The organism is Exiguobacterium sp. NPDC077395, assembly GCF_050269125.1.
GTDB classification, from domain to species: Bacteria; Bacillota; Bacilli; order Exiguobacteriales; family Exiguobacteriaceae; genus Exiguobacterium; species Exiguobacterium aestuarii_A.
The window spans coordinates 114,445-172,115 of sequence record NZ_JBNNHU010000003.1 but is presented as its reverse complement, the minus strand read 5'-3'; the positions used below and the strand labels follow the sequence as shown (position 1 = coordinate 172,115).

Annotated in this window: 60 protein-coding genes (2 of these 60 only partly in view); 21 read left to right on the top strand and 39 right to left on the bottom strand. The window is 47.3% G+C overall.

The window, feature by feature from the left end; genetic code table 11:
- A protein-coding gene (locus tag ACQKD4_RS13020) for an MFS transporter (protein WP_214785679.1) crosses the window boundary here: on the top strand, positions 1-805 show its 3' portion. The gene continues 338 nt to the left of window position 1, outside the view; only the last 805 of its 1,143 coding nucleotides appear in the window; its start codon lies off the left edge, out of view; it ends in the stop codon at positions 803-805.
- Positions 806-845: 40 nt separating this feature from the next.
- Here the strand turns inward: ACQKD4_RS13020 and ACQKD4_RS13015 are convergent, their stop codons facing one another.
- Positions 846-1,148, bottom strand: coding sequence for a hypothetical protein (locus ACQKD4_RS13015; RefSeq protein ID WP_214696351.1), 303 nt, complete (start codon positions 1,146-1,148; stop codon positions 846-848).
- A 133-nt stretch (positions 1,149-1,281) separates the two neighbouring features.
- A complete protein-coding gene (locus tag ACQKD4_RS13010) occupies positions 1,282-2,226 on the bottom strand; it encodes a DMT family transporter (protein WP_427373621.1) in 945 nt (314 codons plus the stop codon).
- Positions 2,227-2,425: 199 nt separating this feature from the next.
- On the opposite strand from ACQKD4_RS13010, the gene ACQKD4_RS13005 reads away from it, so the two are divergent.
- The 4 genes from ACQKD4_RS13005 to ACQKD4_RS12990 all read left to right on the top strand — a co-directional run bounded on the left by ACQKD4_RS13005 (position 2,426) and on the right by ACQKD4_RS12990 (position 6,901).
- Entirely contained in the window at positions 2,426-4,333 is a 1,908-nt protein-coding gene (locus ACQKD4_RS13005; RefSeq protein WP_427373618.1) for a heavy metal translocating P-type ATPase, read from the top strand.
- A 117-nt stretch (positions 4,334-4,450) separates the two neighbouring features.
- Complete coding sequence (locus ACQKD4_RS13000; RefSeq protein WP_074033083.1) at positions 4,451-5,377, top strand: carbohydrate kinase family protein; 927 nt, start codon at positions 4,451-4,453, stop codon at positions 5,375-5,377.
- A gap of 67 nt (positions 5,378-5,444) precedes the next feature.
- Positions 5,445-5,882 (top strand): NUDIX domain-containing protein, encoded by a 438-nt coding sequence (locus ACQKD4_RS12995; protein WP_214696358.1) that lies wholly within the window; start codon positions 5,445-5,447, stop codon positions 5,880-5,882.
- A 65-nt stretch (positions 5,883-5,947) separates the two neighbouring features.
- The gene (locus tag ACQKD4_RS12990) at positions 5,948-6,901 is read left to right on the top strand and encodes a YihY/virulence factor BrkB family protein (RefSeq protein ID WP_214747190.1); all 954 of its coding nucleotides are present in this window, start codon (positions 5,948-5,950) and stop codon (positions 6,899-6,901) included.
- Between the two features lie 39 nt (positions 6,902-6,940).
- Here ACQKD4_RS12990 and ACQKD4_RS12985 read toward each other — a convergent pair whose 3' ends face one another.
- Both ACQKD4_RS12985 and ACQKD4_RS12980 read right to left on the bottom strand, forming a co-directional pair.
- Positions 6,941-7,474, bottom strand: coding sequence for a beta-class carbonic anhydrase (locus tag ACQKD4_RS12985; RefSeq protein WP_074033130.1), 534 nt, complete (start codon positions 7,472-7,474; stop codon positions 6,941-6,943).
- 37 nt (positions 7,475-7,511) lie between these two features.
- Positions 7,512-8,411: a 1,4-dihydroxy-2-naphthoate polyprenyltransferase gene (locus ACQKD4_RS12980; RefSeq protein WP_427373617.1), complete on the bottom strand. Its 900-nt coding sequence runs from the start codon at positions 8,409-8,411 to the stop codon at positions 7,512-7,514.
- Positions 8,412-8,579: 168 nt separating this feature from the next.
- Here ACQKD4_RS12980 and ACQKD4_RS12975 point away from each other — a divergent pair, with 168 nt between their 5' ends.
- The 6 genes from ACQKD4_RS12975 to menC are packed head-to-tail and all read left to right on the top strand — an operon-like array spanning position 8,580 to position 15,689.
- Positions 8,580-9,947 (top strand): isochorismate synthase, encoded by a 1,368-nt coding sequence (locus tag ACQKD4_RS12975; RefSeq protein WP_339963434.1) that lies wholly within the window; start codon positions 8,580-8,582, stop codon positions 9,945-9,947.
- A 13-nt stretch (positions 9,948-9,960) separates the two neighbouring features.
- On the top strand, positions 9,961-11,610 hold the full coding sequence (gene menD / locus ACQKD4_RS12970; RefSeq protein WP_427373615.1) for a 2-succinyl-5-enolpyruvyl-6-hydroxy-3-cyclohexene-1-carboxylic-acid synthase: 1,650 nt from the start codon (positions 9,961-9,963) through the stop codon (positions 11,608-11,610).
- Positions 11,607-12,386, top strand: coding sequence for an alpha/beta fold hydrolase (locus ACQKD4_RS12965; protein ID WP_214761155.1), 780 nt, complete (start codon positions 11,607-11,609; stop codon positions 12,384-12,386). Before menD ends, ACQKD4_RS12965 begins: the two co-directional genes overlap by 4 nt.
- A gap of 1 nt (position 12,387) precedes the next feature.
- Positions 12,388-13,212: a 1,4-dihydroxy-2-naphthoyl-CoA synthase gene (menB, locus tag ACQKD4_RS12960; protein ID WP_214696369.1), complete on the top strand. Its 825-nt coding sequence runs from the start codon at positions 12,388-12,390 to the stop codon at positions 13,210-13,212.
- A gap of 51 nt (positions 13,213-13,263) precedes the next feature.
- Positions 13,264-14,622: an o-succinylbenzoate--CoA ligase gene (gene menE / locus ACQKD4_RS12955; RefSeq protein ID WP_427373614.1), complete on the top strand. Its 1,359-nt coding sequence runs from the start codon at positions 13,264-13,266 to the stop codon at positions 14,620-14,622.
- Positions 14,619-15,689, top strand: coding sequence for an o-succinylbenzoate synthase (gene menC, locus ACQKD4_RS12950; protein ID WP_427373613.1), 1,071 nt, complete (start codon positions 14,619-14,621; stop codon positions 15,687-15,689). The genes menE and menC overlap by 4 nt, the downstream gene beginning before the upstream one ends.
- Positions 15,690-15,722: 33 nt before the next feature.
- On the opposite strand, the gene map is transcribed toward menC, so the two are convergent.
- The 5 genes from map to ACQKD4_RS12925 all read right to left on the bottom strand — a co-directional run bounded on the left by map (position 15,723) and on the right by ACQKD4_RS12925 (position 20,609).
- Positions 15,723-16,472 carry a type I methionyl aminopeptidase gene (map, locus tag ACQKD4_RS12945; protein ID WP_274664132.1) on the bottom strand — a complete coding sequence of 250 codons (750 nt, stop codon included), beginning with the start codon at positions 16,470-16,472 and terminating at the stop codon, positions 15,723-15,725.
- Between the two features lie 14 nt (positions 16,473-16,486).
- Entirely contained in the window at positions 16,487-17,671 is a 1,185-nt protein-coding gene (locus tag ACQKD4_RS12940) for an EAL-associated domain-containing protein (protein WP_214747210.1), read from the bottom strand.
- Between the two features lie 40 nt (positions 17,672-17,711).
- Entirely contained in the window at positions 17,712-17,963 is a 252-nt protein-coding gene (locus tag ACQKD4_RS12935; protein ID WP_214696381.1) for a hypothetical protein, read from the bottom strand.
- A gap of 100 nt (positions 17,964-18,063) precedes the next feature.
- On the bottom strand, positions 18,064-19,587 hold the full coding sequence (locus ACQKD4_RS12930) for a DEAD/DEAH box helicase (RefSeq protein ID WP_214696383.1): 1,524 nt from the start codon (positions 19,585-19,587) through the stop codon (positions 18,064-18,066).
- Positions 19,588-19,757: 170 nt separating this feature from the next.
- Complete coding sequence (locus ACQKD4_RS12925) at positions 19,758-20,609, bottom strand: CvfB family protein (protein ID WP_214696385.1); 852 nt, start codon at positions 20,607-20,609, stop codon at positions 19,758-19,760.
- 287 nt (positions 20,610-20,896) lie between these two features.
- On the opposite strand from ACQKD4_RS12925, the gene ACQKD4_RS12920 reads away from it, so the two are divergent.
- The 5 genes from ACQKD4_RS12920 to ACQKD4_RS12900 all read left to right on the top strand — a co-directional run bounded on the left by ACQKD4_RS12920 (position 20,897) and on the right by ACQKD4_RS12900 (position 24,444).
- Positions 20,897-21,049 carry a hypothetical protein gene (locus tag ACQKD4_RS12920; protein WP_015880844.1) on the top strand — a complete coding sequence of 51 codons (153 nt, stop codon included), beginning with the start codon at positions 20,897-20,899 and terminating at the stop codon, positions 21,047-21,049.
- 129 nt (positions 21,050-21,178) lie between these two features.
- Positions 21,179-21,421, top strand: coding sequence for a hypothetical protein (locus tag ACQKD4_RS12915; protein WP_074033069.1), 243 nt, complete (start codon positions 21,179-21,181; stop codon positions 21,419-21,421).
- A gap of 87 nt (positions 21,422-21,508) precedes the next feature.
- The gene (locus ACQKD4_RS12910) at positions 21,509-21,769 is read left to right on the top strand and encodes a hypothetical protein (RefSeq protein ID WP_026826759.1); all 261 of its coding nucleotides are present in this window, start codon (positions 21,509-21,511) and stop codon (positions 21,767-21,769) included.
- A 78-nt stretch (positions 21,770-21,847) separates the two neighbouring features.
- Entirely contained in the window at positions 21,848-22,549 is a 702-nt protein-coding gene (locus ACQKD4_RS12905) for a lysophospholipid acyltransferase family protein (protein WP_214696387.1), read from the top strand.
- Positions 22,546-24,444, top strand: a complete 1,899-nt coding sequence (locus ACQKD4_RS12900) for an ABC-F family ATP-binding cassette domain-containing protein (protein WP_427373612.1) — start codon at positions 22,546-22,548, stop codon at positions 24,442-24,444. The genes ACQKD4_RS12905 and ACQKD4_RS12900 overlap by 4 nt, the downstream gene beginning before the upstream one ends.
- 82 nt (positions 24,445-24,526) lie before the next feature.
- On the opposite strand, the gene ACQKD4_RS12895 is transcribed toward ACQKD4_RS12900, so the two are convergent.
- The 7 genes from ACQKD4_RS12895 to ACQKD4_RS12865 form a co-directional block, all read right to left on the bottom strand.
- On the bottom strand, positions 24,527-25,456 hold the full coding sequence (locus tag ACQKD4_RS12895) for an NADP-dependent oxidoreductase (RefSeq protein WP_427373610.1): 930 nt from the start codon (positions 25,454-25,456) through the stop codon (positions 24,527-24,529).
- A 98-nt stretch (positions 25,457-25,554) separates the two neighbouring features.
- Positions 25,555-26,106, bottom strand: coding sequence for a GNAT family N-acetyltransferase (locus ACQKD4_RS12890; RefSeq protein WP_427373609.1), 552 nt, complete (start codon positions 26,104-26,106; stop codon positions 25,555-25,557).
- Positions 26,103-26,738, bottom strand: a complete 636-nt coding sequence (locus ACQKD4_RS12885; RefSeq protein ID WP_078146350.1) for a response regulator — start codon at positions 26,736-26,738, stop codon at positions 26,103-26,105. Before ACQKD4_RS12885 ends, ACQKD4_RS12890 begins: the two co-directional genes overlap by 4 nt.
- Positions 26,739-26,740: 2 nt before the next feature.
- Positions 26,741-27,763 carry a sensor histidine kinase gene (locus ACQKD4_RS12880; RefSeq protein WP_074033063.1) on the bottom strand — a complete coding sequence of 341 codons (1,023 nt, stop codon included), beginning with the start codon at positions 27,761-27,763 and terminating at the stop codon, positions 26,741-26,743.
- Entirely contained in the window at positions 27,760-28,449 is a 690-nt protein-coding gene (gene liaF / locus ACQKD4_RS12875; RefSeq protein WP_015880836.1) for a cell wall-active antibiotics response protein LiaF, read from the bottom strand. Before liaF ends, ACQKD4_RS12880 begins: the two co-directional genes overlap by 4 nt.
- Positions 28,450-28,527: 78 nt before the next feature.
- Positions 28,528-29,172 (bottom strand): PspA/IM30 family protein, encoded by a 645-nt coding sequence (locus ACQKD4_RS12870; protein WP_214696394.1) that lies wholly within the window; start codon positions 29,170-29,172, stop codon positions 28,528-28,530.
- A gap of 22 nt (positions 29,173-29,194) precedes the next feature.
- Complete coding sequence (locus tag ACQKD4_RS12865; protein ID WP_427373607.1) at positions 29,195-29,584, bottom strand: hypothetical protein; 390 nt, start codon at positions 29,582-29,584, stop codon at positions 29,195-29,197.
- Between the two features lie 244 nt (positions 29,585-29,828).
- Here ACQKD4_RS12865 and rsgA point away from each other — a divergent pair, with 244 nt between their 5' ends.
- Positions 29,829-30,794 (top strand): ribosome small subunit-dependent GTPase A, encoded by a 966-nt coding sequence (gene rsgA / locus ACQKD4_RS12860; protein ID WP_427373606.1) that lies wholly within the window; start codon positions 29,829-29,831, stop codon positions 30,792-30,794.
- Positions 30,795-30,939: 145 nt separating this feature from the next.
- Positions 30,940-32,190 (top strand): Nramp family divalent metal transporter, encoded by a 1,251-nt coding sequence (locus tag ACQKD4_RS12855; protein WP_427373605.1) that lies wholly within the window; start codon positions 30,940-30,942, stop codon positions 32,188-32,190.
- 49 nt (positions 32,191-32,239) lie between these two features.
- On the opposite strand, the gene pflA is transcribed toward ACQKD4_RS12855, so the two are convergent.
- Positions 32,240-32,956 (bottom strand): pyruvate formate-lyase-activating protein, encoded by a 717-nt coding sequence (pflA, locus tag ACQKD4_RS12850; protein ID WP_026826768.1) that lies wholly within the window; start codon positions 32,954-32,956, stop codon positions 32,240-32,242.
- A 56-nt stretch (positions 32,957-33,012) separates the two neighbouring features.
- Positions 33,013-35,259 (bottom strand): formate C-acetyltransferase, encoded by a 2,247-nt coding sequence (gene pflB / locus ACQKD4_RS12845; protein WP_427373603.1) that lies wholly within the window; start codon positions 35,257-35,259, stop codon positions 33,013-33,015.
- Between the two features lie 361 nt (positions 35,260-35,620).
- Here pflB and ACQKD4_RS12840 point away from each other — a divergent pair, with 361 nt between their 5' ends.
- Genes ACQKD4_RS12840 through ACQKD4_RS12830 form a run of 3 tightly spaced genes read left to right on the top strand, consistent with a single transcriptional unit; the run spans position 35,621 to position 37,904 of the window.
- Positions 35,621-36,043 carry a hypothetical protein gene (locus ACQKD4_RS12840; protein WP_214696410.1) on the top strand — a complete coding sequence of 141 codons (423 nt, stop codon included), beginning with the start codon at positions 35,621-35,623 and terminating at the stop codon, positions 36,041-36,043.
- Positions 36,044-36,096: 53 nt separating this feature from the next.
- On the top strand, positions 36,097-37,263 hold the full coding sequence (locus tag ACQKD4_RS12835; protein WP_427373602.1) for a DEAD/DEAH box helicase: 1,167 nt from the start codon (positions 36,097-36,099) through the stop codon (positions 37,261-37,263).
- Positions 37,260-37,904, top strand: a complete 645-nt coding sequence (locus tag ACQKD4_RS12830) for a hypothetical protein (RefSeq protein ID WP_015880828.1) — start codon at positions 37,260-37,262, stop codon at positions 37,902-37,904. Before ACQKD4_RS12835 ends, ACQKD4_RS12830 begins: the two co-directional genes overlap by 4 nt.
- A 22-nt stretch (positions 37,905-37,926) precedes the next feature.
- Here the strand turns inward: ACQKD4_RS12830 and ACQKD4_RS12825 are convergent, their stop codons facing one another.
- The 21 genes from ACQKD4_RS12825 to ACQKD4_RS12725 all read right to left on the bottom strand — a co-directional run.
- Positions 37,927-39,033, bottom strand: coding sequence for a hypothetical protein (locus ACQKD4_RS12825; protein WP_427373600.1), 1,107 nt, complete (start codon positions 39,031-39,033; stop codon positions 37,927-37,929).
- Positions 39,034-39,042: 9 nt separating this feature from the next.
- A complete protein-coding gene (locus ACQKD4_RS12820; RefSeq protein ID WP_427373598.1) occupies positions 39,043-39,849 on the bottom strand; it encodes a hypothetical protein in 807 nt (268 codons plus the stop codon).
- Positions 39,846-40,526, bottom strand: a complete 681-nt coding sequence (locus tag ACQKD4_RS12815) for an ATP-binding cassette domain-containing protein (protein WP_427373596.1) — start codon at positions 40,524-40,526, stop codon at positions 39,846-39,848. The genes ACQKD4_RS12820 and ACQKD4_RS12815 overlap by 4 nt, the downstream gene beginning before the upstream one ends.
- Complete coding sequence (locus ACQKD4_RS12810; protein ID WP_214747253.1) at positions 40,504-40,896, bottom strand: GntR family transcriptional regulator; 393 nt, start codon at positions 40,894-40,896, stop codon at positions 40,504-40,506. Before ACQKD4_RS12810 ends, ACQKD4_RS12815 begins: the two co-directional genes overlap by 23 nt.
- A gap of 139 nt (positions 40,897-41,035) precedes the next feature.
- The gene (locus ACQKD4_RS12805; RefSeq protein WP_427373595.1) at positions 41,036-41,626 is read right to left on the bottom strand and encodes a kinase; all 591 of its coding nucleotides are present in this window, start codon (positions 41,624-41,626) and stop codon (positions 41,036-41,038) included.
- Positions 41,627-41,677: 51 nt separating this feature from the next.
- Positions 41,678-43,363 (bottom strand): b(o/a)3-type cytochrome-c oxidase subunit 1, encoded by a 1,686-nt coding sequence (locus ACQKD4_RS12800; protein ID WP_271306030.1) that lies wholly within the window; start codon positions 43,361-43,363, stop codon positions 41,678-41,680.
- Complete coding sequence (locus ACQKD4_RS12795) at positions 43,364-43,834, bottom strand: cytochrome c oxidase subunit II (RefSeq protein WP_074033048.1); 471 nt, start codon at positions 43,832-43,834, stop codon at positions 43,364-43,366.
- Between the two features lie 24 nt (positions 43,835-43,858).
- On the bottom strand, positions 43,859-43,978 hold the full coding sequence (locus ACQKD4_RS12790; protein ID WP_224863290.1) for a cytochrome c oxidase subunit 2A: 120 nt from the start codon (positions 43,976-43,978) through the stop codon (positions 43,859-43,861).
- A 178-nt stretch (positions 43,979-44,156) separates the two neighbouring features.
- Complete coding sequence (locus tag ACQKD4_RS12785) at positions 44,157-44,867, bottom strand: Crp/Fnr family transcriptional regulator (RefSeq protein ID WP_427373594.1); 711 nt, start codon at positions 44,865-44,867, stop codon at positions 44,157-44,159.
- Between the two features lie 154 nt (positions 44,868-45,021).
- Positions 45,022-46,407, bottom strand: a complete 1,386-nt coding sequence (locus ACQKD4_RS12780) for an aldehyde dehydrogenase (RefSeq protein ID WP_427373592.1) — start codon at positions 46,405-46,407, stop codon at positions 45,022-45,024.
- A gap of 149 nt (positions 46,408-46,556) precedes the next feature.
- Complete coding sequence (locus tag ACQKD4_RS12775) at positions 46,557-47,702, bottom strand: MFS transporter (protein ID WP_427373590.1); 1,146 nt, start codon at positions 47,700-47,702, stop codon at positions 46,557-46,559.
- Positions 47,703-47,823: 121 nt separating this feature from the next.
- Positions 47,824-48,537, bottom strand: a complete 714-nt coding sequence (deoD, locus tag ACQKD4_RS12770; RefSeq protein ID WP_074033044.1) for a purine-nucleoside phosphorylase — start codon at positions 48,535-48,537, stop codon at positions 47,824-47,826.
- 15 nt (positions 48,538-48,552) lie between these two features.
- Entirely contained in the window at positions 48,553-49,263 is a 711-nt protein-coding gene (locus ACQKD4_RS12765) for a response regulator (RefSeq protein ID WP_214696432.1), read from the bottom strand.
- Positions 49,260-51,011, bottom strand: coding sequence for a sensor histidine kinase (locus ACQKD4_RS12760; protein WP_214785711.1), 1,752 nt, complete (start codon positions 51,009-51,011; stop codon positions 49,260-49,262). The genes ACQKD4_RS12765 and ACQKD4_RS12760 overlap by 4 nt, the downstream gene beginning before the upstream one ends.
- Before the next feature lie 102 nt (positions 51,012-51,113).
- Complete coding sequence (locus ACQKD4_RS12755) at positions 51,114-52,331, bottom strand: M48 family metallopeptidase (RefSeq protein WP_427373588.1); 1,218 nt, start codon at positions 52,329-52,331, stop codon at positions 51,114-51,116.
- A gap of 97 nt (positions 52,332-52,428) precedes the next feature.
- A complete protein-coding gene (locus ACQKD4_RS12750) occupies positions 52,429-53,526 on the bottom strand; it encodes a PQQ-dependent sugar dehydrogenase (protein WP_427373586.1) in 1,098 nt (365 codons plus the stop codon).
- A 37-nt stretch (positions 53,527-53,563) separates the two neighbouring features.
- Positions 53,564-55,024 (bottom strand): MDR family MFS transporter, encoded by a 1,461-nt coding sequence (locus ACQKD4_RS12745; RefSeq protein WP_427373585.1) that lies wholly within the window; start codon positions 55,022-55,024, stop codon positions 53,564-53,566.
- A gap of 63 nt (positions 55,025-55,087) precedes the next feature.
- Positions 55,088-55,807: an ABC transporter ATP-binding protein gene (locus ACQKD4_RS12740; protein WP_427373584.1), complete on the bottom strand. Its 720-nt coding sequence runs from the start codon at positions 55,805-55,807 to the stop codon at positions 55,088-55,090.
- A complete protein-coding gene (locus ACQKD4_RS12735; RefSeq protein ID WP_427373583.1) occupies positions 55,804-56,595 on the bottom strand; it encodes a hypothetical protein in 792 nt (263 codons plus the stop codon). Before ACQKD4_RS12735 ends, ACQKD4_RS12740 begins: the two co-directional genes overlap by 4 nt.
- Positions 56,596-56,598: 3 nt before the next feature.
- A complete protein-coding gene (locus tag ACQKD4_RS12730; protein WP_427373581.1) occupies positions 56,599-57,159 on the bottom strand; it encodes a nitrous oxide reductase accessory protein NosL in 561 nt (186 codons plus the stop codon).
- Positions 57,146-57,671, bottom strand: partial view of a NosD domain-containing protein gene (locus ACQKD4_RS12725; RefSeq protein WP_427373579.1) — the 3' end only. Its footprint extends 659 nt past the window's final position; 526 of the gene's 1,185 nt are visible here — the last part of the coding sequence; its start codon lies beyond the right edge, outside the window — the gene reads right to left on this strand; it ends in the stop codon at positions 57,146-57,148. Before ACQKD4_RS12725 ends, ACQKD4_RS12730 begins: the two co-directional genes overlap by 14 nt.

The following is a 57,671-nucleotide window of genomic DNA, read 5'->3' as shown; positions in this document are numbered from 1 at the left end:
ACAAGTGTGGGTGACATCTTCTACGGATAAGCGTAGTCTCGGTCGCGCGATGGCGTATTATGGGATGTCGTTCAGTCTAGGTTTCGCCGTCGGACCTTTACTTGCACCACTTGTCGATCTATGGTTTTGGTTACCGTTTTTGATCATCGTCTTTTTCTGTCTTGCCTCATTGATGCTCGTCTTTAAAGTCGAGAATGAGTTCCCTGAAATCGAGAAAGTGAAGACGGATTCGAAGGGACGCATCCGGTTGATTCTAGTCGGTGCGGGATACACACTTCTCCCTGCGTTTACATACGGATTCCTGGAAGCGAGCTTGAATGCCAACTTCCCAATCTTTACGTCGCGTAACGGGATGAGCCTGACAGAGACGAGTACACTGATTACGACGTTCATCGTCATGTCGATCGTCGTCCAACTCCCTCTCGGTCGACTCGCTGACTTGTATGGGAAGAAACGAATTTTGCAAATCGTTCTGGCGTTCGGTACACTCGTCTTCGCTTTAGCGAATCTTGTTGTCGATCACTATGTCGGTCTACTCGTGCTGTTCGCTCTTGCCGGCGCAGGGTTAGGGTCGACGTATTCACTCGGTCTAGCACACATGACAGAGGTGCTCCCTCGCTCCCTCCTCCCGACTGGTAACATGCTGTATAGCATCTCATTCAGTATCGGCTCGATTTCAGGACCAATGATTGGCGCCTATTGGTTATCGCTTCCGAAAGAGGTTTATTTCTTCATGTATACGTTGATTTTAGGCATTCTCGCCTTGCGACTCTTCACCTCTAAGTCAAAACCGATCAATATATAATATAAAGAGGCAGATGGTTCCCATGAACCATCTGCCTCTTTTACTCTACAACTCGATCCATCTCTTCATCGTTTAACTGCAACGCCTGGATGAACACTTCATCTAGTGCGAACGGCTCCGTGTCCAGCGAGGCGAGGACTTCCGATTTCAACGTCACCTCTACGACACGGTCTTCGAACTGCCATCTCGTCTGAATGTCATCCCCTTGTCTCGTCGCGCGGGTCGCCACAGGACCGTGACGTTCTTTTAAACTCTGACTCACGCACTTCATCACGTACTTGACGTACTCATCTTTCGGTTGACGCGAGATGAGGATATTACGGACGATTCGATTTCTAGTCATTGTTTTTCCTCCTTCCTTTGAATGATTGCGTACGCAAGTCTTTACAAACGAAGACCGATTTCCGAGCTTAAAATTCAGAATTTTTAATTTATTTTGTCACGGGATGTTAATTCCGTCAACTCCGTCTCTTGTTTCAATGACTCACGCTTCGTTTTTTCACGCGCTTCCCTTGAAAATAAGTAGACAAATAAATCCCTACGATAACGAAAATGAGTCCGACAATCGCGTTCCACGGTATGGTCTCCCCGAGTAAAATACCTGACAACATGACACCAAATAAGGGAACTAGGAAGATATAGAGTGAAATCCGACTGACTGGATTATGTTTCATCAACGTATTCCAGAGTGTGAAACCAATCGCTGACAACATTGCTAAATAGAAGAGGAAGGCAATCGTCTGTCCGGTGTATGGCATCGAGATCCCACTTGGGTCTAACAAATAGCCGATAATGAGCAATCCAATCGAACCGATCACCATCGCCCAAGCTGTCATCGGGGCAACATCATATTCTTTCGAATAATCCTTCGCAATCAAATTTCCAAACGCACCCGAGACCATCGCTAAAATCAGTAAGATCTCACCCAATCCAAAACCGACCTCCGTACCAGTTGCCGGCCAGTTCGCAATCACGATTCCAGAAAAGCCAAATGTCAAAGCAAGTCCTTTCAAACGATTCAATTTATCATCGTCATAGCGGATATGTGCAAGCGCCATTTGGAAGAACGATGTCGATCCGGCAATGATTGACCCTTGAACGCCAGTCGAAATTGAGAGTCCGACATAAAAGAACAAATATTGAAGGAACGTTAAAAAAGAACCGAGATGCGCATACGCTTTAAACTTCTTAGGCGTCAATCGAATCGAACGTTTCAATACCGTCTGACTGATGATGAGTAGAAGGATCCCAGCAAGCAAGAAGCGCTCACCTGCGAACAACAACTGTTGACCATATTCGTTCGACTGAATATCCAACTTCTCATAACTCAGTTTGATGAACGGGAAGGCACTGCCCCATAACAACGTATTAAAAATCGCCAAAAACCCCACTGTCCATGGGCGTTGAAATATATTTTGCATGACACAAAAACTCCTTAATCTTTTTATTTGTGAGTCACTGATGAGCGTGTTAGAATGAACCTAGATAATAATTATTATAAATAAAGGGATTGAGTCAATTAAAGACTAAAACCTTATATTAAGCCAATTGAAGATGATAATCATCATCAATCATTATCATTTAATCGAGATTTATTCTCAATTAGAAAGAAGGGATTCTATGAACGTCCAATCGGTTACACACGAAAAAAGCCACGTTTTCAAACGGGCTAGCTGGTACGAACATATCGAATTGATCATGGCGCTTATTAGCGGTGTATTGATTGTACTCGCTTATATCGCCGAAACACAAGAAGGAGCTCCTTGGATTCATGTCACGCTTTACTTATCTGCTTTTTTCATTGGAGGATACGCAAAAGCGAAAGAAGGAATCACAGACACGATCGAGACAAAATCCTTGAACGTAGAGCTACTCATGATTATCGCCGCTATCGGTGCCGCATCCATCGGCTATTGGATGGAAGGTGCGATTTTAATCTTTATTTTTGCTCTATCGGGTGCCCTCGAAACGTATACGATGAATAAAAATGAACGCGCACTCGAATCATTGATGGAATTACAACCTGAACAAGCAACTCGTTTAACCGCTACTGATGAACTTGAAGTTGTGCACATTGACGACTTGAAAGTCGGTGATCGCATTTACGTCCGCCCAGGCGAACGCATCCCTGTCGACGGACGAATCATGAAAGGAAGCGCATCTGTCGAAGAAGCCGCTATTACAGGAGAGTCTGTCCCGGTTGACCGACAAGTCGGAGATGACGTGTTTGGCTCAAGCGTCAACTTAAACGGTGTCTTGACGATTGAAGTGACTAAGCTTGCGACCGAGACGTTGTTCCAAAAAATCATTCAAATGGTCCAGCAAGCGCAGGAAGAAAAGTCGCCTTCTGCGCAGTTCATTGACCGCTACGAAGGGCGATATGTACAAGTTGTTCTTCTATCCGTCGCAGCCATCATCCTGCTCGGCCCCTTCTTCACGTCATGGTCTCTCGAAACGAGCATTTATCGCGGAATGATTTTACTTGTCGTCGCTTCTCCTTGTGCCCTTGTTGCCGCCATCACGCCTGCTGCCCTAGCAGCCATCGCCTCATCCGCGAAACACGGGATCCTGTTCAAAGGTGGTGCTCATATCGAGAACATGGGACGGTTGAAAGCAATCGCATTTGATAAAACCGGAACGCTCACGATCGGGAAACCAATCGTCCAAGAAGCGCTCATCTCACCTGATTTACAGGAAGTCGAAGTCAACCGAATCGTCAGTTTGATTGAAGAACATTCGATGCATCCGCTCGCAGAGGCACTTGTCTCTTATACCGGAAAACATACCGGGGAGATGACGCACTTTAAAGACATCACCGGTTCTGGAATCGAGGCGACAATTGACGGGACGACATATCGCGTCGGTAAACAGAAGTTCGCTGACCGAAGTGGTGACTTCTTCAAAGAAGATGTGGAACGGCTGAAAGAAGCCGGTCACACACTCGTGTTTATTAGTGATGATTCTCGTACAATCGGCGCCTATGCTCTCCGAGACACGTTGCGGGCCGAGGCTAAAGTAGCAATCAAGCGTCTGAATGACCTCGGAATCGCGACAATCATGATTACGGGAGATAATGAAGCGACTGCTCGTGCCATCGCAAATGAAGCTGGATTGACACGTTATATTGCCGAATGTTTACCAGAAGAAAAAGTTTCACAAATCAAAGCGTTACGTGAAGAGTACGGTTCAATTGGAATGATAGGCGACGGCATCAATGACGCACCTGCCCTCGCGACCGCTGATGTCGGAATCGCGATGGGTGAAGGAACCGATGCCGCTCTTGAAACAGCCGACGTCGTCTTGATGAAAAACGACCTCATGCGTTTGAGCGACGCTATTCGTCAATCACGCAAGCTGAACCGAATCGTCCTACAAAACGTCGTCTTTGCGCTCGGTGTCATTCTCGTCCTTATTGCCACAAACATTTTCGAACTGCTCATCATGCCATTCGCGGTCGTCGGACACGAGGGTTCTACTATTCTGGTCATCTTGAATGGACTTCGTCTTCTCACCTCTTCATGGGAATAACCGATTCGACAAAATCGAATCGATGATTGAAACGATATGTCGATTTCGTTATAATTGAAACAATGTGTCTAAATAGACTGAAACAGATCGAAAGATTGGCTAAAGGTGGTACATGATATGAATACGATTGCAGTCATCGGCAAAGTGTTTGTCGATATTAAAGGAACATCTTTCGCACCGCTTCATAAAGATGCGAAAAATGTCGGCGACATCACTTTCTCTAATGGCGGAACAGGTCGGAACGTTGCTCAAAACTTAGGTGTACTCGGTAATGACGTTCGCTTCGTCTCAACTGTCACGAACGACCAAATCGGGGTCGGCGTCCTCGAGGAGTTACGTGGTTTACAGGTCAATGTCGATGGTGTCGATATGCTCGACGATAACGGAATGGGAATGTGGCTCGCCGTCATGGATAACAATGGCGACCTTCAAACATCAATTTCGAAACAACCTGACGAAGCGCGGATGGAAGAAGCGATTTTACGTCGAATCGACACAGTCTTTAAAGAGAGCGATGCGGTCGCAATCGACTTAGACTTGTCTGTTAACGTCTTAAACGAAACGATTGAACTTTGCCGTGAGATGGACTTGCCACTATACGGTGTGTGTGGCCACCTTTCTGTCATCGAACGGAACCGTCATTTACTTCAAGGCTTCACTGGTTTCATCTGTAGCCGCGAAGAAGCGGAAATCTTGTCCGATATGTCAATCGTCACGGTGGACGACGCACTACGCGTCGCCGAAGTACTCGCCATGAAAGGTGCACCCCTCACAATCGTTACGATGAGCGAGCTCGGGGCTGTTTATGTCGACCTTCGTACGAATGAACAAGGTCACGTCCCAACAACGAAAGTAAAAGTGGCCGACTCTACCGGGGCCGGTGACTCATTCTTCTCCGCTGTCATCTCAGAACTGATGAAACAGCATCCAATCGAAGATGCGCTTCGTCTCGGGATGCGTGTCGCAGGAAAAGTCATCGCGTCACACGAGAACGGATTGACGCAAGACATGTATGATTCATTAGAACAACCTACGCAAAAATGAGTTGAACGCATCGGCGAATCGTCGATGCGTTTTGTGCAAAATTATAGGAATGAAAGGAACGATCTCAGTGGTTCGAACGAAATTAAGAAGTGCGATCATTCTCATGAATGATCAAGATGAAGTGGCTTTGATTCGCCGCGAAAAAGAAGATGTCTTGTATTATGTATTCCCCGGAGGGGGAGTAGAATATGGGCATACGACTGAAGAAACAGCCGTTCGTGAAGCGTTTGAAGAACTCGGCGTTCATGTCGAGTTAGAAGGGGTTGCTGCCTATGTTGCCTTTAACAACGAGTTAAACCCTTACTATTGGGCGAAGATGACGGGTGGCGAATTCGGGACCGGAACGGGTGAAGAATTCCAAGAAGAACAGACAAACGGATCGTACACCCCGATGTGGATCAAGCGATCGGCGTTACCCCATCTTCCGGTCCGTCCTCCATCGCTCGCTGAAAAACTCGCCTCGCATGAGTCACGTTTTTACGATTTGACGTTATCTGAGGATTAATCATGTGTATCCTCGACCGAATTCGGGAAACATTTTTTTAATGACCGAGTCAGGAGGGTTTCATGATGGCAATGACAGAAGTAAAGGAAAAAAAGAATTGGTTCGGGTTTGGAAAAGAGTTATTCCGTCGTTTTAAAGAGCATGACGTACAAGACTACGGGGCCACGCTCGCATTTTTTTGGTTTTTATCGATTTTCCCCGGCATTATCTTCATTTTGGCACTCTTATCATTTTTTGATGTCTCACAAGATTCATTCCAAAATCAATTAAATGATTTGGCACCAGGATCCGCCGCTTCCGGATTCTTGACGGGTATCTTTGACGCAATCGGGGAGCCGCGGGGCGGTCTCTTATCGCTCGGTGCGATTTTGGCCATATGGTCTGCCGCAAAAGGGGTAGATCGCCTCATCACGACTTCCCTACACGCGTATGGCGAGGACAATGAACGGAATTTCTTTGTCAAAAAAGGATTAGCGCTTGGAATGACGATTTTACTCGGAATCGGGATGTTACTCCTCATTATCTCAAACGTGTTCGGGGCGCAAATCATTTCGTTCGTCACCGAATATTTACCCGTCAACATTACCGGGGCAGAAGAGATGATGATCAATGTGTTCCGCTACGTTTTAACGACGGTTGTCTTGATTTTGACGCTTTCGATTTTTTATAAAGTTTCACCGCAACAACATGTATTCTGGAAAAGTACGATTCCAGGAGCCATCTTCGGTGTCATCGGTTGGCAGCTTGTATCTTTCGGATTCAGTTTGTACGTCTCAAACTTCGGAAGTTACGACTCGACCTATGGATCGCTCGGTGGAATCATCGTCACGTTGCTTTGGTTACAATTGACGGGAATGATCATCCTCATCGGGTCTGAAATTAACGCGACGTGGATGCGTTTCTTTAAAACGCCAAGTGAACAAGAATATGAACGTGACTTCAAGAAGAACAAAAAGAAAGCGAAACAAAAACAAGAAGAGGATGACTACGAAGACATCCCAACGAATACGTATGGCTAATACAAAAAGGAGCACGTTCAAGCTGAACGCGCTCCTTTCTTATGCCTCAACTGGGTCAAGGCGTCCCGTCGCCGGATCAATCACGAATCCATGAACGTTCGTGCCTGGTGGCAACAATGGATGATTGTTGATTAAGTTGATTGAATGAACGACATTCTCCTCGACCGAATCAAATCCATGTAGCCATTGCTCCAAATCCATCCCTGACGATTTCAACGTCTTCAACGTCTGAGGATCGATTCCCCGTCGTTCCATCTCTTCAATCACGACAGACGGCTCGATTGCTGCCATTCCACAATCGTAATGACCGACCACGACAACTTCCTCCGCGCCTAGCGCATAAAGTGCGACTAAAATCGAACGCATGGCTGAACCAAATGGATGCGACAAGACAGCTCCCGCATTTTTGATGATTTTAGCGTCTCCGTTCTTAAGTCCTAGCGCTTGAGGTAACAGTTCCGTCAAACGTGTATCCATACACGTCAAAATCACGATTTTCTTATCCGGAAATTTATCAGATACGAACGGTTCGTATTGTTTTTCCTCTACGAAACGTTTGTTAAATTCAAGCATTTCTTTTACGACTGACACATTAACGCCTCCCCTTTTCTCACATCACAAATCTTGAAACAATGAGTCCGACGACCATCCATGCCCCGAACAACGTATTCACTTTCGCCGTCATCGCCATCGCAGGCATCAATTCGACCGGTTCGGCTTTTTGCCAAAACCGTTGAATCGCTTTAATCATGACTGGCACGGTGAATAGGGATAGCAAAACCCATGGTGTGACTCCATAATACACGACGGCAACGATGATGCCGACTAATGCGGCGATAAAGAATGCCGCGAGCACATATACAGCACGTCGATGACCGACTAGACACGCGATTGTTTTTCGCCCGTTCTCTTTATCGTTATCTAAGTCTCGAATATTGTTCGCCAGTAAGATTGCCCCAATCAACAAGGCCATCGGGAACGACACGAGCAACAATTCCGTCGTCACCGTATTGATTTGAATATAGCCAGCGATTCCAATGATGACATATCCCATGAAGAGACCGGCAACAATCTCACCAAACGGCGTATACGCAATCGGTAACGGGCCTCCCGTGTACAAGTATCCAACGAGCATGGATAACGCACCGACCCAAAGCAGGTGCCAACTCGTTGACGCTGCGATATAAAGTCCGAGTATCGCCGAGACAGCATACATGCCAAGGGCGATTGACAGGATTTGATTTGGCGTAAACCCGTCGCGCACGATGGACCCACCAATCCCGATTGATCCTTCATGATCTAATCCTCGCTTATAGTCATAGTACTCGTTAAATAAGTTCGTTGCGATTTGAATGAGGACTGACGCGACTAACATCGCAAGAAAGAGTCCCCACTTCAGTTCGGTTTGATCGAGGACGATGAACGTCCCGAGCAAGACCGGAATAAAACTTGCTGTCAGGGTATGCGGGCGAATCATTCGCCAATATGCCCCTTTTGATTTCTGTTTCATTTCGTTCCCTCCCTTCGTTAGTTTACGTCTCGATGAAAAAATCTGTCAACGTCAGCCATCCATCTCATGATCCTTACAATTTCTCGAGCATTTCATAGACAAGTGAATTGCGAACTCATGATACACTAAAGAGTGAGAATTCTATCGGATTGAGGAGGCTTTTCTTTCATGCCAGATACTCAAACACATATAAAACAACGAATCGAGCAAGCTCACAAACGGGCGCGAGCTTGGCAACGTCCTGTCCTCGCATCCTACACGTGGGAAATTTCGGCGTTCGATGCGTTTCAAATCATTCAAAACACGGATACGTCCCATTATTACTTCATGACACCGGACCGTACGCTTGAAATGCTCGGTTGCGGAGATGCGCTCGTCTTGAGTGCCTCAGGCCCCGAACGATTTCAGCGACTCCAGTACGATTGGAGTCTCCATCGGCGAGATGTCGACGCAACCGTCCATGCGTTTGCTGGCTTTTCGTTCGATACGTTCATGCGTCCACAAAAGAGCATGTGGGATGCCTTTGGGGAGGCATCACTCGTCGTTCCAAAATTTTTATACCGTCGTTATAAAGACCGACATACATTGACAGTCGCGACTCTTGTCTCTTCGAAACAATCGGTCGAGCAGTATTTAATTCAATTGGCCGATCAATTGGCACAATTCAGTTCACTTCGCCCGACCGAGGAATCAACACCGTCCTATTCGAAAGTAAAAGACGGTGTGGAACATTACAAATCAAGCTTTCAGCAAGCCAAGCAGTTAATTGAGGAAGAGCGAGTCGAAAAAATCGTCATCGCGCGAGAAGAGATTTATCAACGTTCTGACGATGCCTTTCCATTCGCGAAGAGTTTGAAGCATTTGGCGGAACATCAAGAGTCGAGCTATATCTACTTATATCAACCTAAACGTGACATCGGCTTCTTCGGAGCGACACCTGAACGATTGATTCAAAAAGAAGGGATGCGACTGAATACAGCTGCCATCGCCGGAACCATCAAGCGCCCTCAGACTGAAATCGAAAGCGACCTTGCGAAGGAACAACTGTTACATGATGCGAAAAATCGTGAAGAACATCAAATCGTCGTAAAAGATATTAAGCAAGCTTTGACACCTTATACCGCGCCGATTCACACGAGCGAGACACCGCAAATTCTTGCGAATCGGTCGGTGTTTCACCTGCACACTCCAATCCAGGCGACACTCGAAACAAACGCTTCCTTGTTGTCGTTAGCGGAAGCACTCCATCCAACCCCAGCCCTTGGTGGCTCACCGAAGCGGACATCGGTCCGATTACTTCGTGAAATCGAGCGGTTCGACCGTGGTTGGTACGGTTCTCCATTTGGCTGGGTCGATAACGATGGGGATGGCGAGTTTGTCGTCGCCATCCGCTCGGCACTCGTCCAGCATCAGTTCGTCGCACTTTACGCAGGAGGCGGGATTGTCAAAGACTCGGTTCTCGAGCAAGAGCTTGAAGAAACCGAAATGAAAATGAGTCCAATCAAACAAGCTTTGCAGTTTGATTCGCACGATTAAGGAGGCACCCTACATGAATAAGATGTTGACCGACTGGGTAGCATCCATGGTGAATCGACTTGTTGAATCTGGCGTGACCGACGTGGTCATCAGTCCGGGTTCTCGTTCGACCCCACTCGCGATAGCGGCTTATTTACACCCGCAAATCCGCCATCACATCATCGTCGATGAGCGCTCCGCTGCATTTTATGCTCTCGGATTGACTCGATCGACGGACATTATCCGTCCTGTCGCACTCATTTGCACGAGCGGTACGGCTGCGACAAATTACTACTCGGCGGTGACGGAGGCATTCATTTCGCAATTGCCGCTCATCGTCTTGACGACCGATCGACCACATGAACTTCGGAACGTCGGGGCACCACAAGCAATCAATCAAGTCCGATTATACGGTGAACAAGTAAAGACGAGTCTCGACTTACCTGTACCTGAAGAAGCAACGCTGCCGTTCATGCAGCAGACAGTCACTCGCTTCACGAATCTTGCCATGCAGTCACCCATGGGACCCGTTCACTTGAATGTCCCGTTCCGAGAACCGTTACTCCCAGACCTTGAACAGTTGAAGCTGATGCTGAGAGGTGAACCCGCTATACCGGAAAGACAGCGTGTTCGCCCGACAAACATCGATCGGGAAATCTTTTTGGAACGTACGAGTCAAAAGCAACTCGCATTCGTTGTCGGGCCTTACACACCGATATCATGGCAAAAAGCCATTTACAAATCAGCGACCGAGCATAATATCCCGATCTTTGCGGATCCACTCAGCGGCATGCGTCGTTTCGACGGTGTCTTGACGAACTACGACACGTGGCTCGCAAGTGAACATAAAGCCGACTGGTTACCGGATGTGTTCATCCGATTCGGTGCCGCACCCGTTTCAAAACGACTCAATCAGTGGATGACTGCGACGGAGCTAGTTGTGATTGAAGAGCTGGGCTCTTATCGTGACCCAAGTAGCCGTGCGACCATCTGTTACGGAGACGCACTCGACTTTTTACCACTCATTGAATCAACAAATGATTCACGTTACGTCGAACGACTACGTTTCTTCGAGAATGTCACGGAAACGGCGAAGCCTTCACTCCAGGGAGAAGCCGAATTGACGAAACGGTTGCTCGATACGTCAATCGAACGTCTCTTCGTCAGTAACAGTATGCCGATTCGTGATGTCGATACGACATTATCCGCCGGAAAGAGCGTGCAAGTTCTTGCAAACCGAGGCGCCAACGGGATTGACGGTGTTCTTTCGAGCGCACTCGGTAGCTGTTATGACACGTCTCATGCCGCTCTACTGATTGGTGATTTGGCATTCTATCATGATAGCAATGCCCTACAACTGTTAAAACATCATCCTGGGAAGTTTTCAGTCGTGATTTCGAATAATAATGGTGGAGGGATTTTCTCCTTTTTACCGCAAGCTTCCGTCGATACCCAACTTTTCGAAGATTTGTTTGGGACACCGCTTAATTTGAACATTCGTGGGTTTGCCGAGACTTACGGGTTGTCCTATCGTCTGATTGAGCAACCACAGGAGATTCAAGAAGCGATTGAAGACGGCATTCATTTGATTGAGTTCCCATCGGATCGGGAGCAAAACGTGACGACTCACCGAGGATGGACGCAGTCTGTCTGCGCTCGTCTCGTCACGGAGAATGAGGCATGATCGTCGAGTTGCGAGGTGTCGACTATGAAGTATGCATTCGAGGAGAAGGAAAACCAGTATTATTTTTACACGGGTTCACGGGAAATGCTCAATGGGTCGATTCATTCCCTAGCTTACCGGTTCGACTCGTGTCACCTTCATTATTGCAACATGGCGCAACGGAACGCCCTCCCGTCACTCGTTCGACGATGAGTCAACAAGTGAAGGATCTTTCACGCCTACTCGATTTAGACGATCGTCCTTGGACAGTCGTCGGTTATTCACTCGGCGGTCGAATCGGATTGACACTCGCCGCGTGCGACAAACGCGTCGAACATGTCATCGGGGTCAGCACGACACCCGGTCTCCGATCTTCTAAAGAACGGACAGCTCGTCGACGTCAAGACGAAGAACTTGCCCGATTCATCGAAACCGAAGGACTCTCCGCATTCGTCAAGCGATGGGAGAACCTTCCACTTTGGCGACAAACTGAAGAGATGAAACAATCACTTAGGAAGGACCGACTCGCACAACATCCGACTGCTCTTGCGAACAGTTTGCGCGCCATCGGTACAGGTCATATGCCTTCGCTCTGGGGGGCATTGCACCGCCTTCCCCACGTCGATTTGATTGTCGGGGCAGAAGATTCTAAGTTCAAAGCGATTGCACGAGACATGCAGAAAGAACGGTCTGATATTAAAATCTATGAAATTTCAGATGCGGGGCATGCTCCTCATATCGAGAATGCACCAGAGTTTGGTACAATAATAAAGAAATTGATTTTAGGGGGTATTTAAAATGGAATCAGTAGCGAACTGGACATCGGTCCGTACGTATGAAGACATTAAATATGAAACATGGAATGGGATTGCTAAAATCACCATCAACCGTCCAGAGGTACGCAACGCGTTCCGTCCGTTGACGGTCAATGAATTGATTGATGCATTCGCACGCGCACGCGACGATAAAGAAGTCGGCGTCATCATCTTGACGGGTGAAGGCGAAAAGGCATTCTGTTCAGGTGGAGACCAAAAAGTTCGTGGGCATGGCGGATACGTCGGGGAAGATGAAATCCCGCGCTTGAACGTCCTCGACCTTCAACGCCTCATTCGCGTCATTCCAAAACCGGTCATCGCCATGGTCGCAGGTTTTGCAATCGGCGGAGGACATGTCCTTCACGTCGTATGTGACTTAACGATTGCAGCGGACAACGCTCGCTTCGGACAAACAGGTCCTAAAGTTGGTTCGTTCGATGCAGGATATGGTTCTGGTTACTTAGCGCGCATCATTGGCCATAAGAAAGCTCGTGAAATCTGGTACCTTTGCCGCCAGTACGATGCACAAGAAGCACTCGAAATGGGACTCGTCAACACAGTCGTCCCTCTCGATCAACTTGAAGCAGAAACAGTCAAGTGGTGCCAAGAAATCTTACAACACTCACCAACTGCACTTCGCTTCTTGAAAGCAGCAATGAATGCGGACACAGACGGTCTTGCTGGACTTCAGCAACTCGCTGGAGACGCAACGCTTCTCTACTACACAACCGATGAAGCGAAAGAAGGACGCGATGCGTTCAAAGAAAAACGTGACCCTGACTTCGGTCAATTCCCACGTTTCCCTTAATTTTGTTGAGAGAGTAGCGATTCCGCTACTCTTTTTTTGGAGGTTACAGACATGTATGAATGGATTGATCAACATCCGGCATCACAGATTGCACTCGTGACACGTGAAGAGAGACTGACGTGGGAAGCGTTACGTACCGAGAGCCTGCAACTTGCCCAATACATCCATGAACAGACACCCACTGCCGAAAAGATTGGCATATTCGCTAAAAACAGCAAAGACTATATCATCGCTATCCATGCGGTGCACCTGCTTGGCAAAGTACTCGTTCCAATCAACACACGCTTGACTGAAGAGGAAGTGCGCACTCAGTTAAACACAGCAAGAGTCGATTTGCTTCTTGTCGATGATGAGATTGATTTGCAAGTCACACAACTTTTCGTGACACGTCGGGCGCGATCATGTTTCACGGTGACACATGAGTGGAAAGAAAATGACACGATGTCTCTCATGTTTACGTCTGGTACGACGGGGCGGGCCAAGGCTGTACAACAGACGTATGGAAATCATCTCGCAAGCGCACGTGCTGCCGAAGCGCATCTAGACTATCGTCCATCTGACCGAATGCTTACGGTGACGCCACTCTTCCATATGAGTGGACTTTCTCAAGTGTATCGGAGTGCAATCATCGGTTCGACGCTTTATGTTGAGCCACGTTTTGATGTCGACCGCACCCTTTATTTAATTGAAACTGAAGGCATTACTCAGTTGTCACTCGTCTCTATCATGCTTCAGCGACTGCTGGATGCCGGGCTAGAAAAACACAGTCTTCGCACCTTGCTCGTCGGAGGTGGGCCAGTCCCTCGTCCGTTACTAGAAGAAGCAGAGCGACGACAGTTACCGGTCGCTCAAACATATGGGATGACCGAAACGTGTTCTCAAGTCGCCACGCTACTTCCAAACGAAGCGCTCTCACATATCGGTTCGAGCGGGAGATCCATCGCACCGACCGTGATCCGAATCAGTCAGGACGGGGAGATTGAGGTAAAAGGACCAACTGTGACGAGTGGGTACTTCGAACAACCCGAATCAGACGCCTGGACACCAGACGGTTACTGGAAAACGGGTGATCTCGGAACGATGAAAGACGGGTATTTATATGTACACGATCGCCGAAGCGACCTCATTATTTCTGGTGGTGAAAACGTATACCCTGCTGAAATCGAGGCTGCGATGTTACGATGTGCCGGTGTCCGAGACGTTGGGGTTACGAAACAAGCACACCCGACCTGGGGAGAAGTCCCGCTCGCCTTCGTCGTCGGATCATATGACCCGACGGAGATGCAGAAAATCCTTGATTCCCAGTTAGCCAAGTATAAACATCCGCTTGCGATTCATCACGTAGAGGACCTACCCCGAAACGCGAACGGAAAATTAATGCGTCATCGCTTAAAGGAGCTACTGCCATGATCAGACGTGCTGACCTTTCAATCGTCCCTTTGACATTTAAACACCCCATCGTAACGGCGCACGCCGTTTTGTCGGTGAGACGAACACTCATCCTTCGACTTGAAACTGTAGATGGTGTCGTCGGATATGGCGAAGGTGTCGCCTTTGAGACACCTTGGTACACGGAAGAAACGACTCAGTCCATGATTGATACATCAAAATTGATTCTTCATCTATTAAAGGGCATGACGGTCACGACGGACGTGTTTCCGACCCTCGTCTCATCGGTTATCGGTCAACGAATGGCGAAAGCGATGTGGGAAAGTGCATTATGGGAGATTGAAGCAGCACGCGCGAACATGTCACTTAAGTCGTATATGAAGGCCGGGGATACCGTCTCCTGCGGTAGAACGATCGGGATTGGGCTACTCCATCAGACGATGAACTCGATTGAAGCAGCGCTAGCCGATGGTTTCGAGCGAATCAAATTAAAAGCCTCCCCTAATGAATTACTCCCGGCACTACGCGAAATCCGAGCTGTCTTTCCAGATGCGCCACTCATGATTGACTTAAACGGAAGCGCGTCCGATCAACCGATAGAATGGTTCGAACAAATCGACACCCATCAGTTATTGATGATTGAACAACCGTATCCGAGCCGTCAGTTCGCCAAATCGGCGACTCTTCAACAAAAACTCAAAACACCGATTTGCCTCGATGAGTCGATTACGTCTTACGACGATGTGGAGACGATGACGCAACTCGGCGCGGGTAAAATCGTCAATATTAAGCCGGCACGTGTCGGTGGTTTCAGTGAGGCGTTACACATTCGGAAACACGGAACGCCGTACTGGGTCGGTGGAATGTATGAATCAGGGATCGGAAGGTATCATACCCTATTATTCGCTTCGCTCAGCGGCGCGAGCTTTCCGGCGGACATGTCTGGGACGAGCGCTTACTTCGAGCAAGATTTGCTCGATACACCACTCGATGTCGAGAATGGGAAGTTGACGCTACCGGATTCGGTACATCCAGACTGGGTTGTAATCGAACAGTTACGCGAAGAAGTGATTTTCTTACAAACATAAAGAAGGTGCGGTTCACGAGAACCACACCTTTTTTTAACGGAATGACCCCGTTAACACTTCATATCCATCTTCAGTGACGATGACCGTATGCTCGAACTGTGAGACGAGGCTTTTGTTCGGTGTGAAGAGTGTCCATCCGTCTTCTTCCGACTGATAGACGATTTCGTCTTTCGTCGAAATGAATGTTTCGACCGCAATCACTTGCCCAGCTTTTAAAAGCTGATTCTCTTCGCGGCTATAGTAGTTTGAAATCGTCTCTGGCTCTCCGTGTAACGTCCGACCGAGTCCGTGTCCGGCCAAGTTACGGATGACCGTGAATCCATTCTTCCTCGCGTCCGAATAAATGGCTTTCCCGATCTGGTTGACTTTCACGCCCGCTTTGACTTTGCTAAGACCCGCTTCTAGCGACGTCAACGACACTTCGACCAATCGTTCATGTTGAGGTGATTTTGCTGCGCCCGCAATGACCGTACGACCCGTATCGGCATAATAGCCATCCTTCACAGCCGAGACGTCAACGTTGACGATATCGCCTTCTTGAATGACTTCCTCTCCAGGAATCCCGTGGGCGGCGACGTCATTGAGTGAGATACACGTGTACCCTGGGAACTCATACATCGTAATCGGTGCAGAAGCCGCACCCTCTTCTTCTAAAATACGTTGCCCAATCGCATCCAATTCTTTTGTCGTCATGCCCGGTTTGACGGCTTTCGCCATCTCATCTCGTGCAAGTGCGACGATTCGACCGATCTCGCGTAACGCATCGTAATCATAATCTAACATCATAACTCTTCCTTTCAGTCTAATAATCGATTCTGGTACAGATATTCTTCGGATATGTCGGCGAACAAGAACATGCCGTCGGGTAACGGATAGCTGAACGTACGCGTCACTTCGTTTGAACTGAAATCACGATAGTCTCCTGATAAATAGCCACGTCCTCGAACGTCCATGGCCGCCATCGTTTGAATGAAATATGGACGGAAACTCCAGTTGTAACCCCGATACGTATTATCGACACGCCATTCTCCGTTCACACAGTAGACGTTTGCACTCGTCTGAAAACCTGTCTTATCCGTCAAATAGTAACGGACAAACACTTCCTCGAGCTTCGGTGCGATGTATTGAATCCACTCGTCTTTCTTATCTCTCGACCATTTCCCGGATTGAACGAGTTCTCCGATTCGACGATGTAACTCAAACTCAAGTTCGTATAAACGATTCAATCGCTTCTGATCATGTAAAAAGAAAGAAGGCACTTCTTGCGCCAAGACACCCATTCCTTTGATTTCTCGTTGTGGAAGCTCGTCTTCTAGACCAAGCAAACCACCCATATAATAGCGACCGCCGTGTTGCCAAGCATAACGAAGCTGTCCGATATGGTTGATGGATTTGTACAGAAGCGGTGCACCGAGCTTCGAAGCGATATATTCCATCGTTTGAAGCATGTTCGGATAGGTGACCGACAACGTCTTTTTCTCCACCATCGTACCAAGATCGACAAGCAACAATTCTGGCGCGAGTGTCATAATGTCCTCGATACTCGTCGACTCTGCGAAGTCTAGGGCAATTTTCAGTCCATATGAACGGTAGTATTGAATGACACGCGATAGGCGAGGAACATCAACCAAATCCGTCCCTTGAAGCGTCACATAAATACGATGTAACGGGAAATTCAATTCGCGAAGCGGAGCTAAAAAAGCTTCTCCCCCTTCTTCAAGAATCCATTCCGACCGACATCTGAATGTGACGAATGGCTTGGCGTCTCGAAGTTGTGCTGCTGCCAGTTGCTCCATCCGTTGGGCGATGTCTAACTGATACTCGAGCGGAACGTCATCATCATAAAAAAATGGTGTCAACGATTCGCCTCGGAATCGCCCATGTACCATATAGCCTTCCACTTGAAACGTTGCCGCTCCAAGGATTGGTTCATACGTCACCATCACTTCTTCAGGATGGACCATCACTTCTACCGCATCCATAACTCATCACCTCTTCGTTAAATGCGAAAACGAGCTACAATCAGCTCGTTCGCGTGTGTACATACATATAGGCACCGAAACAAGCAATAAAATAGGCGATACTCATTACGCCATATGCAATGCCCATCTTCCCGCCTACTCCAATGGCTAACACTAAAAAAATCATCGCTCCAAACAACAATGTCGCCACGGGGATATAACGAAAGTTAGGACGGTCTGTCTTTGACACGATTGGTTTGAGTGCGAGCACACAACCAAATAGCACAAGGAGACCGAAACTTAATTCCACCATCCGTTGACACCTCATCCTTCTATCTCTACTCAACTAGTGTAGCACGACACAATAAAAAAAGCCGCAAATCCACTTAAGGAAATGCGGCATTTCACGATGATTAGTCACGCGGACGGCGTGGACCACGGTCATCCGAGCGACGACGATCGTCACCACGGTATGATCCTTTACGGTCTCCACTGCGTCCATCACGACGTTCGCCACCGCGTCCACCACGACGATCGCCACCACGGCCACCGCCACGACGGTCGTTACGACCACGGTATCCACCGCGATCGCCACCACGGCCACCTTGACGTTTGACACGAACTGGTTCAGCGTACGAGATTTCAACAGGTGTTGAATCTGGCTCTTTCGTCAATCCACGAAGGGCTGCAGCGAGAATTTCAACTGCTTCATACTCTTCAAGAAGTTCAGTCGCAAGTTGCGTGTACGCTTTGAAGTCGCCCGCTTGAACGCGTTCGATCAACTCTTCAGCTGCTTGCTTTTGGTTTCCTTCAAGTACTTCCGCGATTGTCGGTACGTGACGACGGTTCATGCGTTTGTTCGTTACACGTTCGATTGCTTTTACTTGTCCAAACTCACGTGGTGTGATGAATGTGAGGGCAGTACCTGTTTTACCAGCGCGACCTGTACGACCGATACGGTGTACGTAGCTCTCTGGGTCTTGTGGTACATCGAAGTTGTAAACGTGCGTGACACCTGAAATATCAAGTCCACGTGCAGCAACGTCAGTCGCTACTAAGATATCGATCGTTCCGTTTTTGAAACGACGAATCACTTGGTCACGTTTTGATTGCGTCAAGTCTCCGTGAAGACCATCTGCTGTATATCCGCGCTTGATAAGTGCTTCTGTCACTTCATCAACACGTTTCTTCGTACGAGCGAAGATGATGCTGAGTTCTGGTGAGTCGATGTCGATCAAACGGCAAAGCGTATCGAATTTTTGACCTTCGCGCAATTCGATGAACTGTTGGTTGATGTTCTCAACTGTCATTTCTTTCGCTTTGACTTTGATGATTGTCGGCGACTTCATGAAACGCTCTGCAATCTTTTTGATTTGTGGTGGCATCGTCGCTGAGAAAAGAAGCGTTTGGCGCTCTTCAGGAAGACCAGCCAAAATCGTTTCGATATCTTCAACGAAGCCCATGTTGAGCATTTCGTCTGCTTCATCCAAGATGACCGTTTGAATGTCATCAAGTTTGATTGTTTTACGTTTCATGTGGTCCATGAGACGTCCTGGTGTTGCAACGACGATTTGTGGGTTCTTTTTCAAACCACGGATTTGACGGTCGATTTGCTGACCACCGTAAACAGGAAGTGCGTATACGCGCTTTGTTTCTCCGATTTTGTTTAATTCTTCTGCAACTTGAATCGCAAGTTCACGTGTCGGTGCAAGAACGAGTGCTTGGACTTGACGTGCCTTTGAATCGATTCGCTCAATTGTCGGAATACCGAAAGCTGCTGTTTTCCCTGTACCTGTTTGTGCTTGTCCTAATACGTCCACTCCTGTGAGTGCGACAGGAATTGTCTCAGCTTGGATCGGTGTAGCTTCCTCGAAGCCCATTTTGTGTACACCTTTTACTAACGCTTCACTTAATTGTAAATCTTGGAATTTTGTCAAATTATATTCTCCTTTGTTCATACAAAAAACGTCTGAGTTCAGTTTGACAGATCTACAGACGTTTTCTCAATGTTTCCTCATAGTCAACTTTATTAACTATAACGTATTTATTCCTAAAATGAAAGAAATACATTTTCAAACTTTTTCATGTCATCCGAACATGAGTTATCTTATTTCAATTTGTAGCCGTTGTCGAGCTTTTCAACTTGCTTTTCTTTTAATAGTTTTCCGAGCGCCCGTTTAAACGCGGCTTTGCTCATCCCGAACTCACGGTCAATGACGTCGGGAGCCGTCTTGTCGCCGTACGGCATTTGACCACCACGTTCCTCGATATAAGAGAGGACGCTCGCCGCATCGCCGTCAATCGCCTCATAGGCACGTGGTTTCATAGAAACGAGAACCGTTCCATCTTGTTTCACTTGGGTCACTCGAACCGTCAATTGTTCACCGAGACGTGGCCAACGTGTCATTTCTGCTTCGTGTAAGAAACCGAGTGATTCTCCTTCGACCCATACGTTGACGCCAACTTCACGTTTATTGACGACAGTCGCTTGAACATCTTGGTTGTTCCATTCTTCTTTCGATGGACGTGCCAACAAGTTCAAGTATGCATAAGGTGCCGGATCCCCAAGCAAACGTCCTTTTTGGTCATACTTCAAACGAATGCACAATTGGTCTCCCGTTTGCGGCCAATATGACCGGTTCTCTGGTAAGTCGTCCATCGAGACGAGAACATCTTTTTGAATCCCGATATTGACGAAGACACCTGTGTTATATCGAACGCCAGTCACTTCACACCATTCATACTCATCGAAAGAGACCGTCGGAATCGTCATCGTTGATGCGAGACGCCCTTCTGAGTCATGATATAAAAAGACACGAACCGTTTGACCGACCGTCACTTCTTCCGTCTGTTCTTTTCGATGAAGGAGTACCTCTTCGCGACCGTTACTAATGAATACTCCAAAATCAGCAGAACGTTCCGCGACCAAGTCTACTACTTCTCCTGCGCGCAATGCCATTACACCCACATCCTTTTCTAATCTATTACTGTCAGTATACCTATCTACACACGTTCCTAATCATATCATGTTCTCTTTCAACATTTTGAATAAATGTGACGAAATTGTGAATGCAAGAAGAAAGGGAAAAACGTCACAACAAATGGAAGGTAGATGATTTATTAAAATTTTGTGACAATTTTGTGAACGTCTTTTTTTCTTCTAGTATCCTATTTTTGAAAACGTTATTATATAGGAAGTGTCCAGTATAGATAAGGTTTCATTTAGGATTGATCGGGGGATAATAAATGTTTGATATACAGTCTCGTTCGTTTGCAAAACGTTTTACAAAAGGGCTACTCGTCGCCTTTTTCGCATTACTCGCATCACTCAGCTTCATTTTTTCAAACGGTGTGGATACAAACGTATCGTCATCATCGACTTATATGACTCAAGAGTAAACGTCTTCCGTGCTACTGGAGGCGTTTTTTCTTTGCCAAACGCAAACAGGAATTTCCTACAAAAGGTCGAATACGATTAAAAGACCTTGCCTTTTTCTTTACTACCACATAAGAAAAGGAGACTCCGCTATGATTTTCTATTTTCTTACGACCATCTTATCGACTGCAGGCCTCGCTTTCTTGTTCCAGTCCGAACTGTATAAAGATCCGATTGGGACTTTTCTATTTGCTGTTTTAATTGCGATGGGACTGTCTTCCTTCAAACAACTCTTTATGCAAGCGAGCGAGTTCTTTGTGGAACGGCGGAACCAGAAACGAATCAAACGCGTCGTGGCCAGAATGCATTCGACGACACGGAAACGCTCTACATAACGCTCGTCTTCCCTCTCCACATTTGGTATTCTATGAAGGAACAGACAACGTACATTGGATTTATAATCGCAGGAGGCACACAATCGTATGAATGAAATTCCGTTATCGAATGAATGGCTACTTCGTTATTCACCTGTCATGGAGCTTTGGTTAAAGGAAGATGGAATCTTACTTGTCGATGACGACAATCGCATCCGCCTCACCCTTGAAATCGGGAACGACCAAGCCATGCAAATTAAAAGTATTGAACAAGACGGCGCTTATTTCGTCGTCGATCCTGTGAATAAACGCATTACGTTCGAGCTTGAGGAAGAGGAAGAAGAGAGCGATTCTCGCTTTTGGGAATAAGGATTCATGCCGAAGGGTCGGATTCTCGTCAAGAGAAGAAGACTCTTTCTTGTTGTCATTATGAGAGGAGAAAATAAAATGATTCGAACAGCTGTATGGTTTTTCTCATTTTTTGCGGTGTTACCGATCACCGTCCCATTTTTACAGAAGGCGAAAAAAATCGATCCACCAAAGCGTTATCGCTATGTACAAGACATCGCTTATAAATGGGCACAATTCTTGTTGAAAATTGCCGGTGCCGACATTCGGGTCCATGGACAGGATCACATTCCGGATGAACCGGTCGTCTACGTATCAAACCACCAAGGAAACTTTGACGTTCCCATCATGTTGACGGCCACGAAACGACCAAAGGCATTCATTTCGAAAATTGAAGTACAGAAATTCCCGATTATCCCGCGTTGGATGGAATTGATGGGCTGTATTTTTATCGATCGAAGCGATCGTCGTCAATCAATTAAAGCGATTCGCTCAGGCGTCGAGACAATCCAATCCGGTCAGTCAATGATCGTCTTCCCAGAAGGAACACGCTCAAAAGGCGGTCCTATGAAAGAATTTAAAGCTGGGAGTTTGACACTCGCGACGTCAAGTGGTGCGAAGATTGTTCCGGTTGCCATTCAAGGGAGCTACAAACTGTTAGAAGCTAAAAATCGAATCACTCCGGCAACGGTCGACGTCACTTTCTTACCCGCGATCGATCCGGCTGACTTACCGAATAAGGAAATCGCTGCAACGGTCGAAGCAGCCATTCGTCAACAGATTGAAGGAGAGAACGCATGAGTTTATTAATGATTGAGGGCATTCATAAAGAGTTTGCCGACAAAGTCTTATTTGACGATGTGACAATGACGATTCATCCAGGAGACCGCATCGGAATCATCGGAGTGAACGGTTCTGGAAAGTCGACATTCATGAAAATCATCGCTGGTGCCGAGACGGCAGACAAGGGAACGATGCAACATCCAAATGATTACCGCATCCGCTACCTGACTCAAAGCGTCCAATTTGATGAAGGTCAAACGATTCTTGACGCCTTGTTCACGAGCGATACACCATCCGTTCAAGCTCTGAAACAATTCGAACGTGCCCGCCAAGCGCTCGAAGCAAATCCAACGAGTGAGCAATTACTCGAACGTTTCATGAAAGCGCAGCAGGCTGTCGATGTCGCAGACGCTTGGGAAACGGAAGCAAAACTGAAGTCGATCTTGAACCGGCTCGGTCTTCCTGACGTGTCCGTCGATGTGAACGCCTTGTCAGGTGGACAACAAAAGCGTGTCGCTCTCGCCGCAGCGTTACTCGACGAAGCAGACTTACTGCTCTTAGATGAGCCGACGAACGAACTTGATGCCGACACGATCGCATGGCTCGAGACGATGCTTGCGGATTATCGGGGAGCCATCCTTCTCATCACCCACGATCGTTACTTCTTAAATCGTGTCACAAACCATATCTTAGAGATTGCAGACGGGACGAGTTATTTCTATAACGGGAACTATGAGCTGTTCCTTGAGAAGCGGGCCGAACGAAAAGCACGGGCACAATCGATGGAACAGAAACGGCAAAATATTTTACGTCGTGAACTCGCTTGGTTACGTCGAGGCGCAAAAGCACGAACAACGAAACAAAAAGCACGCATTCAACGTGTCGAAGACTTGAAACATCAAGAAAACTTGGCCGAAGAAGAGTCACTCGACGTTTCCGTCGGATCGCGCCGACTCGGTAAAAAGGTCATCGAAGTCGAGGACTTGTCTTTTGGATACGACGATTCGCTCCTCATTCAGCAGTTCAATTGGATTTTCGGACGCCGTGAACGCTACGGCATTGTCGGACCGAACGGGAGCGGGAAATCAACACTTATGAACCTGCTCGCCAAGCGGTTGGAACCGACAAACGGTACCATCGTGCACGGGGAAACGGTCCATCTCGGCTATTACGGTCAACAAGTCGAGTTTGAAGACGAATCACGACGCGTGATAGACGAAATCGAGCGGATTGCGAAAGTGATTTATACGCCGGACGGCGAGACAATCACGGCCGGTCAAATGCTCGAACGCTTCCTCTTTTCACCGGACGCGCAATATAAACCGATTGCGAAGTTATCCGGTGGAGAAAAACGACGCCTTGTCCTCCTGCGGATTCTCATGGACGAACCGAACGTCTTGTTCCTCGATGAGCCGACGAACGATTTGGATACGGAAACGTTATCCGTGTTAGAAGACTATTTAGAATCGTTCCCTGGCACCGTCATCGCCGTCAGCCACGATCGTTATTTCCTAGACCGTGTTGCCGGACAGTTGATCGCATTTGAAGACGGTACGATCCAGGTGTATCACGCAGAATACAGTGACTACTTGGCGATGCGCCAAGAAGAGGTTCGTCAAGTGAAGAAAGAGAAAGAACCAAAAGAGAAAAAAGAACGAGCGAAGTCGGAAGTCGTGAAATTCACCTTCAAAGAACAGAAGGAATGGGACACGATTGAAGAAGACATCGCCGCGCTTGAAGAACAGATTGAAGCACAAGAAGCGACGCTTGCGACCGCGGGCAGCGACCTCGGAAAAGTGAATGAATTGTACGCAACAATCGCCGAACTGAAAGAATCACTTGATGCCAAGATGGAACGGTGGACATACTTGTCTGAAATCGATGAACAGATACAAGCACAGAAAAAGGGCTGATTCCACATGAGGTAGCCTTTCACATCTAATGAAAAAGAGGTAGATTTCCGGTTCGCACTCCGGGAATCCACCTCTTTTTTTATCATTTCACTTTAATGACGATTTTCCCTTTGGCATGCCCTTCTTCTCCATAGTCATGGGCAAGTTTCGTGTCTTCCAAATCAAAGACACGGTCGATCACAGGTTTCAGTTCGCCTTTTTCAACAGCTTTCGCAATTTTTTTCAAGCGCTCCCCTGTCGGTTGCATGAAGACATACTCCGCGCGGGCATTCGCCTGTTCGGCTTCTTCTTCATTCGGTGGTGTGGAAATGGAGACGAGCATCCCATTTTCTTTAAGCATGTGATACAGCTTGCTCTGTCCGTCTCCTCCCATCGTATCGAATACGAAGTCAAGATCGCGGACGGTTTCTGATGGATCTTGTCGTTTATAGTCGATGACCTCGTCGGCCCCGAGTTCGCTGACCCAGTCCACGTTCGGCGTACTGGTTGACGTGACGACATACAATCCGTGTGCTTTCGCAAGCTGGATGGCAACCGTTCCGACACCACCTGAACCAGCACCGATGAAGATTCGGTCACCCGGTTTCGCATCCATCACTTCGAACATGACTTGCCATGCCGTATGCGCGACGAGCGGAAGTGACGCGGCCTCCTCGAAGCTCAATGAATTGGGTTTCTTGACGACGAGATGGGCATCGACCGCCACATATTCGGCATATGTGCCTTGCCTCGCAATATCCGGACGGCTGAATACTTCATCGCCGACCTCAAGCTCGGTCACATTCGCCCCGACTTCTTTGATGACTCCCGATACATCCCATCCGATGACGAGCGGCATTTCGAAATGAAGCATTTCTTTTAAGTATCCTTCACGCAACTTCCAATCCACCGGGTTGACACTTGCGGCATGAACCTCAATCAATACGTCATCTGCACCGATTGTCGGTTGCTCAAGCTCCCCTACTTTGAATTCGTCTGATCCGCCATACTGTTCGATATATGCTGCTTTCATCCTGTCGTCCTCCTTTGAGCGAATAACTCACCTTTACTCGGTTCCCATTTTGTTTGTCTCACAAACGAAAAAGCACACCACGCGTAATGCGGGTGTGCTCAAATCGACGGATGAGTCAGTTCGGTTGTCATATAGCTATAGACATAGACGTCATGGGCTTGTCCCCGCTGACGCATGTAATTATGTAGTCGACCTTCTTGAACGAACCCATTCTTCTCAAGCATACGTTGCGATGCGAGATTGTCGATATAGACAATGGCACCGACACGTTCAATCTCACATGTCTCGGCAAACTGTAGGGCCGCATGGAGGGCTTCGGTCGCATAACCCGAACGCCAATATTCTGGTCTGAGTTCATAACCGATTTCGGCGCGACGGTGTGACGGCGCCCGATTGTGAAAACCGATTGTTCCAATTAACGTTTTTGATTCTCGATGTTCAATCGCAAAACGGATGATGGCCCCCGTCTCAATTTGAGCGAGCATGTGGGTAAGCATCTGCTCCGTCTCTTCAAGTGTTTGATGCGGCTCCATCCCATAATGCTGGAGCACGCGTTCATTTGAAAAAATGGCGAATACGTGTGGAATATCTTCCATTTGAAGGGGGCGCAGTCGAAGACGTTCCGTTTCAATTACCGGGAGCCGATTCATCCTTTACTCACGAGATTATGTTGAAACGCATACACGACCGCTTGTGTTCGGTCATAGACGTCAAGTTTCGTCAAGATGTTCGAGACGTGCGTCTTTACCGTCTTCAGTGAAATAAACAATTCGTCCGCAATGACTTGATTCGACTTCCCTTCTGCCATGAGTTGCAAAATTTCTCGTTCACGTGCAGTCAAGCTCTCATGGAGGGTCATCTCCGGGTGACGTAGACGTTCGAGCATCTTTCCTGTCACTTGGGCAGCCATAACGGGATTGCCGGCAGCCGTCTGACGAATCGCGTCGGCAATTTCATTGGCGTTTGCCGTCTTGAGGACATAGCTCATCGCACCGGCTTCAATGACCGGGTATACTTTCTCGTCATCCAAGAAACTCGTCACGACTAGAATCTTAGCCTCTTTCCAATTCGCTTTGATTCGTTTCGTCGATTCAACCCCGTCCACCGGTTCCATGACTAAGTCCATGAGGACGACGTCCGGTTTTTCCGCAATCGCAAGCTCCGCTCCCGTCGCGCCGTCCGATGCCTCACCGACGACTTCAATGTCCGGTTGTGTCGATAAAAAGGCAGACACGCCCGCTCGGACCATTTCATGATCATCAATTAATACAACTCGAATCATCATTACCCCTCCACTTGTTGTTTCACACGTACTTCGATTTGTGTTCCGACATTCGGCACACTGACCAATCGTAACGTCCCACCGACTTCCGCCGTGCGCTCTCTTATCGATTGTAATCCATATGAGGCGACTTGTGTATCGTCCACGTTAAATCCGATTCCGTCATCGTTGATCTTTAAAATGACCGTCTGTTGTACCGTTCGCATCTCAATTTCTAGGCGAGTCGCCTTCGCATGCCGCAACGTGTTACTGATTGCCTCTTGGACGATGCGGAACAGTTCATTTTCGGTGTGCCGTGATAGCTTCACTTCTTCTAGACGCCAGACGAGTTCAGTCGACTGTTTACGCGACAGTTCTTCTAATAGGCGTTCAATCCCAGTTTTTAACGTCATGCCCTCTAATTCCACCGGTCGTAGTTGTAGGAGTAACGACCGCATCTCTGCCTGTGCCGTTTGAGCCATGAGCTCCACTTGCTCCATTTGTTTACTCGCTAATTCCGGTTTCGTCTGCATCGTCTGTTTGACCGCAGTCGTCATCATCGAGATGGCATAGAGCTGTTGACTCACCGAATCATGAAGTTCTCGTGCGACGCGACGTCTTTCTTCGACGACCGCTTCACTACGCGCCTCTTCCACACTGACTGGACGCTCACCGACTCGCTTCGCCATCTCGATCATCTCTTGACGTTGTTTTGAGACGCGGACGATTCGTTCGAGCGTGTCTCGGTAAGGCGACAACGGTCGGAACGTGATTTCTTTTTGGTTCTCTAGTTTCCAAAGGGCATTCGCGACCTCTCGGAAGTCTCGACGTAAGTAAAAGTATGATGCGACTCCAAAGATACTGCCAATCAAAACGGCAATCACCAAAATGGACACACCGAAAGGCAACCCTTCTTCACGCGAAAACAAGTCGCTCAGTGAAGTCGAGTCACCTATGAGAAACGCCACTGTAATCAAGAAAGCCGTTAAGAGGCTACTGAACAATTGATGCCAGACGACCGTTCGTGGATAAGAATCCTTTTTCATACCGTCATCACCTCAACACTTCCGCTCATGAGCACGATATGAATCCGAACTTTCCGTGTAGCCTGGACATAATCATCAGACGCCGTATAGAAGCGCCGGTTAAAAACCGGTGAATAGTTCGAATCATCCACTTGGACTTTCCCAAATCCAATCGACGCATCAATCGAATAATCATAACCCGCTGGAATGAGGATGCGGATGTCTCCCGCAAGTCCATTTAGGAGCAAGAACGTCTCCCCTTCAGGAATGATGGCTTGTGATAGATCCATCTCAACATCACGCAACAAAAAGAACTCATTCGTATCGCGTAACACATAGTGCCCTGACTCTTTCATACCGAACGAGAAGGCTTGTTCCTGACGAAGTGGTGTCCGAATTTTTGATTCAACCGGTCGATTCTTATAGAGTCGATACCCGAATAGCAACAACAGACCCGAGAGCACAAACCCAAACGCGGCCGACGAGAAGATCAAGCCAATCAAGAGAATGCCCCCGATGGCGTAAAAGATATAGCTGGCCGACTGTTTACCTCGACGACTGAAGCGTCTTCCAATATAAAGAAGAAGCAATGGGAGGATCATGCTGAATAAGACGCTATTCCCACCCGTCACGATGTCGATAAAGAGTCCAACTGAAAATAAAATAATCATGAATCCAATGATTTGACGTGTGTTCCAACGTTCCATGTCCATTCCCCCTTTCTGTTCATATGTATGAAGCAAAGAAAGCGATGACCTTGTTCAGGTCATCGCCGAACCGTCACCTCACTCTTGTTTAAAGCGACGCTCCAGTTCTTTCAGTTTTGCTTCAAAATCATCTTCATCTGCTTGCGTGTCTTTCTTCTCTTCAACAGGTTGTTCTTTCTTCTCTTCCTCGGTAAACGGATGAGACTGCGACGTGTTTTGACCGAAGATTTGGTCAAGTGCCCCTTTTAGAAGATCTAAATTTTCACGCATCGCAAATTCATATCGTTTGTTTTGCATTTCATCGAGCTTGAGTTTCATCTCGAGTGCACGACGCTCTAGCGCATCCAATTCACGCTCCCCTTCATCAATCAACCCTTCGAAATAACGATACTGTTCTCCGTAGTGTTTTGACTCAAGAGCTGCACGTTCTGCCAACTTCTCTTCACCAGCCTGCTTCGCCAGTTCTGTCTGTTCATATCGTTTATCTGCCATCTTTTTGGCATCATCACGCTTTTCAGCAAGTTCTGCAAGCAGTGTGCGTTGACGTTCGACGAGACGCTCAACCGATAACGCTTCCTTCTCCGCTCCACGGATATGGCGGTTCAATTCCGCTTCTCCACTCGAACGTGGCATCTCTTTATCTTGATACTTCTTCACTTCTTTTGAAATCTCTTTCGTCAATTCATTCGCTAGTTCACGAAACTGATCAAACGGTGTCTTCATGGTGAATCCTCCTTATGAAATCTTAACGACGATTAACAAATTTTTGCCACACTTGATCGAACTGTTGGAAGCTGCTACGGCTAGCACGCGTTCCGTCGGCATTTAAAATTTCGACTTCCGGGTCGCGCTTCTCACCTGTATACATCATATACCCTTTAAACAACAACCACGCGACAATGATTCCGATGAGTGCCCAAATGTTTGAGAGCATCGTCCCAATCCCGATGACGGCAAGGATTCCGAAACCAACTTTAGCACCGATGTGTGTCACAGCCTGAAAACGGACTCCAGCCCAAAGCGTCAAGAGCGCTCCTAATCCGAATAAAATCATATTCGGTAAAGCACCGATCAACACAAGCACTAGAGCGATCGCGGCTACGATGAACAACACCTTTTTCACTTGGTGATTCATCTGTTATCCCTCCTTGTTAAGTACACTCTTATCATAATACGTTATTTTGTATAGGTCGACGAGCGGAAGGCTTGTTTCGCCTCGGTCTTTAGACTGAGATGTTACCGTTTCCAATAACTGTGGTACACTGATGCTATCGAACAATGAAAGGATGATGTTTTATGAGCAACATGATGCATGCACGTCACCAAATGTCAGCGAATCGGAGGGCTGTCGTCCTCCATCATTAAAAGGAGGATTCTTTTTGAATCAACAAACTGAAACGGGACGTGTCACGGCACAGTTCCAACATCTTTACACGGTATCAATCGGAGAAAACGCCTACATGTGCGGAGTTTCCGGAAAATTTCGACATGAGGCGACGAGCGAACGGGATTACCCGGTTATCGGCGATTATGTCACGATTCAAGTTCGCGAGCATGGTCAAGGTACGATTCACCATCTCCTTGAGCGTCGGACCGTTCTATCACGAGCGGCCGCCGGCAACGAGACGCGTGAACAACTGATCTGTGCGAACGTCGACTACGTCTTGATCACGATGGCATGCGGACACGATTTCAACATCCGCCGCCTTGAGCGCTATACGCTAGCTGCGTGGGACACAGGTGCAATCCCCATCATCGTCCTGACAAAAACGGACCAAGTCGAATCGGTCGACACACTGCTCGAAGACATTGAGCTAAACGCACCTGGAATTCAAGTATTTCCTGTCAGTGCTGTGACGGGAGAAGGTGTGGCTGAACTTCGTCACGCGTTACCGAGCGAAAGCACCATCGCCTTCGTCGGTTCGTCTGGCGTCGGAAAATCTACGCTGACAAACGCCCTAGCCCACGAGACACTTGCCGTCACGCAAACCGTCCGGGCGCAGGACGAGCGCGGCAAACATACGACGACACATCGCGAACTGTTTCGAATCGACGACTTATACGTCATCGACACACCAGGGATGCGAGAATTCGGACTATGGGAAGGAAGCGAGCATCTCGATGAGACGTTCCGTGATATCGAAGCGCTTGCCGAGACATGCCGCTTCCGCGACTGCTCACATCAGAAAGAACCGGGTTGCGCCGTCCAAGAGGCGCTAACGAACGGTACGTTAGATGCGAAACGCTATGCGAGCTACGTCAAACTAGAACGGGAACTTCTCTATATGGAGAAGAAACAGGCAGAGCACGCCCGCGTCTTAGAAAAGAAAAAACGGCGGATATAAGTTCGTTGGACTGTGAGCGAAGCTGCTCGCAGTCCTTTTTTATTGTAATTTGACAGGTTCTCTAGGCAGGCGTAAACTTGCCATATACTTAAAAAGTTTACCTAAGTAAACAAATTAACCATTAGGCAAGAAAGAAGGATCTGTCATGTTGAATGAAGTCGAATCAATTCGAATACATCGCTCGATGACTCAAAAACTAAAAACACTTCTCCCTTTTCTAGGTCCAGCTTTTGTCGCTTCGGTCGCATACATCGACCCTGGAAACTATGCAACTAATATTGCAGCAGGCTCTCAATTTGGTTATTTACTCTTATGGGTCATTTTAATCGCAAACTTGATGGCCGGATTAATCCAAACGCTGTCTGCTAAAATCGGAATCGCGACTGGGAAAAACTTACCTGAAATTTGTCGTGACCGCTTCTCTAAGAAGACCGCAGTCTTTTTATGGATTCAAGCCGAATTAATGATTATGGCCACTGATTTGGCAGAATTTGTTGGTGCGGCACTCGGGATCTACCTCGTGTTTGATATAACGCTCATTCAAGCAGCACTACTTGCCGCGGCCGGTTCTTTTGCCATCTTAGAAGTACAAAGACGTGGCTATCGACCACTTGAAACGCTTGTGACTGGGATGCTACTCGTCGTTGCTCTTGCGTTTGCCATTCAAACGTTTAGCTCTCAGCCCGAAGTGAAACCCCTTTTGTCAGGTCTCCTCATACCTCGTTTTGACGGGACAGAGAGTATTTTATTAGCTGCCGGAATATTAGGTGCAACTGTCATGCCGCACGCTATTTATTTGCACTCTGCTTTGACACAACGGCGAATCAAGGGAAAAGATGCGGTAGCACGAAAACGCATCATGAAATTTGAACGAATTGATGTGACAATCGCAATGGTCCTCGCTGGCGCAATCAATGCCAGTATGTTGATTATCGCAGCTGCCGTCTTTTATAAGAATGGGATGTTCGTAAACGATTTAGAAATCGCTCACCAGCAGTTTGACTCCTTTTTAGGATCACCAATTGCCATGTTATTTGGCATCGGCTTAATGGTTGCCGGATTATCAAGTGCATCTGTCGGAACATTGGCCGGGGATGTCGTCATGCAAGGGTACATTCAAAAGCATATTCCGATTTATATACGTCGTGTGATTACGATGGCTCCTCCACTCTTACTCATTCTTTCCGGTGTCAACTTGTCAAACGCTCTCGTTTGGAGTCAAGTCGTTCTCTCTTTCGGTATATCATTCGCCCTCATCCCTCTGCTTCTCTTTACGAGTAATAAAGAGTTAATGGGCGGGCTTGTGAATCATCGTTTTACGACATGGATTGGATGGGGTATCACAGCGATTGTCATCGCATTAAATATATTTTTGATTGTCCAAACCTTTATCTAATCTCTAAATATAAAAAACAAGCGCAGGCCGAGCGGCCTGCGCTTGTTTTTTATACAGTTCCCTGTAAGATTCCTTCCGCCCATTCGACTTCATCAGACGTCGGAGGTTTTGTTCCTTTGAGGGGATAATCGAGTCCGAGCGCCTCCCATTTATAGACGCCCATCTCATGGTAAGGCAGAATCTCGACTTTCTCGACATGGTCTAACTTTTGAATGAACGCGGCGGTACGACGAAGCGCCCCTTCTTCAAGCGTCCATCCAGGTACGAGGACGTGGCGAATCCACATTTTCGTTCCGCGCTCGGAAAGGTGTTCGGCAAGCGCGAGCGTGTTGGCATTGCTACGCCCCGTCAATTTTTTACACATGTCGTCGTCGATATGCTTGATATCGAGTAAGACGAGATCGGTGTGATCTAAAATCGCATCCAAGTTAGGAGGACGGAGTGCACCGGACGTATCGAGTGTCGTATGGAGCCCATGCTTTTTCGCTTCACGCAGCAGTGCCTCTAAAAATTCAGGTTGCGCGAGTGGGTCACCACCTGAGATGGTGATGCCGCCGTTCGATGCCTCCATGAACGGTCGGTAACTGAGCGCCTCTTGAATGACGTCTTCAGCCGAGCGGTGGTTATTCTTTTTGAAATCCCATGTGTCCGCGTTATGGCAATAGAGACAACGTAACGCACAACCTTGTAAAAAGACGATGAAGCGAATCCCTGGGCCGTCAACTGTTCCGAATGATTCGACCGAATGTACATATCCCATTGTCATCGAAATGACCTCCTAACGAATGAGCGGCCCTCCGTGGAAGGCCGCTAAGCCTTTACTTACAACGAACCGTGGAACGTACGGTTGATGACGTCGATCTGTTGCTCACGCGTCAACTTGATGAAGTTGACCGCATATCCAGATACGCGGATCGTGAGTTGTGGATATTCTTCTGGATGTTCCATTGCGTCGAGAAGCGTCTCGCGGTTGAAGACGTTGACGTTCAAATGATGTCCTTTGTGCTCTCCACTCATATACCCATCGAGAAGTGCCGCCAAGTTGAGTTCACGTGCGATTTCTTCTTTTCCGAGTGCTTTCGGTACGATTGAGAACGTATACGAGATCCCGTCTTGTGCGTGTTCAAACGGAAGTTTCGCAACAGATGAGAGCGATGCAGCCGCACCTTTCGTATCCCGTCCATGCATCGGGTTGGCACCTGGAGCGAATGGTTCACCAGCACGGCGACCGTCTGGCGTATTCCCTGTTTTCTTACCGTAGACGACGTTCGATGTGATGGTGAGGACCGATTGCGTATGAAGCGCGTCACGGTATGTTTTATGTTTCCGTACTTTTTCCATGAACGATTCGACGAGTTCTACGGCAATCGCGTCGACACGGTCGTCATTGTTACCGAATTTCGGGAAGTCGCCTTCCGTTTCGAAGTCGACGATGATTCCTTCTTCGTTCCGAACGGGTTTGACGCTTGCATATTTGATTGCTGAAAGACTATCTGCCGTTACAGAGAGACCCGCAATCCCACAAGCCATCGTCCGTAAGATTTCTGGATCGTGAAGCGCCATTTCGATGCGTTCGTACGCATATTTATCATGCATGAAGTGAATGACGTTGAGCGTATTGACGTATAGCTCTGCCAACCAATCGAGTGTACGGTCAAAGTCGGCATATACTTTATCGTACGTGAGCACATCTTCTGTATTCATTTCCCAAGCTGGAGCAATTTGAGCGCCGCTCTTCTCATCACGTCCGCCGTTCATGCTATAAAGAAGGGCTTTTGCCATGTTGGCACGTGCACCGAAGAACTGCATTTGTTTTCCGATTTTCATCGGTGACACACAACATGCGATACCGTAGTCATCACCGAATTGTGGCATCATCAAGTCATCGTTCTCATATTGAATCGCCGATGTTTCAATCGACATTTTCGCACAGTATTGTTTGAAGCCTTCTGGAAGTTTCGTCGACCAAAGGACCGTCAAGTTTGGTTCTGGAGCAGGACCGAGGTTTGTGAGTGAATGTAAGAATCGGAACGAGCTCTTCGTGACGTTCGAGCGACCATCTTCACTCATCCCACCGATTGACTCCGTTACCCAAGTCGGGTCACCTGAGAACAATTCGTTATAGTCTGGTGTCCGTAAGAATTTGACGATTCGAAGCTTCATGATGAAGTGATCGACGATTTCCTGAACGTCTGATTCTGTTAAACGACCAGCTTCAAGGTCACGTTCAGCGTACACATCGAGGAATGTCGAGACGCGTCCGAGTGACATCGCGGCACCGTTTTGTTCTTTGATCGCAGCAAGGTATGCTAAGTACACCCATTGATACGCTTCTTGCGTGTTTTCCGCAGGGCGACCGAGGTCAAATCCATAAGCGGCTCCGAGTTGTTTGAGTTCTTGGAGGGCACGAAGTTGTTCCGATAGTTCCTCCCGGTCACGGATGTCTGATTCAGATAAGAATCCACCTCGTTTCGCCAAGTCTTTTTTGCGCTCTGCCATCAAGAAGTCAATTCCGTAGAGCGCGACGCGTCGATAGTCACCGATGATGCGTCCACGACCGTATGCATCCGGAAGACCTGTGATAATCCCTGATTTACGAGCGGCCCGCATTTCAGGCGTATAGGCATCGAAGACACCTTGGTTATGTGTTTTACGGATCTCTGAATAAATTTTTGTGATTTCTTCATCTGGTTCGAAACCATATGATTCGAGTGCGGCATCCACCATGCGAATCCCGCCATTTGGGTGAATCGAACGTTTGAACGGCTCATCCGTCTGAACGCCAACGACTTTCTCTAACTCTTTGTTTAAGTAACCTGGTCCATGCGACACGATTGTCGATGGTGTGTGTTGATCAACGTCCCAAACGCCTCCGCGTTCACGCTCTTCTTTTGTCAGTTCCATCACACGATTCCAAAGAACGTTTGTCGCTTCTGTCGGACCTGCTAAGAACGTATCGTTCCCTGTGTATTCATGACGGTTCAAACGGATAAACTCACTGACATTGACTTCATTCATCCACTGACCAGGGATAAAACCTGACCATGCGGATTTGATTTCGGTTGCCATGTTGATTCACTCCTCATTCTCGAAAGTAATTGCGTGTTATCTATACTGTGAGTGTACGTGAAAACGTGAACAATATGTTTTACAGTATTGTGAAACTTGTAACAATCTTATGAACGTGATGAAATAGCCGTTTTTGAAAGCGTTTTACAAACTGTTATATTCGATTAATTATATAGTTTGAAACAGCTGAATCCCATTTCATTAGGGTCGAACTATGGTCTGTACTAATTTGATTGTTCTGTGACGAACTATACAGTTTTGTGGGTGATAAATCTCACATCACTCGGTTAGAACTTGAATTTTTGTGTCGTATCAGACACAATGAAGGCAGAACATTGTATAAGAGGAAGGGGTTCTACTCATGACGTACGAACCATTAACACCAAGCCACGCCTTTCAAGTCGGCGATCGCATCTCGTTGAAGGTCGACGAAGCCGGTGAAAAGCGTGATGGATTTATCACAGAATTTGAAGATGGAGGGTTTTGGATTCGCTTTGACGATGACATCGAGAACGAAGATTTTATCGATTATCGCGACCAATTACTCGCCGGACTTTTGTCGCGTCCAATCCATGTCATCACGACACATCCGGAACTGAAACCGTTCGAGAAAATGACGTCCGAGTTACAGTATCGCGTTTATCAAGGATTCACGATTGAGAAAGTGGAATTGACAGCAGAAGGCGCGGATGCCCACATCCAACTCATCGAAGACGGTCAAACGTATACACAGACGTTACGTTCTTCAATGGAAGATGGTCAGGAGCATGTTCGCTATATTTGACGAGGGAGCGCTTTCGCTTCCTTTGTTTTTGCCTAAAGATAAGGAGACCTATTATGAATTTTACAAAACCTTTTATTAACGAGACGTGGGAACGGATGGGCTTTAACGAGCCGATGCCGGTCCAAAAAGAGGCGTTCCCCCTACTATTAGATGGAAAAGACGTGACAATCGAGGCACCGACCGGAACGGGTAAAACGCTCGCTTACCTGCTCCCGGCGATTGAAAAAATTGATCCCTCGAACGACCGGATCCAAGTTGTCATTGTCGCTCCAACTCGTGAACTTGTCATGCAGATCCAACAGGTCGCACAACGTTTCACCGAAAAAGGCGATGTTCGCATCGGCTCGTTCATTGGCGGTGTCGAATTGAAACGTCAAATCGATCGAATCAAGAAAAAGCCGCATTTGATCGTCGGGACACCGGGACGTCTCGTCGAATTGATTGACAAGAAAAAGCTGAAGCTCCATGAGACACATACCGTCATTCTCGATGAAGCCGACCAAATCATCGACAGCGGTTTGACAGAGGCGGCTGAGCGCATCATCAAGCATACTGCACATGAGCGTCAACTTGCACTCGTCTCGGCAACACTCACCGATTCACTCAAAGAATGGTCGGCACCGTTCATGAACGAGCCGGCACATATCAAAATCGAACGTGCTGTCAGCAATCAAGTGACGTACGGTTACTTGTTGACGACGCGTCGCTACAAACCCGAACTGTTACGCCGTCTTTCGCACGTCGATGGCGTGAAAGCACTTGCGTTCATTAATAACCGCTCGTTCTTGCCACCACTTCGTGGGGAGCTTGAAAAGTTGAAAGTGGACTACCGCATGCTCGACAGCTTGAAAGGAAAGCGCGAACGCGTCGAGACACTCCGTGAATTCCGTAAAGGCGAATACCCGCTCCTCATCACGACGGGTCTCGCGGCACGCGGGCTCGATATCGAAGATGTGACGCACGTCGTCCATTTCGACTTACCGGAATCAATCGATGACTTTATCCACCGTTCAGGCCGTACGGCTCGCGGTAATGCAGGCGGAACCGTCCTTTCTCTCGTGACGACGGACGATTTACCACACTTAAAATCATTCGCGCGTCAACTCGGTGTCGAATTGAAAGAACTCGAAATTTATCGTGGCGATGTAATCGAGAAACGGATTGAGGAGAAGCCTCCTGTCGTCAAACGCCCTGCGAACAAGCGAGGACCGCGCCGATGAAAAAAGACCGGAAAGTAATTCCCTTCCCTTTGCTCGTCGAAGAGTCCGAATTGCTTGCCGAACTGAAAAAGTTATATGAGCAAGCCGCTCTTGCGCGAAGCACACAATGGACGAATTATATTCAAGAGATCGCATCGGAAGGAACATGGCATTTAAAAGATGCCGAGCTCTTCCGTGACCTCTTCATTGATTGGGCCGTCTTCTTTGAAACGGACGAAGATGGCATGACGCCCCACGGTCGCTATTTGGCTGACCATAAAGGCGACATGTCACCTGCCCTTTATCACGCACTCCGTGGACTAGCCGTCCCGCGCTGCAGCATCTTTGAAGTGACGGAAGACGGTCAGTTGAAAGACTGGGAGTCAAAAGAGACGTACGCTGTTCAGTTACCCGAAGAACGCGAGACCGGCGACCTCGTCCTCGGAAAGTTACTCGACATCCGAGGCAGCTGGCGCTTCGGTTCGGCGTTCCTCGCCTTACCTGCGAAAATGTCTGGAAACGTGGCCGACCTATATATCGACTTTACGGATGAAGTCGGTCCCGGTGCCTTTTTGGAGCAGTTCCCGGAGTTCTGCGCGGAACTGATTGACTTGTTGCTTGATTTAGAAGAAGGCGTCATCATACCGAAACCATCAAAATAAGCAAAGGGCCGCGGCCCTTTGCTTATTTTTGTCTAACGTACACGTCAATCTGTTTGAGCATGTCACGCGCTTCCTCATTTTCAGGCGTGATTGCCGCACTTGAGATTTGTTCCCCATCCTCGTATACATCGATGACGACACCGTCTTTCGCTTGACGCGTTTGGTACAGGCGACCGTTTGAATAGAAGGCGTGATCAACTGAGTCGAGAACGCTTCGGGTCATGTTCTTCCCTGTGTTCAAGTCGATGACGACTTCCTCGCCATCTTCATTTATCGCTAACAGGTTTTGGCCCGACGTTGTATAATCCCAAAAGCCTTGGTCTTCTGCCAATTGAACGACTTTCTCCGTTTTCGTGTCATAAGCGAATTGACCTGGCAATCTGTCTTCAACATTGAACTTATCTTCTCCTTCTTCGATAACATCGTAGAAGCTAACACCGACAGGGATATAACGTGTTTCTGTCATCTGAGAGGATACATCGGTGGCGTAAAAACGATTCGTATTGATGACATGGGTGATAAATCCTTTGTCCATGTTCAATTCTTTGACGCTTACTTCATTCATCGCTTCATTAAACGTGGCAATCATTGTCTTTACGTCTTCGTCATATCCATCTCGATAGATTAAGTTTAACTGACCATCATTCAGGAATACGCCTGCCCACACCCCGTTCACGATGTCGTATATTTTTGAATCACTGGCATCGAATGCGAATCTCGATATTTCGTTTCCTTTTAATTGTTGAAAAACGATGAGCTCTTTCATCCCATCCTGCCCGACTCCGATATATCCGTCTTGTGTTTGAATCGACTGCGCATACGTCCATCCATTCATGAGTCTATGGATGGAACGTACATCTCCATTCAAACGTTCACGATATTGTTGTCCCTCAGCTATATAGTTCAAGTTTGATGTGATGCGACTTTCATCAGCCGTCACTTCAAACCGTTGATCAACAGCATCATCAGAACTATAAGTCATCTCAACAATTTGATTTTCCCAAACAGCTGGATTCGAACTGATGTCTAACGACCATTCTGCTTTCGGTTCTGTCGCATCAACAGCAAACGTTCCAAGCCCAATCACGATGACCGCACCGAGCGCAGCCACGTTCCACATTCGTTTCATCTTCTCACCTCACACATTTAATTTCGTCTGTAAAAATCTTCGACCTAGCCAAATCGTCACACTTGCCCAAACGACCAATACCATACCGACGTACACGATCGTCTCATCATAAATCAGTCGATTCGACAGGAACGCGTAGCCTAAAATGGGAATAGTTAAGATGACAACTAGAATCGATAAACTAAGTACAGGCGACCACATCGTCCGTTGCCAGAAACTGCGTTCAATCAATACAAATGTAAAAATAAACAGCACAACGATGATGATCAACAATTGATGGATGACGAAATTTACGAGTGAAGAAGGATACATGACCGTAAACATCCCATGATAGGAAATCGCTTGCTCGAATGAACCTCTCATTGGAATCATCTTTTCATCGAACCAACTCGTGAACGCTATGTACTGTAACTTAAGAGCAATCCATTCAATGGAAAATAGCCCCAACGTCATCATTAAGATTGTAGCGAGTTTGGCGAAAAACAACGTCATGCGCTTTTGTGGCATCGTGAGTAGTCGCAACATGAACGTCCCTCGTCCTTGAAAATCGCGATACCAGATCCAGGCGCTGTATAATAACATCGCCGCGACCGCAATTCCGAGTGACAAGAGATACGGCGTACTGCCGAGATAATCCAAGAACGTATATTGATAGTCCGCGTTCCCTTCACGTCGTAACCGTTCAAATAGATTTGTCTCATCCCATAAAAAGTAACCGAGATACCCAAACTGGACGACGAGGATGCCAGTAACTAACATCAAGAACGGTTTTGTGACACGCTCGATTTCCCAACTCAAAAGTTTCAATAGATTCATGCCCCGTACTCCTCTCTCATCACATCGACGATGGACTTCCCGTGAATGAAACGGACATCTTCGACATCAAACTCACGGACGATTCTTCCGTTATTCAACATGACGGCCTTGTCGATCAAGTACTCGATATCTTCAATCTCGTGTGTCGTAATGAGCACGCCACGATTCTCCATGACCTCGCTCGAAAATAGTTCGACAATCTGTTCTTTTGAGAAGACATCGATTCCTGAGAACGGTTCATCAAGCAATAAATAATCCGGGTCTTGCGCAATCCCGAGTGCGAGGTTCGCTTTCGCGAGCGTCCCTTTCGATAACTCGCTCAACTTATCTTCCGGAAACAACTTGAAATCATCGACGAGACGGGCAAATAATGACGAATCAAATGTCGGATAAAAATCTTTCATGAACGCCTCACATTGTTCGATTGTAAAGTGAATCGGGAACATCGCATGGTCGGCGACGAAGGCGACACGATTCAAATCAATCGGTTTCCCATCGATCAATACCGAACCTTTGTCGAAAGGTGTCAATCCCATGATGCCTTTCAACAACGTCGACTTCCCCGTACCGTTCAAGCCGATGAGACACGTGATTTCACCTTTATTCGCTGTGAACGAAACGTCTTCAATGACTTGTTTCCACCGATAACGTTTTTTAACTCCCAACACTTCGATCATCGTACATCCCCTCCTTGTACTGTCGTTTGATTTTTTCAACAAGTTCGTCTACCGAGACATCAAGTTCTTGAATCGATTCTACAAATACGGCGACCGCGTCATCTACGATTTCAGAGCGGATTTGTGCCAATACCGTTCGATCTGTCGTTACGCGACTCGGTCGATTTCGTTCGGTCGTAATCAATTGTTGGTCCTCCATTTCCTTGAACGCTTTTTGAACCGTGTTCGGATTAATTTTTAAATCATTCGCAAGCTCACGCCGAGATGGCATCTCATCCCCGGCTTTCAGTTCACCGAGCGCCATCTTCTTCTTGAAGTAGTCGACGACCTGTAGGTAAACCGGTGCCCTCGTATTGAATTGCATGTTCATCACCTTTCTAAGTGTATGACATGGTTAATACACTTTCTAACTGTATTATTAGCGTAATACAGTTAGACGTCAATCTTTTTTTCAAATTTTCTCCAAATTAAAAACACCTGACGCATGCGTCAGATGTTGAAACGTTCAGTCAGAGCACGATATCTGCTCCTTTTTTCGGGTCGACGAGTTGGAGATAAAGATTTTCCCCTGGCCAATAGCGCCTCTTGTATTTCGCAAGCCGTTCCTCCGGGACGCCGAGATATGTATCTCGATTCAATACCCGTTCATACCGAACCTCGCGGGGACAGTCGAGATAAATCACGTAATCGTAATATGGTCGCCATTCCGGTCGTTGTAGAAAAATCCCTTCGACGACAATGGTATAAGCAGATGACACGTCCACGACCTCTTCTGCAATGACATCTCGTTCATACACGTAACGAGGTAACGTCAATTCCGTTATCCCATTCCTCAATGGACGAAACAGTTCACGCTCAAGACGCGACACGTCCCATTGGAGTGCGTAATATTCGGTCGGTTCAGGCTGTCCGGTCTCATAGCGTCTGTCTCGTTCGACAATATAGTCATCAATGTGAAGAACAAGTATAGTCGGCTCTTCACTCAAACGCGAGACGAGCGTTGTCTTGCCCGCTCCACTCAATCCATCAATCGCCACGACAAACGGGCGATTGGCTGAATGCATCGAACGCGCTGCATGGATGACGTCTAATACGTTCATATCGTTCCTCCCCACACAAAAAAGTCAGCTCACGTATGAGCTGACTTTAGTTTACCAGAGTACCCAACCACGCGCTCCAGGAGGCGCACTCTCAATCAAGTGCCAGATTGGAACCGTGTATGCAAATGCGATCAAGACGAACGTTACCGTAATCCACAATTTCCAGTTTTCGAAATAGCGCGGTGTATCCATCGCCGCCTCTTCTGTCTCAGCGAGCGGGAATTCCTCTTCGCCTTTTGGAGCGAGGAATGACAAGTTGAACATCGAGTAGACGAAGATCAGAACGGAGATGAATAAAATCGTTCCTCCGATCGCCATCATGACGTGGTACGGAATCCATTCACGCGTCAATGCATCCGAGAAGTAAGTTGCTGGACCCGTACGACGTGGGTTACCATTCAATCCTGAAATGTGCATCGCATACGACATGATGGCCATACCGAACGCCCACGTCCCTGCTTGAATCAATCCAAGCTTGTTCATCGCTTTCGTCAACGTGCGACCACGAAGTACCGGTACAAGCCAGTATGCCGTTCCGAAGAATGTCAAGGCGACAGCCGTCCCGACTGTGATATGGAAGTGACCTGTGACCCAAAGTGTATTGTGAACCATCGCGTTCAATTGGTGAGAAGCGTTGATGATCCCACCTGCACCGGCAGGGATGAAGAATAGCATCCCGATGAATGGTGCGAGGAAACGAACATCACCATACGGCATTTTCTTCACCCAACCGAACAATCCTTTCGCGCCGAGCGCACGTCCACGAAGTTCGAACGTCGCAAAGAGCGAGAATGCTGTCATGAACGATGGGATGACGACCAAGAACGTCAAGATAACTTGAACGAACTTCCAGAACGGTTCAATCCCCGGTTCTGTCAACTGATGATGGAAGCCGACCGGGAATGAGAAGAGCAAGAACAACAAGAACGCCATCCGTGCCAACGCATCCGAGAAGATCTTCCCACCGATGACTTTCGGCACGACTGTGTACCATACAATATATGCCGGCATGAGCCAGAAATAAACGAGCGGGTGACCGAAGTACCAGAACAATGTACGAGATAACTCAATTCCGACTGTATCTGTCCATCCTAACGAGAGAGGAAGGAGTTGGAACAGAATCGTTGCTGCGACACCGAGTGTCGCAATGTCCCATAGAAGCATCGTCATAATACTCATATAAGCCGGGAGCGGCGGATGAACGCCTGGGTTGTCGCGTTTGTAGTCCGCATACATACGGAACATCGCGAATGACGACAACCATGTTCCGACTACGAACAGGACGAGTCCGACATAGAAGAGCGGATCTGCCATGAGCGGTGCATAGAACGTATACAATACTGTCCCTTTGTTAGCCAAGATCATGACCGTTACCATGACGGCACCGATAATCATCGTCCAAAAACCGAGCCAAGCGACACGTGTCGGGAATGATTCAAAGCGACCGAACGACTTTGCCAATAACGCATATAAAAGACCGATAATGAACATCGTCGTGAAGACGATCCCGAGCATGATACCGTGAGCCGTTAGCAATTGATAGTATCCAAAGATTTCAGGAATGACACCCGTCCGAATCAACGTCTGTGTCAATCCGGCTAGCGCTCCAATCAAGATGGCGAGCACCGATACGAGAACGTGTCCGTAGGCAAGACGCGCCTCTTTCGCTCCGATACTTGGAACAGGAACCCCTCGCTCCATCTCCCATTGTTTCAGTTTAGATGATACGTCGTTCATTTACTCCACCACCTTGATTTTAGTCGACATCATGTGATGCCCTGTCCCACAATATTCGTTACAAAGAATCAAAAATTCGCCAGCTTCCTCGAACGTGTACGTCAATGAGTTAATATGTCCAGGGACAACCATCATGTTGACCGGAGTACCTGTCAACTGGAATCCGTGTACGACATCAGGTGACGTCACAAGAAATGTTACTTTTGCGCCTTTTGGAATTTCAACATTCCCTGGTGTGAACGTAAACGCTTGTGCGATCATGACGAGTTCGTATTCATTCTCACCAATTTGATGAAGTCCTGGTTTGTCGAATGGAGCCGTCTGATTTACTTTTGCCGGGTCAATCAAATCCGCATCCGATGCTGGCTGGTTCCCTGCCGCGAATGCCGATACCCCGAGAACAGTCAAGAAGACCGCGAGTAGGATAATACCAAATGTAAGCCAATACTTTTCTAGTTTATGAATATGCACGATGAGACCCTCCTCCCTACATGTTTATCGTGTGACGAATAAGTAAAATACTGATGACCACATGGCGATGATGACACCTGCAACGATCATGACCGATGTAAACGTTCCTTTTAGGTTCGGTTCTTGCCCATCTTTATGTTCCACGTGTAAGACCCCTTTCGGTTGTTTTTCCACTTTCATTGTATGCAATCGCCTAGTGGATAATATGTGATATTTATCACTCTAAAAGTGACAATCACATCAATTTTGCGTAGTTTCAACACACAAAATTCACATTTCCATAAAAATAGGTCACAAAAAAACCGCCTTCACATGAGGCGGTTCATAAACGACATATTCCTGCAGGACAACCTTCGCAGTGACAAAGCTCTTTTAAAAAATCAACATCATGGATGACGATCGATTTGGTTGTCGTACTGATGACTCCTTCTTTTCGCCATTGACTGATTAATCGATTCACCGTCTCACGCGGTGCCCCGATCAATTGTCCGAGTTCTCCATCAGACGGATGACGAGGAATGACGATCGTCCCCTCTTCCTCCACCCCATGCATGGCTGCCATGCGGAGTAGTGTCGAAGCCAGAGCGCCTGGTTTGCCGTATAGCAATAAGTCGCGTACTTTCATCTCTGAATGTTTGCGCATCATCGATGTCCATCGCAAAATTTCTCCGGCAAAGCGGATATCACGTTGCATGAGCGATTCCAACTCGCGTTTTGAAATCGTCCCGATCGTACTTTCCTCAGTCGTCTCAATGCTATACGAGCTGGGGAAAGTTTCGACAATGTCAAACTCACCAAAGAAATCATCCGAACCATACATGAACATGACGAGTGGATTTCCCTTTTTCGTGATTTTCGTGAATTTGACAGAACCACTCTTTAAGTAAAAGAACTTATCACACTTTTCACCTTCCCAACATACGATACTCGCTTTCGGATGATGTTGAATCGTCATCATTTCCAACAGCAATTGTTTCGTTTCATCTGAGAATACAAAACTGTTCGGTTGGGTCGTTCCACATTGCATTGACATAGGTCGGTGCTCCCTCCACGTTTCATTCGTACGTTCCAATTATGACTTTATTATACAGGAGTGTGACAGGGAGTATCAGAAAAGTATGTGACATTTCAAACAATCTTTTTCAAAAAGGAGAGACCCGGCATTTGTACCGGGTCTCTCTATAGCTTTATCGTTGAATGAATCGAATCAATTGTTCGGCCGGTTTGAAGTTCGGATACCGGACCGGTAAATCAAATTTTGTCGTATTTCTCAAAATGGATTTCGCATGACTAAACGTCTCAAAGCTCGTACGTCCGTGGTAGGCCCCCATGCCACTCTCGCCCACTCCACCAAACGGGAGATTCGGGTTCGTCAAATGCATGATGACATCGTTCACACATCCTCCTCCAAAGGAGAGGTGTTTCATGATCGTTCTTTCCACATCTTTCGATTCCGTAAAGAGATAGAGAGCAAGTGGATGCGGTCGGTCAGAGATGAACTCGATCACTTCATCCAGCTGACGATACGGAATGACCGGTAAAATCGGGCCAAAAATCTCATCTTTCATCACATCAGCATCTTCTTCGAGATTCGTCATGACGGTTGGTGCGATTTTTAGCTCATCCCGGTTCGTTTCCCCACCAAAAACAAGTTCACCTTCTGTCAAATAGTGAGACAAACGGTCGAAGTGCGATTCATTAACGATACGCGTGTATCGTTTTGTACCGACACCGTTCCCGAACATCGCAAACGCCTCTTGTTTGATCGCTTCTAAAAATGCTTCTTGCTGCGATTCATGCACGAGCACATAGTCTGGCGCGACACACGTTTGCCCGGCGTTCATCCATTTCCCCCACGCGACACGTTTTGCCGCAATGGAGACGTTCGCATCTCCGTGAACGATGACAGGTGATTTCCCTCCGAGTTCGAGTGTGACGGGTGTCAGATGTTCTGCTGCCGCCTTATTGACGATTCGACCAACTTGCGTCGAACCTGTAAAGAAAATATAGTCCCATTTTTGTGCCAACAGCTCCTGGGCTGTGTCTTTATCCCCTTCGACACTGGCTATATATCGATCGGTGAAAGCACGTTCTAGCACCTGTGTCAGGACACGCGCGACGTTCGGTGTCAGTTCTGAAGGTTTGACGACCGCTGTGTTTCCCGCGGCAATGGCACCAATGAGTGGTGCGACCGCTAGTTGGAACGGATAATTCCACGGAGCGATGATCAATACCGTACCGTATGGCTCATATTGAATTTCACTCTTCATTCCAAGATGGATGGCAGTTCCACGCACACGCTTCGGACGCATCCATCGTTTTAATTCGCGTGTCGTCCGGGAAATCTCGTCATAAATGAATCCGATTTCTGTCGTATATGCGTCCATTTCCGACTTGTTCAAGTCCTCTTTAAGGGCTTCTAGCAAGTCCGCTTCATGATGCTTGATCGATTCCTTTAAAAACGTCAGCATGCTCAAACGAAATGCCATCGATTTTGTCGCCTGTGTTTTAAAGAAGCGGCGCTGTTTCTGGACAAGCTCGTCAATCGTCAACTGTTCAATCGGTGCCAGCATGAACTTTCCTCCTTATGATTCATCACATTGATTTCATTTTATCATCGAGTTAAAAGTGAATCAAAAAAACGCTTTCATCAATGCAAAGTACACTAACCGTTTAAATGTTTAAACATTTAACCATAGAGTAATACATTACTTTTATCGTGTCAAAATATCCGTCTTCCCTTTACCACACTGACAAGAAAAAGGAGGCTCGCACTCCATAAAATCAAACCAGTCAGCGTAAACTGCTCGACGACCGAAAGTGGAAGAGCGCTTAAAAAAGAAGATCCCGCTACCGTACCGAGAGAGAAGAAGGCATAGAACGCCCCGTATGCTTTTCCTCGATTTTGAGGAGAAGTTGATTGAATCAACAGTGTATTGATGGCCGGGAAAAGAATCGCAAACCCGACACCATATAAGGCAAGTACCCCATAAAGGCTCGTTTGTACACCTGCTTGTCCAATTAACATCTGGCACGTCCCAATAATCGCCACCCCAAGTGCCGTCAATTTGGTCGGTGAAAATCGATCGAACAATCGGTTCGTCGGTAATAAAAAGAATAAGACGGCGACCACGCCGAACATACTGAGCAACGTCCCACTCAATCGTGAATCATAGCCAAGCTCCTGCACATGAACCGGTAACAAAAACGCAAGTGCCCCTTGGGAAAACATGAGGAAGAATGCCCCCCAATAGGCTCGAATCACTTTCGGGTCTGGTTTTATCGGTGCTGTATGGGTATCTTTCTTCGAATCCACCGTTTGATTCCGTCGCATCGTTACGATTGTCACGAACAGAATCACCCAGCCGAATAAAGAAACAAATAAAAAGACGGTCGGTGGTGATGTGATACTGGCGACAATTCCACTGAACGCAGGACCGATAATGGCCGCTAATCCGACGAAACTACCGGTGATGGCGACTTTCTTCCCTTGACGATTCATTGCGGTGATGTTCGCAGACAAGGTAAACGCAGCCGGGACGATCAGTCCAGCCATAAAGCCGTGGACACACCGGACAAGCAGTAATATGGATGGTGAGTCGACGAATTGATAAGCGAGTAAACTTAAGCTCGTCAGGAACAAACCGAGAACCAATACGCGATATGGACCATTCTTGTCAGTCCATATACCGGACAGCACATTTCCAAACGTGTTCGTCAACGAATAAATTGCGATGGAAAAACCAGCGATAAATGAAGATGCCCCAACGGATAACGCAAATGTGCTCATGATTGGAAGTTGGGCGAACAGATCAAAAAACGCAAAAAATACAATTGCATATAATATAAAACGTGATGGAGTTTTCATTAGACATTTCCTCTTTCTCGGTATCTTATCCTTAGTCTAGCTGGAGCTCCAACCGTTTCATAGGGATGAATGGGTTTGGACACAAAAAATCCCTACAGCCAAAGACTGTAGGGAAAACTGTTTAGTTCGTCACTTCAACCGCTGTATCGAGAGCGACACGAATCATTTCATCAAACGTCGTCTGACGCTCTTCTGAAGTCGTCTCTTCACCTGTCAACAAGTGGTCAGAGATTGTGAGGATTGTCAACGCGTTTACTTTATGCTTCGCCGCAAGCGTGTAAAGACCCGCTGCTTCCATCTCGATTGCGAGGCAACCGAAGTCCGCCCACTTCTTGAAGTGGTGGAAGTCATCTTGATAGAATTGGTCCGCTGTGAAGATTTGTCCTACTTTGACCGGGATGCCCGCTTTCTCCGCATTCATATACGCACGATGTAGGAGGTCGAACGTCGCTGTTGGTGCATAGTCCATTCCGTTGAAGCGGACACGGTTTTGCCCCATCTCACTTGATGCGCTCATCGCGATGACGACATCGCGCACTTTGACGTCTTCTTGAATTCCACCGGCAGTTCCGACACGGATCAAGTTTTTAGCACCGTACGACATGATGAGTTCGTTCACGTAAATCGACATCGAAGGCACACCCATCCCTGTTCCTTGGACAGAGATGCGTTTTCCTTTGTACGTACCTGTGAAACCATACATCCCACGAACTTCATTATATAATTCGACGTCTTCTAAAAACGTCTCCGCGATATACTTGGCGCGAAGCGGATCCCCTGGAAGTAATACCGTTTCTGCAATTTGTCCTTCTTGAGCTCCAATGTGTACACTCATGTTTGAATTCCTCCTTTAAGCTTGTCGTTGAACCTTTTCCCGAAATTCGTTCGGAGTAACACCGACTTGTTTTTTAAAGACCTTCCGGAAATATTTATCGTCCGAAAAGCCGACTGCTTGGGCGACTTCATAGATACGCTGTCTACTCGTCTCTAACAGGCGCTTCGCTTCGTTCATCCGAATCGTCAATACGTATTCGGACAAGTTCACGCCATATTGTTGTTTAAAACGTCGCGAGATGTACTCTCGACTTAAGTAGAATCGTTCGCTCATCCCTTGCAAACTCAGTTCTTCCGAAAAATGCTGTTCAATGAACGTTCCAATCTGAGAAATCGGGTCTTCACTCGATCGATCCACCACGTCCCCTAACGCGCGTGCCAACGTATCATTCAATACATCCGGGTCGATCGGTTTTAACAAATAATCAAAGCTCCCATACTGGATGGCGCGTCGCATATACGAATATTCATCGTATCCTGTCAACACGACAAGCTTAGAAAATGAAGCATGGTCGTGTACCCACTCCATCAGCTCGATCCCATCACAATGGGGCATTTGAATATCGGATAAGATGAGCGCTGGACGTTCTTGTTCAATGAGCGCCTGTGCTTCACGCCCATCCGTTGCTTCAAGAACCGTCGTCACACCGAACCGTTCCCATTCACCGAGTAATTTCACCGCTTCCCTTACCGGAGATTCATCATCTACAATCAACACTTTCGTCATGACGCCACCCCCTCAGAAGAAGCCGGGAAACGCATCATAATTCGAAAACCGCCTGTTTCAGGTGTAGCCAACATAAATTCTGCCTCCCGATTATAGTTTAACATGAGTCGATCGCGAATGTTTCGTAATCCTGTGCCTTCCGTGTCATAAAATGTCGAATCACTTTGTTCAATCCGTGACATGACTCGTTCCCATTCCTCGGTCGTCAGCGAACGACCACTGTTCTCACAACGAATCACGAGTGACGTGCCGTCCATCCAGGCCGTCACATCAAATCGATTCGCTAAAGCAGAGCCGTCCCGCTCGAACCCATGCTTAAAAAAATTCTCTGCCAACGGCTGCAAAATCATTTTTGGAACAATCAGTTCATGGAGGTCTTCAGGAACTGAAACGGTCACTTGAAACTGATTTGGAAATCGTACGTCTTGAAGACGAATGTATGAATTCAAATGCTCGATCTCTCGTTTCAGTGTCACCATCGACTCTTCTGGATGCATCGTATACCGCATCATCGAAGACAGTTGCGTGATCAATCGATAGACCGTCTTGCCATCTCCCTTCAATGCCAATGTTCCAATCGACTGTAACGTATTAAATAAGAAATGCGGATTGGTTTGCGCTTGAAGTGTACGAAGCTCGTTCGTCCGATTCTCTAAGGCGAGCTTATACTCTCGTTGAATTAAATCATCGATCCGTTCAATCATTCGCTTGAACTGTCTTCCGAGTACGCCGAACTCATCATTTCCGAGGGAATCAAATGATACGGTCATGTCCCCTTGCTCGATTCGCCAAATGTTTGAGGTCAACGTCTTGATCGGTGTCGTCAATTTCATCGAAGCATAGGTCGCTCCGATCAGTGCCAAAATGAGCGAGACCATCCCGACAAGCAAGATGATGAATGACGTTCGTGAAGCCGGTTCGGTCAAGAGTTCATCTGGAATCGATTTACCGACATAAAACTGCTGATGGTCAAACTCGAATGTTTTCGTGATCTGATGGTGTTTTCCATCGGTCGAGATGGATCTCGGCTGAAATGAAGACGGAATTTCTCCCTCACCGAGATGGGCAAACACACGGTTGTCTTCACCGACGAACCATAAACTCTCATCCGGACTATTTTGTAAAGAAGCCAGCTGTCCGATGAATAAATTTTCAGGGATATCGAGCGAAAGAATAGCAAGTGGTTCATCCGTTTCAATCTTGTCCAGCCTGAAATGAAGCGTCACGACGTCTTCTTGTGTCATGATCGGTCCAAAATCATGATAAGCAACAAGTGGATGGGATGCTTCCAATAAGACACGACTTTTCGGATTATCCAAGAGCTGTTGTTGGACGACGCTCGGCTCTTTTTTCGATCGTGGTGACACTTTCATTTTATAAGCCGCAAACGAATCCATATCTTCGAGCATTAACAGCTGAATTTGCGCCACGTCTTCTCGGGACAGATACATCGCGAGGAGCGCGCGCCGCACTTCAATCTCCGTTTCTCGTAACGAAAGCCCCGGTCCATACTCCAAAATGTCTAATACGTCACGATCAGCGTATAAACTCGTTGGCAATCGACTCAAATCAGAGATATAGCGTTCCATCTGACGTGTCCCCCGTTCGAGCGACCATTCGGTCATCTCAAGACCACGTTCACGCTCCCGATCTTGCACGTACCAAAATGAAACAATCGTCGCTAAAATGACCGGTACAATGATGGTCAACGCAATCATCCCCGTTAACTTTGTCCGTATGCTATTCACCGATATCCCTCCTACCCAAACAGTATATCACGCGTTATGCAAACGTTTGCAAAAAACCACAAAAAAAATTCCCTCGTCTCTTTTGAAACGAGGAAATTTCTTTTATTCATATGCTTCCATTAATTCAATGAGTTCAGAACTATGTCCCCAATCACGTGCCGTATCAATCGGTGTCATCCCGCTATCGTTTTGGAGCGTGACGTCAGCTCCGTTGTCTAGCAAGAGTTGAACTGTTTCTTCATCAACCTCATCATTGTAGAACAAGTTGTGAAGTGGCGTTTCGCCATACTCGTCTTGAATATTCACGTCAGCACCATTTTGTAATTCTGCTTCGATTTCTTCATAGCTCGCATTATTATACGTCAATTCTTGGATTGGTTCTTCCCATTCCAACGCCCAATCATTTGCAAGGTCCTCACTCATCGCCGCAGATACAATCTCCGTCAAATCGTCGCTCATAACAAGAAACGCGATGAGGACTCCGTTCCCGATGACCGTCAACAATATCATCGAAATGATAGAAGCTTTCACATATCCAGCCGTCTTGAAGACCGGAATGTTTTCTTCACCTGCAGCTGTTGCAATCGATGCGATTCGCTTCGGTAACGTTGGATGCGTCGACAACAACTCACTATACTTCGCGATAAAACCGTTCTCTCGACTTGCTTCGTACAAATAGTCGAACTCATTCACTTCTTTCGCGAGCGGTCCCCCGATTGCAAGAACCGTTAACGCACGCTTCGCTGCCCCGAAGTCTTGAATGTAATGAGCAGCCATCCGGTCACACGTATATTCACAAGCACGTGAATAGGCAGAACCTAAGAAAGGAATGATACTACCGAGCAAGACGACCCACTGCTTTTGGACATGGTTACGACGAATGTGTGCCAGCTCGTGTGCGATGACAAACTCCACTTCTTTCGTCTGTCCCGTCCGTGTTAATTCCACGACATCCGAATACAGAATGACCATGTTCTTCTGGAAGAAACGTGTGGCAAAAGCGTTTAATACACCACCCGCTTGTAAAATATACACATCTGGCAACAAGCGAATGCCCATATCTGCCCCGACGCGTTGAACCATCTCATGAAGTTCTGTAAACTGACGAGCCGTCACTTTGACACCGTTCGTCCGAATGTACCCGATTTGAATCCAGTGAGTAAAGAGCGAGAGCGATACGATTGTACCGATGATCCATAAAAAGAGACCGAATGAGGCTACTGTCAGCACGATCCCGAGGATTAACATGAGCACGCTTGCTGCAACTAATAGTGAGAAGTATAGTTTTTCTCGTTTATGTACCAAGTTTGAATGATTCATCTATTTTCTCCTTCTTTTTCCAAAATACATGTTTAATTATACCGTTACTTCCAGAAGAAACAACGAAAAAAATAGAAACTGACAAAGTCGTCAGTTTCTAGCGAATCGTTACTTGATAAAGTTGATCGTCTTGAGGCTGTGGGTTGCCTCGTCCGTCCGTATTGTTCGAAATAAAATACAAGGTGTTATCTTCTAACCACACATCACGAATCCGACCTACATCTTCGACAATCGTCGTCACTTGTTTCGTTTCCCGGTCGATGGCAACAAGCCGCTCGTTCCGAAGCGTCGCCATATAGACGTACTGTTCATCCGTCGCGATACCAGAAGGTGCCCAAGACGTCTCGCCTACTTCAAACCACGGTGTGACAAGGCCTTCTTGTTCCTGATTCGCCTCAATGATCGGCCATCCATAATTGTTTCCTTCTTCTATCACGTTAACCTCGTCATGTCCGCTCGCCCCGTGTTCGCTCGCATAAAGAACATCGTCAATTTGACTCAACCCTTGAGGATTGCGGTGACCGAGCGAATAGATCCAGTCGGTCGGTTCACCTTCACCCGATAATGGGATTCGTAGAATCTTTCCGGCTAATGATGATTCGTCTTGTGCGAGTTCAGGCACGAGCGCATCTCCCGTCGTCACCCAAAGATGCTCACCGTCCAGCAAAAGGCGACCTCCGTTATGAAAACGTGCACCTGGAATCTCGTCAAGTAAGACATTCGTCTCCTCAAAGCGTTCTCCATCCCATGTCAACTCGACCACACGGTTTTGAACGTTTCTTCCTGACGATCCATACGTATGATACGCGTAAAGGATTCCGCTCGATTCAAAATCTTCGCTTAACGCAAGACCAAGGAGCCCTCCTTCACCAATCTCGAATACACTTTCCTTAAAGTTCACGTCTTGTCGGGTTGCGCGACCCGAACTGTCAATCACGGTGATGGTACCACCGCGTTCGGATACGAGCCACCCCTCCTCTGTTCGAGCGAGTGACCACGGAATGGACAAGTTCTCGGCAATGGCGGTCACTTCTCCAATCTCAAGATTCGACTCTTCAGTAGTACTCGTTTCACTGTCAGTCTCTGACTCACTTCGTGTCTCTTCTGAAGTAGGTGGTTCTGTTCCTTCGTTCGTTTGTTCTGGCGCACACCCCATCAGAAACAACAATGTCACAATCCCAATTTGACGTTTCATGTCGGTTCGCCTCCCTTTCCTTCATCATAACCTTGTTTCACGAGCGTTGTGAAGGTTCCGGTGGGCGAGCTGGCAAGCGGGACGCGATGACGAACGCGATGATTGCAGCGACCATCGCTCCGATAAAGATGCTGTTCAATCCGATCGCAATGATTTGTTCTCCTTGAAGTCGAACCGAAGCGTTCAACGTCTCCGTGACACTCTGATTGAAGAAGTCTTCTAATGAAACTTGAGATAACGCGCTGCTCTCTTTAAAGTCGTTAAGAACAACAAAGTTAAAGACTGCTCCGAACACCGCTACACCGAGCGTTTGACCAACCGTACTCAAGAATGAATTTGTCGCCGTTGCCGTTCCACGCTGTTGATAGGAGACGACAGTTTGCAGGACGACGATAAACATCGGTTGAGACAACCCGAATCCGACACCGATCAGCGCCACTGCCCCGTATACCCATACGTCTGAACTCGACTGGGATAACAGTGTTAACGTCAGCGTCCCGATGATGAGCAATCCCATCCCGATCAAGGCGCGTCGTCTCGGAGAAGCCACTCCGAGTGTACGCCCACCAATAATCGATGTGAACGTCCACGCGACCGATAACGGCATCAACATAAATCCAGCCTCTGTCGCTGATTTCCCTAACACAGCTTGTGCCCAGATTGGAATGTAAGCAGACATGGAGACGAGCACCCACGCCGCAAAGAAGACCGAACCGTTGATGGCAGCAATCGTTGGTTGCTTGAGTAATTCAAACGGCAATAACGGAGATTTTGCTTTTCGTTCAGATACGAAGAAGCCAACCAATAGGATGATACTGAATACCCCACTGGCAACAATGGTCGTCGTCCATTCATTCGTTTCACTGAATGTGATCAGGGCATACAGGAATGCTGTCGTCCCACCTGCGAACAAAAGCGCGCCTTTCAAGTCAATCCGCTCAGTCGTCTCAGCGACTTTCTCTTTATAGAAAATAATGATCATGATAAACGAGAGTAACGCAAATGGTACGTTCAATAAAAAGACGTAGCGCCATGACAACGTTTCGACTAAAAAGCCTCCGATGACCGGACCGAGTACTCCCGACACACCCCATACGGCACTTAAAATCCCTTGAATCTTTCCGCGTTCCTCGTATTTATATAAGTCCCCGATAATCGTCATCGAAATCGGAAGGACCGCACCGGCACCTAGACCCTGTAGCGCCCGAAAGACGATCAGTTGTTCCATCGACGTGGCTAATCCACATAAGAGTGAGGATAGCGTGAACAACCCGATGCCAAACAAGAGGACACGCTTCCGCCCGAATAAATCCGCCACTTTCCCATATATCGGTGTCGATACTGCTGTAAATAGTAAGAAGGCAGCAAATACCCAACTGACGAGCGTCGCCCCGTTCAACTCACTGGCGATGACAGGCGTCGCAACTGATACGACCGTCCCTTCAATCGCCGCTAAAAAGGTTGCCAATAAGAGGGCAACCGTCACATTTTTTCTCATCCGTTCCATCTCCCCAAAAAAATAGTGGCGTCGGAAGGTTCCGAGCACCACTTCAACTGTCTATTATTTTGTGCGAGCCACGTCCATTTTACAAGTGTCATCTTCTGATCCGAAAAAGAATTCTCTTAGACGTTCATACGCGGCTTGTTCTTCATGGACATGCACCTTCCCACAAATAGATCCCGCTCTCATCATCCAGACTTCATCTGACAACATAGCGGCAACATCTAGTTGATGAGTTGAAAATACGATGGTCGTCCCTCGCTCCGCCTCTTCACGTAGTAAATCTTGAAGCATTCGCATCCAGATCGGATCTAGACCGTTCGTCGGTTCATCTAATAACAGGATAGCCGCCTCATTGACGAGCGCTTGTGCCAAGAGGAGACGTTGGCGCATCCCTTTCGATAATTCGGCGATTTTCTTGCGCTTATGTTCATATAACCCGACCCGTTTGAGAACTTCAGCAGTCGGACGGGCGCCTTGCAAGATGGCGTAGTAGGCGAACGTCTCTTCAACCGTCCATGTGCCATCAAATGAAAAATCGTCCGGCATATAGCCAAAGCTCTCATTGTATTTCGTTCGCTGCGTTGTCGTGTAGCCATTCAACTGAACGACCCCGGTACTTGGTTCGATCGTTCCATTCATCAGATTTAAAAGCGTCGACTTCCCCGCCCCGTTGCTCCCGCATAAAGCAATGATTCGCCCTGAGGTAATCTCTTCACGAATCGGATGGAGCGACCACGTATCGCCATATTTTTTACCTACATCTATACAGTGAATCATGATGCTTTCCTCCAAGCCACTTTCGAAGCAAACCACAACAAGACACTACTCATCGTCACCAAGGTAGTCCAGACGACGATGGATCCAATCGGGCGATTCATCCAATTTAACCAGTTGAGATACACCTCTCCAAACACGTCTGGAGATGACACTGTTGTACTGGCCCAAATGCGCATCAAATCAAATCCATTCACAAACAGCGCAAGGATCATTCCATTCACCTGAATACCGTATGGAAGCAAGGAAATAACCGTCACGAGAATCGTCTGCCACAATAGTACGAGGACGACCCACGTTAAAAAGGCGAGTAACATCGCCCGGATTCTCGTACGACCGAATAGTCCGATTAACGTACCGAGTGCCGTCGCATACGTTGTTAATCCGGTCGCGTAGGCAAATAGGATGACCCATGTTGTAAACGATTGAACGACGACGAGTGATGCGATGAAGAATGCCAATAATAGAACAAGTACTTGTGTGACCAAAAACGAACTGAAGCGGATGAAAATGAATTTCCACTTTGGATAGGTAAATGTCGAAAGCAAACTTAGTCGTTTCGATTCTTGTTCTTGTCCCCAATGAATCGCTGTAGTTAGTAAGATGAAAAGTGGAAGCAATAGACCGAGCACCGTGATCAGCGTTGCACTGATGTTCGTATAGTCGGCAGCAATCGGTAGTGCTTGTCCAAGTCCTCCGAGTAGAACGAGCGTGAGAATCCACGTCAGGAGAAAGACATAGTTCTCTCGCTTTCGAAGGCTGCGTGCCCATTCCATCCTCCATAGAGACATCGGTTACTGCCCTTCTTCTTCCGTATCCATCTCCATGTCCATCTCGCTATCTTGATTCATTCCGTCCATCGAACCTTCGCCATCCATCATCATGTTCATCTCGCCACGTTCCCATGTATGATCTTTCAATTGATCGAAGTCCATCATCTTGCCGCCGTTCTCTTCCATATACGCTTCCGCGTCCGCCTCTTTTGCGAACGATAGAATATTGTAAGCCATCGGTGTTTTCGACTCTTTGTCGTAAACAAACATCGCTTCGTCTAATTCGACCCAATCTTTTGTATTGAAATCTTTCACATACATGGCTGCAATATCGTCTTCTTTTTGTTCTGGATACCAATCACGCATCAAGCATCCAATATCATCGAACGCATAACCTTTTTCATTCTCCATGATTGCTTCCGCTGCGAACTGCTCATCCATGATTTTCATCTTACACACTTCGCATTCCGTTTCGCCCCATTTGATTTCAAACGGTTCTGCCGATGCACTTGAACATGCACCAAGTGCCAACGATAATCCTGCTACTGATAATAGTCCTGCTACTTGTTTATACGATTTCATGTCGTTTCCTCCCAAATCTCCAAATGATAATGAGCAATAAAATACTTCCTACATTCCAGACCGAACCGTTCCATTTCCACATCGCTGAATAAGTTTGTGGTGAAACATCTGTCAACGATACGTCTTCCGGGCTCCTTAGTATACTTTTTAGTAAAAGAAGACCGGGTGACCCGTACAATAATTCGAATGCCTCGTATGAATCTGTCAATAAGAATAAATATGGGTCTGTGCGAAATGGCACCTCACTATAGCCGTCGCCATTCAGGTCAAGGGTCATGTCACCCCACACATTTCCTTGCACGATGTTTTCAGATGACTCGACCATCGTTACGGGTTCTCGATTCCCCAATAGATTATTTTGGAGAATCATCATCCCTCTTGCTTGCTTCAATTGAAAGCCAATGTCATTTCCATTAATTGCATTCTGTTCGAGTGTCGTCCCAGTCGACTGCTCCGCATATAAACCGATATGATTCCCATAAATACTCGTCTTCTCAATTATTGTATCGATG

What these genes read in the sequence shown, in the direction of transcription:
- ACQKD4_RS13015 (WP_214696351.1), bottom strand. Translation starts at nt 1,148, where the DNA reads ATGACTAGAAATCGAATCGTCCGTAATATCCTCATCTCGCGTCAACCG.
- ACQKD4_RS13010 (WP_427373621.1), bottom strand. Translation starts at nt 2,226, where the DNA reads ATGCAAAATATATTTCAACGCCCATGGACAGTGGGGTTTTTGGCGATT.
- ACQKD4_RS13005 (WP_427373618.1), top strand. Translation starts at nt 2,426, where the DNA reads ATGAACGTCCAATCGGTTACACACGAAAAAAGCCACGTTTTCAAACGG.
- ACQKD4_RS13000 (WP_074033083.1), top strand. Translation starts at nt 4,451, where the DNA reads ATGAATACGATTGCAGTCATCGGCAAAGTGTTTGTCGATATTAAAGGA.
- ACQKD4_RS12990 (WP_214747190.1), top strand. Translation starts at nt 5,948, where the DNA reads ATGGCAATGACAGAAGTAAAGGAAAAAAAGAATTGGTTCGGGTTTGGA.
- ACQKD4_RS12985 (WP_074033130.1), bottom strand. Translation starts at nt 7,474, where the DNA reads ATGCTTGAATTTAACAAACGTTTCGTAGAGGAAAAACAATACGAACCG.
- ACQKD4_RS12980 (WP_427373617.1), bottom strand. Translation starts at nt 8,411, where the DNA reads ATGAAACAGAAATCAAAAGGGGCATATTGGCGAATGATTCGCCCGCAT.
- ACQKD4_RS12975 (WP_339963434.1), top strand. Translation starts at nt 8,580, where the DNA reads ATGCCAGATACTCAAACACATATAAAACAACGAATCGAGCAAGCTCAC.
- menD (WP_427373615.1), top strand. Translation starts at nt 9,961, where the DNA reads ATGAATAAGATGTTGACCGACTGGGTAGCATCCATGGTGAATCGACTT.
- ACQKD4_RS12965 (WP_214761155.1), top strand. Translation starts at nt 11,607, where the DNA reads ATGATCGTCGAGTTGCGAGGTGTCGACTATGAAGTATGCATTCGAGGA.
- menB (WP_214696369.1), top strand. Translation starts at nt 12,388, where the DNA reads ATGGAATCAGTAGCGAACTGGACATCGGTCCGTACGTATGAAGACATT.
- menE (WP_427373614.1), top strand. Translation starts at nt 13,264, where the DNA reads ATGTATGAATGGATTGATCAACATCCGGCATCACAGATTGCACTCGTG.
- menC (WP_427373613.1), top strand. Translation starts at nt 14,619, where the DNA reads ATGATCAGACGTGCTGACCTTTCAATCGTCCCTTTGACATTTAAACAC.
- map (WP_274664132.1), bottom strand. Translation starts at nt 16,472, where the DNA reads ATGTTAGATTATGATTACGATGCGTTACGCGAGATCGGTCGAATCGTC.
- ACQKD4_RS12940 (WP_214747210.1), bottom strand. Translation starts at nt 17,671, where the DNA reads ATGGATGCGGTAGAAGTGATGGTCCATCCTGAAGAAGTGATGGTGACG.
- ACQKD4_RS12935 (WP_214696381.1), bottom strand. Translation starts at nt 17,963, where the DNA reads ATGGTGGAATTAAGTTTCGGTCTCCTTGTGCTATTTGGTTGTGTGCTC.
- ACQKD4_RS12925 (WP_214696385.1), bottom strand. Translation starts at nt 20,609, where the DNA reads ATGGCATTGCGCGCAGGAGAAGTAGTAGACTTGGTCGCGGAACGTTCT.
- ACQKD4_RS12920 (WP_015880844.1), top strand. Translation starts at nt 20,897, where the DNA reads ATGTTTGATATACAGTCTCGTTCGTTTGCAAAACGTTTTACAAAAGGG.
- ACQKD4_RS12915 (WP_074033069.1), top strand. Translation starts at nt 21,179, where the DNA reads ATGATTTTCTATTTTCTTACGACCATCTTATCGACTGCAGGCCTCGCT.
- ACQKD4_RS12910 (WP_026826759.1), top strand. Translation starts at nt 21,509, where the DNA reads ATGAATGAAATTCCGTTATCGAATGAATGGCTACTTCGTTATTCACCT.
- ACQKD4_RS12905 (WP_214696387.1), top strand. Translation starts at nt 21,848, where the DNA reads ATGATTCGAACAGCTGTATGGTTTTTCTCATTTTTTGCGGTGTTACCG.
- ACQKD4_RS12900 (WP_427373612.1), top strand. Translation starts at nt 22,546, where the DNA reads ATGAGTTTATTAATGATTGAGGGCATTCATAAAGAGTTTGCCGACAAA.
- ACQKD4_RS12895 (WP_427373610.1), bottom strand. Translation starts at nt 25,456, where the DNA reads ATGAAAGCAGCATATATCGAACAGTATGGCGGATCAGACGAATTCAAA.
- ACQKD4_RS12890 (WP_427373609.1), bottom strand. Translation starts at nt 26,106, where the DNA reads ATGAATCGGCTCCCGGTAATTGAAACGGAACGTCTTCGACTGCGCCCC.
- ACQKD4_RS12885 (WP_078146350.1), bottom strand. Translation starts at nt 26,738, where the DNA reads ATGATTCGAGTTGTATTAATTGATGATCATGAAATGGTCCGAGCGGGC.
- ACQKD4_RS12880 (WP_074033063.1), bottom strand. Translation starts at nt 27,763, where the DNA reads ATGAAAAAGGATTCTTATCCACGAACGGTCGTCTGGCATCAATTGTTC.
- liaF (WP_015880836.1), bottom strand. Translation starts at nt 28,449, where the DNA reads ATGGAACGTTGGAACACACGTCAAATCATTGGATTCATGATTATTTTA.
- ACQKD4_RS12870 (WP_214696394.1), bottom strand. Translation starts at nt 29,172, where the DNA reads ATGAAGACACCGTTTGATCAGTTTCGTGAACTAGCGAATGAATTGACG.
- ACQKD4_RS12865 (WP_427373607.1), bottom strand. Translation starts at nt 29,584, where the DNA reads ATGAATCACCAAGTGAAAAAGGTGTTGTTCATCGTAGCCGCGATCGCT.
- ACQKD4_RS12855 (WP_427373605.1), top strand. Translation starts at nt 30,940, where the DNA reads ATGTTGAATGAAGTCGAATCAATTCGAATACATCGCTCGATGACTCAA.
- pflA (WP_026826768.1), bottom strand. Translation starts at nt 32,956, where the DNA reads ATGACAATGGGATATGTACATTCGGTCGAATCATTCGGAACAGTTGAC.
- pflB (WP_427373603.1), bottom strand. Translation starts at nt 35,259, where the DNA reads ATGGCAACCGAAATCAAATCCGCATGGTCAGGTTTTATCCCTGGTCAG.
- ACQKD4_RS12840 (WP_214696410.1), top strand. Translation starts at nt 35,621, where the DNA reads ATGACGTACGAACCATTAACACCAAGCCACGCCTTTCAAGTCGGCGAT.
- ACQKD4_RS12835 (WP_427373602.1), top strand. Translation starts at nt 36,097, where the DNA reads ATGAATTTTACAAAACCTTTTATTAACGAGACGTGGGAACGGATGGGC.
- ACQKD4_RS12830 (WP_015880828.1), top strand. Translation starts at nt 37,260, where the DNA reads ATGAAAAAAGACCGGAAAGTAATTCCCTTCCCTTTGCTCGTCGAAGAG.
- ACQKD4_RS12825 (WP_427373600.1), bottom strand. Translation starts at nt 39,033, where the DNA reads ATGAAACGAATGTGGAACGTGGCTGCGCTCGGTGCGGTCATCGTGATT.
- ACQKD4_RS12820 (WP_427373598.1), bottom strand. Translation starts at nt 39,849, where the DNA reads ATGAATCTATTGAAACTTTTGAGTTGGGAAATCGAGCGTGTCACAAAA.
- ACQKD4_RS12815 (WP_427373596.1), bottom strand. Translation starts at nt 40,526, where the DNA reads ATGATCGAAGTGTTGGGAGTTAAAAAACGTTATCGGTGGAAACAAGTC.
- ACQKD4_RS12810 (WP_214747253.1), bottom strand. Translation starts at nt 40,896, where the DNA reads ATGAACATGCAATTCAATACGAGGGCACCGGTTTACCTACAGGTCGTC.
- ACQKD4_RS12805 (WP_427373595.1), bottom strand. Translation starts at nt 41,626, where the DNA reads ATGAACGTATTAGACGTCATCCATGCAGCGCGTTCGATGCATTCAGCC.
- ACQKD4_RS12800 (WP_271306030.1), bottom strand. Translation starts at nt 43,363, where the DNA reads ATGAACGACGTATCATCTAAACTGAAACAATGGGAGATGGAGCGAGGG.
- ACQKD4_RS12785 (WP_427373594.1), bottom strand. Translation starts at nt 44,867, where the DNA reads ATGTCAATGCAATGTGGAACGACCCAACCGAACAGTTTTGTATTCTCA.
- ACQKD4_RS12780 (WP_427373592.1), bottom strand. Translation starts at nt 46,407, where the DNA reads ATGCTGGCACCGATTGAACAGTTGACGATTGACGAGCTTGTCCAGAAA.
- ACQKD4_RS12775 (WP_427373590.1), bottom strand. Translation starts at nt 47,702, where the DNA reads ATGAAAACTCCATCACGTTTTATATTATATGCAATTGTATTTTTTGCG.
- deoD (WP_074033044.1), bottom strand. Translation starts at nt 48,537, where the DNA reads ATGAGTGTACACATTGGAGCTCAAGAAGGACAAATTGCAGAAACGGTA.
- ACQKD4_RS12765 (WP_214696432.1), bottom strand. Translation starts at nt 49,263, where the DNA reads ATGACGAAAGTGTTGATTGTAGATGATGAATCTCCGGTAAGGGAAGCG.
- ACQKD4_RS12755 (WP_427373588.1), bottom strand. Translation starts at nt 52,331, where the DNA reads ATGAATCATTCAAACTTGGTACATAAACGAGAAAAACTATACTTCTCA.
- ACQKD4_RS12750 (WP_427373586.1), bottom strand. Translation starts at nt 53,526, where the DNA reads ATGAAACGTCAAATTGGGATTGTGACATTGTTGTTTCTGATGGGGTGT.
- ACQKD4_RS12745 (WP_427373585.1), bottom strand. Translation starts at nt 55,024, where the DNA reads ATGAGAAAAAATGTGACGGTTGCCCTCTTATTGGCAACCTTTTTAGCG.
- ACQKD4_RS12740 (WP_427373584.1), bottom strand. Translation starts at nt 55,807, where the DNA reads ATGATTCACTGTATAGATGTAGGTAAAAAATATGGCGATACGTGGTCG.
- ACQKD4_RS12735 (WP_427373583.1), bottom strand. Translation starts at nt 56,595, where the DNA reads ATGTCTCTATGGAGGATGGAATGGGCACGCAGCCTTCGAAAGCGAGAG.
- ACQKD4_RS12730 (WP_427373581.1), bottom strand. Translation starts at nt 57,159, where the DNA reads ATGAAATCGTATAAACAAGTAGCAGGACTATTATCAGTAGCAGGATTA.